General features: G+C 70.2%; 56 protein-coding genes and 3 tRNA genes (2 of these 59 cut by a window edge). 34 read left to right on the top strand and 25 right to left on the bottom strand.

Features of this window, described 5'->3' with window-relative positions:
• A protein-coding gene (locus P3X83_RS18130) for an SPFH domain-containing protein (RefSeq protein WP_277306287.1) crosses the window boundary here: on the top strand, window positions 1-1,570 show its 3' portion. Its footprint begins 218 nt before the window's first position; 1,570 of the gene's 1,788 nt are visible here — the last part of the coding sequence; its start codon lies beyond the left edge, outside the window; the stop codon is at window positions 1,568-1,570.
• A 14-nt stretch (window positions 1,571-1,584) separates the two neighbouring features.
• Here the strand turns inward: P3X83_RS18130 and P3X83_RS18125 are convergent, their stop codons facing one another.
• A complete protein-coding gene (locus P3X83_RS18125) occupies window positions 1,585-2,004 on the bottom strand; it encodes a hypothetical protein (RefSeq protein WP_277306286.1) in 420 nt (139 codons plus the stop codon).
• A 267-nt stretch (window positions 2,005-2,271) separates the two neighbouring features.
• Here P3X83_RS18125 and P3X83_RS18120 point away from each other — a divergent pair, with 267 nt between their 5' ends.
• The 5 genes from P3X83_RS18120 to P3X83_RS18100 all read left to right on the top strand — a co-directional run bounded on the left by P3X83_RS18120 (window position 2,272) and on the right by P3X83_RS18100 (window position 5,566).
• On the top strand, window positions 2,272-3,183 hold the full coding sequence (locus tag P3X83_RS18120) for a DUF4231 domain-containing protein (RefSeq protein ID WP_277306285.1): 912 nt from the start codon (window positions 2,272-2,274) through the stop codon (window positions 3,181-3,183).
• A 177-nt stretch (window positions 3,184-3,360) separates the two neighbouring features.
• Window positions 3,361-4,332 (top strand): glycosyl hydrolase, encoded by a 972-nt coding sequence (locus P3X83_RS18115; RefSeq protein ID WP_277306284.1) that lies wholly within the window; start codon window positions 3,361-3,363, stop codon window positions 4,330-4,332.
• 56 nt (window positions 4,333-4,388) lie between these two features.
• Window positions 4,389-4,766, top strand: a complete 378-nt coding sequence (locus P3X83_RS18110) for a VOC family protein (RefSeq protein WP_277306283.1) — start codon at window positions 4,389-4,391, stop codon at window positions 4,764-4,766.
• Between the two features lie 15 nt (window positions 4,767-4,781).
• Complete coding sequence (locus P3X83_RS18105; protein WP_277306282.1) at window positions 4,782-5,102, top strand: metalloregulator ArsR/SmtB family transcription factor; 321 nt, start codon at window positions 4,782-4,784, stop codon at window positions 5,100-5,102.
• On the top strand, window positions 5,099-5,566 hold the full coding sequence (locus P3X83_RS18100) for an SRPBCC domain-containing protein (RefSeq protein WP_277306281.1): 468 nt from the start codon (window positions 5,099-5,101) through the stop codon (window positions 5,564-5,566). Before P3X83_RS18105 ends, P3X83_RS18100 begins: the two co-directional genes overlap by 4 nt.
• Before the next feature lie 5 nt (window positions 5,567-5,571).
• Here the strand turns inward: P3X83_RS18100 and P3X83_RS18095 are convergent, their stop codons facing one another.
• The 3 genes from P3X83_RS18095 to thrS form a co-directional block, all read right to left on the bottom strand.
• Window positions 5,572-6,342 (bottom strand): fumarylacetoacetate hydrolase family protein, encoded by a 771-nt coding sequence (locus tag P3X83_RS18095; protein ID WP_277306280.1) that lies wholly within the window; start codon window positions 6,340-6,342, stop codon window positions 5,572-5,574.
• Between the two features lie 57 nt (window positions 6,343-6,399).
• Window positions 6,400-7,632, bottom strand: coding sequence for a hypothetical protein (locus P3X83_RS18090; protein ID WP_277306279.1), 1,233 nt, complete (start codon window positions 7,630-7,632; stop codon window positions 6,400-6,402).
• Between the two features lie 150 nt (window positions 7,633-7,782).
• A complete protein-coding gene (thrS, locus tag P3X83_RS18085) occupies window positions 7,783-9,027 on the bottom strand; it encodes a threonine--tRNA ligase (RefSeq protein ID WP_277306405.1) in 1,245 nt (414 codons plus the stop codon).
• A 401-nt stretch (window positions 9,028-9,428) separates the two neighbouring features.
• On the opposite strand from thrS, the gene P3X83_RS18080 reads away from it, so the two are divergent.
• The 6 genes from P3X83_RS18080 to P3X83_RS18055 all read left to right on the top strand — a co-directional run bounded on the left by P3X83_RS18080 (window position 9,429) and on the right by P3X83_RS18055 (window position 14,167).
• Window positions 9,429-9,827, top strand: a complete 399-nt coding sequence (locus tag P3X83_RS18080; RefSeq protein ID WP_277306278.1) for a hypothetical protein — start codon at window positions 9,429-9,431, stop codon at window positions 9,825-9,827.
• On the top strand, window positions 9,812-10,687 hold the full coding sequence (locus P3X83_RS18075; RefSeq protein WP_277306277.1) for a hypothetical protein: 876 nt from the start codon (window positions 9,812-9,814) through the stop codon (window positions 10,685-10,687). Before P3X83_RS18080 ends, P3X83_RS18075 begins: the two co-directional genes overlap by 16 nt.
• Before the next feature lie 140 nt (window positions 10,688-10,827).
• Window positions 10,828-11,607: a fasciclin domain-containing protein gene (locus tag P3X83_RS18070; RefSeq protein WP_277306276.1), complete on the top strand. Its 780-nt coding sequence runs from the start codon at window positions 10,828-10,830 to the stop codon at window positions 11,605-11,607.
• A 72-nt stretch (window positions 11,608-11,679) separates the two neighbouring features.
• Window positions 11,680-12,687 (top strand): sigma-70 family RNA polymerase sigma factor, encoded by a 1,008-nt coding sequence (locus P3X83_RS18065; RefSeq protein WP_277306275.1) that lies wholly within the window; start codon window positions 11,680-11,682, stop codon window positions 12,685-12,687.
• A 25-nt stretch (window positions 12,688-12,712) separates the two neighbouring features.
• Window positions 12,713-13,489 carry an alpha/beta hydrolase gene (locus tag P3X83_RS18060; protein WP_277306274.1) on the top strand — a complete coding sequence of 259 codons (777 nt, stop codon included), beginning with the start codon at window positions 12,713-12,715 and terminating at the stop codon, window positions 13,487-13,489.
• 78 nt (window positions 13,490-13,567) lie between these two features.
• The gene (locus P3X83_RS18055; RefSeq protein WP_277306273.1) at window positions 13,568-14,167 is read left to right on the top strand and encodes a PspC domain-containing protein; all 600 of its coding nucleotides are present in this window, start codon (window positions 13,568-13,570) and stop codon (window positions 14,165-14,167) included.
• A gap of 11 nt (window positions 14,168-14,178) precedes the next feature.
• Here the strand turns inward: P3X83_RS18055 and P3X83_RS18050 are convergent, their stop codons facing one another.
• Both P3X83_RS18050 and P3X83_RS18045 read right to left on the bottom strand, forming a co-directional pair.
• Window positions 14,179-15,492, bottom strand: coding sequence for an MFS transporter (locus P3X83_RS18050; protein ID WP_277306272.1), 1,314 nt, complete (start codon window positions 15,490-15,492; stop codon window positions 14,179-14,181).
• Between the two features lie 161 nt (window positions 15,493-15,653).
• Window positions 15,654-15,995 (bottom strand): metallopeptidase family protein, encoded by a 342-nt coding sequence (locus P3X83_RS18045; RefSeq protein WP_277306271.1) that lies wholly within the window; start codon window positions 15,993-15,995, stop codon window positions 15,654-15,656.
• Window positions 15,996-16,088: 93 nt separating this feature from the next.
• Between P3X83_RS18045 and P3X83_RS18040 the strand changes: the two genes are divergently transcribed.
• The 4 genes from P3X83_RS18040 (at window position 16,089) to P3X83_RS18025 (ending at window position 18,061) form a co-directional block, all read left to right on the top strand.
• On the top strand, window positions 16,089-17,672 hold the full coding sequence (locus P3X83_RS18040) for a metallophosphoesterase (protein WP_277306270.1): 1,584 nt from the start codon (window positions 16,089-16,091) through the stop codon (window positions 17,670-17,672).
• An 83-nt stretch (window positions 17,673-17,755) separates the two neighbouring features.
• Window positions 17,756-17,828 (top strand) — tRNA-Glu (locus P3X83_RS18035).
• Window positions 17,829-17,907: 79 nt separating this feature from the next.
• Window positions 17,908-17,982 (top strand) — tRNA-Asp (locus tag P3X83_RS18030).
• A 5-nt stretch (window positions 17,983-17,987) separates the two neighbouring features.
• Window positions 17,988-18,061 (top strand) — tRNA-Phe (locus P3X83_RS18025).
• A 588-nt stretch (window positions 18,062-18,649) separates the two neighbouring features.
• On the opposite strand, the gene P3X83_RS18020 is transcribed toward P3X83_RS18025, so the two are convergent.
• A complete protein-coding gene (locus P3X83_RS18020) occupies window positions 18,650-18,769 on the bottom strand; it encodes a tyrosine-type recombinase/integrase (protein ID WP_277306269.1) in 120 nt (39 codons plus the stop codon).
• Between the two features lie 1,263 nt (window positions 18,770-20,032).
• Between P3X83_RS18020 and P3X83_RS18015 the strand changes: the two genes are divergently transcribed.
• Window positions 20,033-21,616, top strand: coding sequence for an alpha/beta hydrolase (locus P3X83_RS18015; RefSeq protein ID WP_277306268.1), 1,584 nt, complete (start codon window positions 20,033-20,035; stop codon window positions 21,614-21,616).
• A gap of 130 nt (window positions 21,617-21,746) precedes the next feature.
• On the opposite strand, the gene P3X83_RS18010 is transcribed toward P3X83_RS18015, so the two are convergent.
• A complete protein-coding gene (locus P3X83_RS18010; RefSeq protein WP_277306267.1) occupies window positions 21,747-22,673 on the bottom strand; it encodes a PaaX family transcriptional regulator C-terminal domain-containing protein in 927 nt (308 codons plus the stop codon).
• Between the two features lie 79 nt (window positions 22,674-22,752).
• Between P3X83_RS18010 and P3X83_RS18005 the strand changes: the two genes are divergently transcribed.
• A complete protein-coding gene (locus P3X83_RS18005; RefSeq protein ID WP_277306266.1) occupies window positions 22,753-23,781 on the top strand; it encodes an alpha/beta hydrolase in 1,029 nt (342 codons plus the stop codon).
• A gap of 57 nt (window positions 23,782-23,838) precedes the next feature.
• On the opposite strand, the gene P3X83_RS18000 is transcribed toward P3X83_RS18005, so the two are convergent.
• Window positions 23,839-24,534, bottom strand: coding sequence for a DUF4386 domain-containing protein (locus P3X83_RS18000; RefSeq protein ID WP_277306265.1), 696 nt, complete (start codon window positions 24,532-24,534; stop codon window positions 23,839-23,841).
• A gap of 655 nt (window positions 24,535-25,189) precedes the next feature.
• Between P3X83_RS18000 and P3X83_RS17995 the strand changes: the two genes are divergently transcribed.
• The 3 genes from P3X83_RS17995 to P3X83_RS17985 are packed head-to-tail and all read left to right on the top strand — an operon-like array spanning window position 25,190 to window position 28,030.
• Window positions 25,190-25,333 (top strand): hypothetical protein, encoded by a 144-nt coding sequence (locus P3X83_RS17995; protein ID WP_277306264.1) that lies wholly within the window; start codon window positions 25,190-25,192, stop codon window positions 25,331-25,333.
• A gap of 31 nt (window positions 25,334-25,364) precedes the next feature.
• Window positions 25,365-26,336, top strand: coding sequence for a TIGR03885 family FMN-dependent LLM class oxidoreductase (locus tag P3X83_RS17990; protein WP_277306263.1), 972 nt, complete (start codon window positions 25,365-25,367; stop codon window positions 26,334-26,336).
• On the top strand, window positions 26,333-28,030 hold the full coding sequence (locus P3X83_RS17985) for an alpha-amylase family protein (RefSeq protein ID WP_277306262.1): 1,698 nt from the start codon (window positions 26,333-26,335) through the stop codon (window positions 28,028-28,030). Before P3X83_RS17990 ends, P3X83_RS17985 begins: the two co-directional genes overlap by 4 nt.
• 76 nt (window positions 28,031-28,106) lie before the next feature.
• Here P3X83_RS17985 and P3X83_RS17980 read toward each other — a convergent pair whose 3' ends face one another.
• The gene (locus P3X83_RS17980; RefSeq protein WP_277306261.1) at window positions 28,107-28,751 is read right to left on the bottom strand and encodes a TetR/AcrR family transcriptional regulator; all 645 of its coding nucleotides are present in this window, start codon (window positions 28,749-28,751) and stop codon (window positions 28,107-28,109) included.
• A 95-nt stretch (window positions 28,752-28,846) separates the two neighbouring features.
• Here P3X83_RS17980 and P3X83_RS17975 point away from each other — a divergent pair, with 95 nt between their 5' ends.
• Genes P3X83_RS17975 through P3X83_RS17965 form a run of 3 tightly spaced genes read left to right on the top strand, consistent with a single transcriptional unit; the run spans window position 28,847 to window position 30,698 of the window.
• Window positions 28,847-29,626: an alpha/beta hydrolase gene (locus P3X83_RS17975; RefSeq protein ID WP_277306260.1), complete on the top strand. Its 780-nt coding sequence runs from the start codon at window positions 28,847-28,849 to the stop codon at window positions 29,624-29,626.
• A gap of 58 nt (window positions 29,627-29,684) precedes the next feature.
• Entirely contained in the window at window positions 29,685-30,236 is a 552-nt protein-coding gene (locus P3X83_RS17970; RefSeq protein WP_277306259.1) for a dihydrofolate reductase family protein, read from the top strand.
• 12 nt (window positions 30,237-30,248) lie between these two features.
• Window positions 30,249-30,698, top strand: a complete 450-nt coding sequence (locus P3X83_RS17965; protein WP_277306258.1) for a YdeI/OmpD-associated family protein — start codon at window positions 30,249-30,251, stop codon at window positions 30,696-30,698.
• Between the two features lie 17 nt (window positions 30,699-30,715).
• On the opposite strand, the gene P3X83_RS17960 is transcribed toward P3X83_RS17965, so the two are convergent.
• Both P3X83_RS17960 and P3X83_RS17955 read right to left on the bottom strand, forming a co-directional pair.
• Window positions 30,716-31,144 carry a nuclear transport factor 2 family protein gene (locus P3X83_RS17960; protein ID WP_277306257.1) on the bottom strand — a complete coding sequence of 143 codons (429 nt, stop codon included), beginning with the start codon at window positions 31,142-31,144 and terminating at the stop codon, window positions 30,716-30,718.
• A 52-nt stretch (window positions 31,145-31,196) separates the two neighbouring features.
• Window positions 31,197-31,661 carry a GNAT family N-acetyltransferase gene (locus P3X83_RS17955; RefSeq protein ID WP_277306256.1) on the bottom strand — a complete coding sequence of 155 codons (465 nt, stop codon included), beginning with the start codon at window positions 31,659-31,661 and terminating at the stop codon, window positions 31,197-31,199.
• A 21-nt stretch (window positions 31,662-31,682) separates the two neighbouring features.
• Here P3X83_RS17955 and P3X83_RS17950 point away from each other — a divergent pair, with 21 nt between their 5' ends.
• A complete protein-coding gene (locus P3X83_RS17950) occupies window positions 31,683-32,141 on the top strand; it encodes a hypothetical protein (RefSeq protein WP_277306255.1) in 459 nt (152 codons plus the stop codon).
• Here the strand turns inward: P3X83_RS17950 and P3X83_RS17945 are convergent.
• Window positions 32,071-34,176 carry an MMPL family transporter gene (locus tag P3X83_RS17945; RefSeq protein ID WP_277306253.1) on the bottom strand — a complete coding sequence of 702 codons (2,106 nt, stop codon included), beginning with the start codon at window positions 34,174-34,176 and terminating at the stop codon, window positions 32,071-32,073. The genes P3X83_RS17950 and P3X83_RS17945 overlap by 71 nt on opposite strands.
• 70 nt (window positions 34,177-34,246) lie before the next feature.
• Here P3X83_RS17945 and P3X83_RS17940 point away from each other — a divergent pair, with 70 nt between their 5' ends.
• From P3X83_RS17940 to P3X83_RS17925, 4 genes are all read left to right on the top strand, one after another.
• Window positions 34,247-34,717, top strand: a complete 471-nt coding sequence (locus P3X83_RS17940; protein ID WP_277306252.1) for a MarR family transcriptional regulator — start codon at window positions 34,247-34,249, stop codon at window positions 34,715-34,717.
• Between the two features lie 58 nt (window positions 34,718-34,775).
• Complete coding sequence (locus tag P3X83_RS17935) at window positions 34,776-35,531, top strand: peptidylprolyl isomerase (RefSeq protein ID WP_277306251.1); 756 nt, start codon at window positions 34,776-34,778, stop codon at window positions 35,529-35,531.
• Window positions 35,532-35,773: 242 nt separating this feature from the next.
• Window positions 35,774-36,919, top strand: a complete 1,146-nt coding sequence (locus P3X83_RS17930; RefSeq protein ID WP_277306250.1) for an MFS transporter — start codon at window positions 35,774-35,776, stop codon at window positions 36,917-36,919.
• Between the two features lie 121 nt (window positions 36,920-37,040).
• On the top strand, window positions 37,041-38,180 hold the full coding sequence (locus tag P3X83_RS17925; protein WP_277306249.1) for a carbohydrate-binding protein: 1,140 nt from the start codon (window positions 37,041-37,043) through the stop codon (window positions 38,178-38,180).
• Window positions 38,181-38,198: 18 nt separating this feature from the next.
• On the opposite strand, the gene P3X83_RS17920 is transcribed toward P3X83_RS17925, so the two are convergent.
• The gene (locus P3X83_RS17920) at window positions 38,199-39,644 is read right to left on the bottom strand and encodes an MFS transporter (RefSeq protein ID WP_277306248.1); all 1,446 of its coding nucleotides are present in this window, start codon (window positions 39,642-39,644) and stop codon (window positions 38,199-38,201) included.
• 254 nt (window positions 39,645-39,898) lie between these two features.
• Between P3X83_RS17920 and P3X83_RS17915 the strand changes: the two genes are divergently transcribed.
• Entirely contained in the window at window positions 39,899-40,486 is a 588-nt protein-coding gene (locus P3X83_RS17915) for a helix-turn-helix domain-containing protein (protein WP_277306247.1), read from the top strand.
• Here the strand turns inward: P3X83_RS17915 and P3X83_RS17910 are convergent.
• Together P3X83_RS17910 and P3X83_RS17905 are read right to left on the bottom strand one after the other, a co-directional pair.
• A complete protein-coding gene (locus P3X83_RS17910; RefSeq protein ID WP_277306246.1) occupies window positions 40,460-41,101 on the bottom strand; it encodes a DUF998 domain-containing protein in 642 nt (213 codons plus the stop codon). The two genes, P3X83_RS17915 and P3X83_RS17910, sit on opposite strands and share 27 nt — an antisense overlap.
• The gene (locus P3X83_RS17905) at window positions 41,098-41,469 is read right to left on the bottom strand and encodes a hypothetical protein (protein WP_277306245.1); all 372 of its coding nucleotides are present in this window, start codon (window positions 41,467-41,469) and stop codon (window positions 41,098-41,100) included. The genes P3X83_RS17910 and P3X83_RS17905 overlap by 4 nt, the downstream gene beginning before the upstream one ends.
• A gap of 650 nt (window positions 41,470-42,119) precedes the next feature.
• On the opposite strand from P3X83_RS17905, the gene P3X83_RS17900 reads away from it, so the two are divergent.
• Complete coding sequence (locus P3X83_RS17900; protein ID WP_277306244.1) at window positions 42,120-43,772, top strand: DUF4082 domain-containing protein; 1,653 nt, start codon at window positions 42,120-42,122, stop codon at window positions 43,770-43,772.
• A gap of 70 nt (window positions 43,773-43,842) precedes the next feature.
• On the opposite strand, the gene P3X83_RS17895 is transcribed toward P3X83_RS17900, so the two are convergent.
• The 3 genes from P3X83_RS17895 to P3X83_RS17885 all read right to left on the bottom strand — a co-directional run bounded on the left by P3X83_RS17895 (window position 43,843) and on the right by P3X83_RS17885 (window position 46,396).
• Window positions 43,843-44,730, bottom strand: coding sequence for a DUF2268 domain-containing putative Zn-dependent protease (locus tag P3X83_RS17895; RefSeq protein WP_277306243.1), 888 nt, complete (start codon window positions 44,728-44,730; stop codon window positions 43,843-43,845).
• 286 nt (window positions 44,731-45,016) lie between these two features.
• Complete coding sequence (locus P3X83_RS17890; RefSeq protein ID WP_277306242.1) at window positions 45,017-45,250, bottom strand: DUF397 domain-containing protein; 234 nt, start codon at window positions 45,248-45,250, stop codon at window positions 45,017-45,019.
• 306 nt (window positions 45,251-45,556) lie between these two features.
• Window positions 45,557-46,396, bottom strand: coding sequence for a helix-turn-helix transcriptional regulator (locus P3X83_RS17885; protein ID WP_277306404.1), 840 nt, complete (start codon window positions 46,394-46,396; stop codon window positions 45,557-45,559).
• Window positions 46,397-46,682: 286 nt separating this feature from the next.
• On the opposite strand from P3X83_RS17885, the gene P3X83_RS17880 reads away from it, so the two are divergent.
• Both P3X83_RS17880 and P3X83_RS17875 read left to right on the top strand, forming a co-directional pair.
• Window positions 46,683-47,147 (top strand): ATP-binding protein, encoded by a 465-nt coding sequence (locus tag P3X83_RS17880; RefSeq protein WP_277306241.1) that lies wholly within the window; start codon window positions 46,683-46,685, stop codon window positions 47,145-47,147.
• Between the two features lie 113 nt (window positions 47,148-47,260).
• A complete protein-coding gene (locus P3X83_RS17875; protein ID WP_277306240.1) occupies window positions 47,261-48,340 on the top strand; it encodes a quinone-dependent dihydroorotate dehydrogenase in 1,080 nt (359 codons plus the stop codon).
• A 29-nt stretch (window positions 48,341-48,369) separates the two neighbouring features.
• Here P3X83_RS17875 and P3X83_RS17870 read toward each other — a convergent pair whose 3' ends face one another.
• From P3X83_RS17870 to P3X83_RS17855, 4 genes are all read right to left on the bottom strand, one after another.
• On the bottom strand, window positions 48,370-49,995 hold the full coding sequence (locus P3X83_RS17870; protein ID WP_277306239.1) for a beta-N-acetylhexosaminidase: 1,626 nt from the start codon (window positions 49,993-49,995) through the stop codon (window positions 48,370-48,372).
• Between the two features lie 76 nt (window positions 49,996-50,071).
• Window positions 50,072-50,938, bottom strand: coding sequence for an N-acetylmuramoyl-L-alanine amidase (locus tag P3X83_RS17865; protein WP_277306238.1), 867 nt, complete (start codon window positions 50,936-50,938; stop codon window positions 50,072-50,074).
• Window positions 50,939-51,341: 403 nt separating this feature from the next.
• Entirely contained in the window at window positions 51,342-51,596 is a 255-nt protein-coding gene (locus tag P3X83_RS17860) for a hypothetical protein (RefSeq protein ID WP_277306237.1), read from the bottom strand.
• Window positions 51,597-51,873: 277 nt separating this feature from the next.
• Entirely contained in the window at window positions 51,874-52,965 is a 1,092-nt protein-coding gene (locus tag P3X83_RS17855; RefSeq protein ID WP_277306236.1) for a LacI family DNA-binding transcriptional regulator, read from the bottom strand.
• Window positions 52,966-53,197: 232 nt separating this feature from the next.
• On the opposite strand from P3X83_RS17855, the gene P3X83_RS17850 reads away from it, so the two are divergent.
• Window positions 53,198-53,878: a TetR/AcrR family transcriptional regulator gene (locus P3X83_RS17850; RefSeq protein ID WP_277306235.1), complete on the top strand. Its 681-nt coding sequence runs from the start codon at window positions 53,198-53,200 to the stop codon at window positions 53,876-53,878.
• Window positions 53,879-54,483: 605 nt separating this feature from the next.
• On the opposite strand, the gene bldC is transcribed toward P3X83_RS17850, so the two are convergent.
• Both bldC and P3X83_RS17840 read right to left on the bottom strand, forming a co-directional pair.
• The gene (bldC, locus tag P3X83_RS17845; protein WP_013133571.1) at window positions 54,484-54,687 is read right to left on the bottom strand and encodes a developmental transcriptional regulator BldC; all 204 of its coding nucleotides are present in this window, start codon (window positions 54,685-54,687) and stop codon (window positions 54,484-54,486) included.
• Between the two features lie 322 nt (window positions 54,688-55,009).
• A protein-coding gene (locus P3X83_RS17840; RefSeq protein ID WP_277306234.1) for a hypothetical protein crosses the window boundary here: on the bottom strand, window positions 55,010-55,150 show its 3' end. 771 nt of this gene lie beyond the right edge of the window; 141 of the gene's 912 nt are visible here — the last part of the coding sequence; its start codon lies beyond the right edge, outside the window; its stop codon occupies window positions 55,010-55,012.

Below are 55,150 nucleotides of genomic sequence, written 5' to 3'. Positions count from 1 at the left end.
GTTCCCCGGCCTCTACACGGTCGAGTACGTGCCCAGGGTGGACATCCCGGAGGGCAGCCTCGGGCTCGTCACCGCCCTGGAGGGCAAGCGGCGGCCCGCCGGGCAGCGGCTCGGCATGCCGGTGCCGTGCGACGACTTCCAGGACGGCCGGACCTTCCTGCTGAACGGAGGCGAGCAGGGCAGACAGGCGGCGACGCTGCCGGGAGACGCCTCCTACTACATCAACACCATGCTGTTCGAGGTCGAGGTGGTGCCCAGGACCTACGTGCCGTCCGGCACGGTCGGCCTGGTGCTGGCCGCGGCAGGGAAGGTCCGCGCGCCCGGCCGGCCGTTCGGCAGGCATGTGGAGTGCGACGACTTCCAGGACGGCGCGGCGTTCCTGCGCGCGGGCGGTGAGCAGGGCAGGCAGCTCGCCGTCCTGGCCGGTGGCACCTACTACGACATCAACCCGTCGCTGTTCGAGGTGATCACCACCGACGACCCCGGCGTGCGGGCCGACGAGGCCACCGCCAGGCAGTTGCGGGAGATCGACGTGCCGGTGGGCTACACCGGCGTCGTGATCACCCTGGACGGCGAGGAGCCCGCCGAGGAGGAGAAGGTCGGCCCGAGGATCGCGGGTCACCGCAACTATCGGCTGCCGTGGGTCTTCCTGGAGCACGGCGGGCGGCGCGGGGTGCAGGGCGAGACCCTCAAGGAGGGCACCGTCTACGCGCTGAACCCGTGGTTCGTCCGGGTGATGCTGGTCCCGACCTACGTGCTCAACATGGAGTGGAGCAAGAAGGACTCCGCCATGAAGGGCAACTACGACGCCAAGCTGGAGCAGATCGACGTCACCATCCAGGGCATCAGGCTCCAGGTGGACCTCTCCCAGACGCTGCGCATCCCGCCCGCCGTCGCGCCCACGCTGGTCAGCGAGTTCGGCAGCACCCTCAGCGCCGACGCCGGGGGCGGGCTCGTGGACGACCCGCTGCCGGTGCAGCGCTTCGTGGACCGGGTGCTCGGGGCCACGGTGGCGACCTACTTCAGCGAGATCGCCGCCGGGGCCACGGTCAAGGAGTTCCTGTCGGGCTACCTGGAGATCCGGACCGACCTGGCCGCCCAGGTCCGCAACGCGCTCAAGGGGTGGGGCGTGGAGGCGGTCCGCACCAACCTGGGGGAGTTCGAGTCACAGGACTCCGACTTCTACACCCATCGCAAGGAGGCGTTCGCGATGGAGGCCAGGGGCGACGTGCTGGCCATCGAGGAGCGCAACGTCGATCGGGAGGTGGCGATCGACAAGAAGCGGATGGAGGGCGAGCGGCTGCGGCTGATCATGGCGTTGCAGGCCGAGATCGACGTGTTCGGCCAGGAGAACGCCGTGGTGATGCGGATGATCCGGGAGATGTCCAACCTCCCGGTGCCGGAGGTCATCAGCGGCGACGTCTCGCAGTACCTGCAGTCCATGCCCCTGCAGATGGTCCGCGACCTGCTGCTGCGGGTACGCCGTGCGCGGGCCGACGACCCCCTCACCGAGGGCGGAGCGGCGGCCCGCGAGGTCGTCGAGTCGGTCACCCAGGAGTTGCCCGAGTGACCCTGGCGGGCTCGTCAGCTCGCGAGCGTCTTCGCCTCCCGGCCGTGCACGATGATCGCGTAGAGCGCCAGCACGTCGATCGCGATGATCACCAGCGACCACCAGGGGTTCAGCGCGATCCAGATGAGCTGGGTGATGGCGTTGATCACCAGCAGCACCACCGCGACGGCGCGCGCCCAGGTCTGGCCCACGCACAGGGCGAGGCCCGTGGCGAAGAGCAGGACGCCGAAGATCAGGTGAACCCATCCCCACCCGGCGAGGTTGAAGAGCAGCAGCCGGTTCGGCGTCTGGACGTAGAGGCTCTGGTTCACGATGGCGTACAGGCCGGTGATGATGTTGAATATGCCGACCATGAGCATGATGATTCCGGCGAACCATACCCAGCCCACCCAGCCGGTGACGGTCTGCTGCGGATGCCCTGCCTGATAAGTCATGGCTTGTCTCCTCGACGCGAGATCTGCCCCCTATGTTGGACTTTAGCCATGGCTGATAAATGTCCACGAAGCCGGGCGCTAAAGGAACCGCCAATGATTCTTTGAACTCGGGCGACGAGACGTGACGCCTGCGGAATCAACCCCTTTATGTGTGAGTTGGCACGCTTTTGTCGACGGGACTTCTGATCTCCCTCGTGAAGCACTTCTGAAGAACCTTTCCTGGCGGTAATCTGCCCTTTGGTGATGCTTCGGTGGGAGGGACGGAACATGGCCAGCGCCGATCCACTGCCCGACGACGCGCTGCCCGGCCTGTTCCAGGCCGCCGACCACGCGGCCGTGACCGGCCGGTCGAAATACCTCACCTCGACCGCGCTCCGGCTGGCGCTGATCGTCCTGGCCGCCGTCACCGCCGCCGCCTCGCTGCGGCTGGGCGGCTCGGGCGTCGACGTGCTGGCGCTGGTCACCGGCGTGGCGTTCGTCGCGGCCGTGCTGGTCGAGCTGTACCTGCTGGCCGAGCGGCCCGAGCGCACCTGGTACGACGGGCGCGCGCTCGCCGAGTCGGCCAAGACCCTCGCCTGGCGGTTCGCGGTGGGCGGCGTGCCGTACGTTAGGGACGCCGGCGAGCCCGAGGACGAGGTCGCCCTGCGGTTCCACAGGGAGATCGAGACCCTGCTGCTCGACGCCCCGGAGACCGGCATCGAGGCCACCACCGCGCCGGTCATCAGCGACCGCCTGCGCGGGCTGCGCGCCGGCGACTTCGCCGACCGCAGGACCGCCTACCTGGACGGGCGGATCGGCGACCAGCAGCGCTGGTACGCCGCGCGGGCCGCGCTCAACCGCTCCCGCGCCCACCTGTGGCGCGTCCTGCTGCTGGCCGTCGAGCTGTTCGGGGTGATCGCCGCTCTGCTGCGCGCCTTCGGCGTGGTGGGGATCGACCTGCCGGGCATCGCCGCCGCGATCGCGGGCGCGGGCGCGGCCTGGCTCGCGGTGAAGCAGCACGAGTCGCTGAGCCGGGCCTACGCGTTCGCCGCCAACGAACTGGCCATCGCCCGCTCCCGCCTGGAGAGCGCCGCGGACGAGACCCGCTGGGCCGCCGAGGTGGCCGACGCCGAGGAGGCGATCAGCCGTGAGCACACCATGTGGCGAGCCTCACGAACTGCCTTCCGGCGCCGCCACTGACCCGCCGTACCCAGCGTTCTGGAACGAAACACCCAGCAAATCCCCAGGTGCGACGCGTGGCAGGGGCGTCGGGGAGCGCATAGCGTGGCAGCGGGCCGTGGAACCGGGGCGGCCCCGTGCCACGCATGCGAAAGGTGCAGAATGACCTCCCAGCTCCAACCAACGGGAGGTCGGGCCGTGCTCCGCCGCCTGGGCGCGGTCACCGCCGCGCTCGCCGTCCTCGGCACCGCCGTCGCGTGCTCCCAGCCGTCCGAGGCCCGCCTGGTGCCTGCCGGCGGGGCCTACTGGGGCATGTACGTCCCGCCGCCCGAGCAGGGCACCCTGCTCTCGGCCATCACCGGCATGGAGAGCTCGATCGGCCGCAAGCTCGACATCGTCTTCACGTACCACGACATGTCGACCACCGACAACGGCGCGCTGCTAAAGGCCGACGAGCCGCAGATCGGCCGTGACCGGATCCTCCTGCTGAGCTGGGAGGCCAAGCTCTGGCACGAGAACCGCGAGATCCGCTGGCGCGACATCGCCGACGGCAAGCTCGACGCCACGGTCATCGACCCGCAGGCCGCACGGATCAAGGCGTACGGCAAGCAGGTCATGCTCGGCTTCGACGGCGAGATGGAGCGCAAGACCGCCAGCGGCACGCCCGCCGACTACGTCGCCGCCTACCAGCACATCTACGACCGGTTCAAGGAACTCGGCGTGACCAACGTGGACTGGGTCTGGGCCGTCACCGGCTACAGCGAGTACCGCCCGCGCTGGAAGTCCTACTACCCGGGCCACGACTACGTCGACTGGATCAGCTACGACCCCTACAACTTCGGCCCCTGCCGCGACGCCCCCTGGCAGAGCTTCGAGCAGACCCTGAAGCCCACCTACGACTGGTTCCAGGAGAACGGGTTCGAGGACAAGCCGATCGTCATCGGCGAGTACGGCACCGAGGCCGACCCGGACCGCCCCGAGGCCAAGGCCGAGTGGTACCGGGGCATCCCCGCCGCGCTGGCCAAGATGCCCAACATCAAGGCCCTGCTGCAGTGGAACGCGGTGCTCGAAGACCAGCGCGGCTGCGACTTCCGCCTGGAGGGCACCGGGGTTCTTGAGGCGTTCGCCGAGGCGGGGAAGGCGCCGCACGTGAACCAGCCGCTGCCCTGAACACATTTTCGAGGTTCGAGTGACAGGTAGGAATTTCCCTACCTATAGTGGTGTCCATGACGACCACTCAGATCACTCACGCCAGATTCGTCTCCGTGCCCGTCGCCGACCAGGACCGGGCACTCGACTTCTACACCGGTGCGCTCGGCTTCGAAGTGCTCATCGACCAGCGGATGGGGCCGAAGCGCTGGATCCAGGTCGCCCCCAAGGGCGCACAGACCGGCTTCACCCTGATCGCGGACGATCCCTCCTACGCGCCGGGCTCGGCGCGTGGCATCCTGCTGGAGACCTCCGACCTCGACGGCGACTGCGCCCGCCTCACCGAGGCCGGGATCCCGGTCGAGGGCCCGGCCGACCTGCCCTGGGGACGCCAGGCCACCCTGACCGACCCGGACGGCAACGCCTTCGTGCTCGCCGCCCCCGCCGCCTTCTGAGTCCCCGTGCCCTCCGTGGAGACGGCCGGGGACCGGGTGTTCGCGGCGCTGGCCAGCCCGATCCGCCGCCGGGTGCTGTGGATGCTGCGCGAACAGGGGCCACAGCCGGTGGCCCACCTGGCCGGGCACTTCGACATGGCCCGCCCCAGTTTCTCCGAGCACCTGCGGGTGCTGCGGGACGCCGGGCTGGTCAGCGAGCGCAAGGTCGGCCGCAACCGGCTCTACCGGCTGGAGGCGGTTCCATTGCACGACGTGCAGGAATGGCTCACGCCGTTCGAGCGGTACTGGCGCGAGCGCCTCACCGGCCTGCGTGACGTACTGGACACGATGGATTGAACGCCGACCCAGAAGACACCGACGACACCGGCACCGTGCGGGTCGACCAGTTCCTCTCGCACCCGCCCGCCAAGGTGTGGCGGGCGCTGACCGAACCCGACCTGATCGCCAGGTGGCTGATGCCGGGTGACTTCCGGCTGGAGGTCGGTCACCGCTACACCATGCGCGCCACCGCCATCCCGGTGACCGGGTTCTCCGGCACCGTGCTGGCGGAGGTGCTGGCCTTCGAGCCGGAGCGGATGCTCCGGGTCGGCTGGCAGGACGCCGACCCGGGGTCGGCCGCGAACGCGGACTGGACGATCACCTGGACGCTCTTCCCGGAGGGCACGGGCACCCGGCTGTTCCTGGAGCACGCGGGTTTCGATCCGGACAACCCGTTGCAGCAGCGGGCCCGCTCCATCATGGGGTCGGGCTGGCGCGGCGCCGTCATGCGCGGCCTGATCGCGGCACTCGACGCCATGTGAGCGGGCTAGCCGGTGGTGACCTTCAGGTGCGCCAGGCCGTCCAGGGTGGCGGTGACCGTGCCGCCCGGTGGCGCGGGAAGGGGCGGGCAGAGCGTGCCGGTCATGATCAGGTCGCCCCGGCGTAGCGGGTGACCGAGGGCGGCCAGGTGGGCGGCGGCCCAGGCGACGGCGGCGGCCGGGTCGCCGAGCACCTGGTCGCTGCCTCCGGCCGACGTGCGGTCCGCGCAGCTCAGCGTCGCCCGCAGCCCGGTCAGGTCGGTGGCGCGGACGACCGGGCCGAGGACGACCGCCACGTGGCTGACGTTGTCGGCCACCAGCGGCGTCGCGGTCCCCGCCCCGCCCTCCCACCGGCTCGCCACGAACTCGACCGCCAGGCGGGGCCGGGCCGACGCCCGGACCAGGTCGGGCGTGGTGCCCGGCGGCAGGTCGGCGCCGAGTTCGTAGGCGACCTCCGCCTCCGCCAGCAGGCCGGAGGCGAAGACCGGGACGGCGTCGCCCTCAGCGGTCGGTTCGCTGATCAGGTCGGCGGTGAGGAATCCGGTGACCGGATGCGCCACGCCCATGGCCCGCCGCGCGGCGGCCGAGGTGACGCCGATCTTCCAGCCCGCGTGCCGGGCCCCGGCCGCCAGCGCGATCTCGCGCATGGCCCGCTGGCAGCGGTAGGCCCCCGCCAGGTCGAGGCCGGGCGGAAGACCCTCCCGGGGGATCGTCGTACCGGCCCGTCGCGCGCCGAGCAGCCGTTCCGCCAGGTCCCGGCAGGGATCTCCGTTCTTCATCCGCCAGAGCCTATGGTCCTGGTTCGTGAGGATTACGACCGACCCCATGGAGGGCCGCTATCGTTCGCCGTTCAGCGCGGTCAGTACCGCCACGATCTCCGTCGTGGCCGCCGCCAGCTCGGTGGCGGCCGAGCGCAGCAGCGCGTGGACCTGGCTCGCGTGCTCCTCCAGCCCCGGCAGCGTCAAACCGGTCGCTCCCGCCGGGCCGGTGAAGAACGCCAGCCGGTCCAGCGGCACGGCCAGCGAGTCCGTGAGGTGGCCCGCGCCGGTCAGCGCGCCGACCAGCCGCGTGGACTCCGCCTCGCCGAGCCCCAGCGCGGCGAGCGCGCCCAGGTCGAAGCGGTAGGGGTCCTCCTCGGCCAGGATAGAGGCCACCCGGGCCGCGACCGCGGACCGGTCGGCCTCGGTGAACCCCTCGTCCAGTCCGAGCGAGGTCTCGGCCCGCGCGAACGCCGCCCGCAGCTCCTCGCGGACGCGCCCGCCGACGGTGCAGGGGCCCTCCAGCAGGCCCGCCACCCGCCGGGCCACCGCCCGGTCCGCGATCACCTCGAAGTCCGCAGTGGTGAACGCGCACTGGGAGTCCCGCAGCCCGGCGCGCAGCAAGGACAGGACCTCGGGGAGGACATCGTCGATACCGGCGTTGACGGCGAACCGGGCGGCGTTGGCCGGGTCGGCGAAGAACTCCGGCCGCAGCACCTCGCCGGAGGCGTCGATGTATCCCCGGAAGACCAGGTTCTCGTACAGCTCGGCCCGCTCGGCGGCGTTCAGCCCGGCCAGCCGCGCCAGGTCGGAGGGGTAGAACCAGGCGGGCTCCGCCGCCTCCCCCGGGTCCGGTTCGCGGCCGGCATTGAGGTCGCGGACGAGCGTGAACAGCGCGTCCCGGTACGCGCCGAAGTCACGCGACAGCCGCAGCCCCGCGGGGACGGCGGGCAGCCGGTCCGCCACCAGCGCGCCGTCCGGGCGCAGGTGCCCCGCCGCGACCAGGCTGTTATAGATCTTGCAGGTCAGCCGGTCGCCCAGGTCGAGCCGGAGCCCCAGGAAGTCCTCCCTGGTGATCACACCCAGCCCGGTGACCGCGTCGTAGGCCGCCGCCCGCGCCTTGGCCACGTCCAGGTTCGGCGGCCGCCCGTCGCGCGGCGAGAGCCCGCCGCCGTCATGGGCGGTCAGCACGTCGTGCACGACCTGGGCGGCGCGCTCGCCGAACCGTTCCGACACGAACAGGCCAGGCGACAGCCGCACCGGCGCGGCGGGGGAGTGGACTGCCCGCGCCTCGTCTTCGTCCACGCGCAAGAAACCCTCCAGAGTGGAAGCACCCCCCGATACCGCCGATTCATGGTGACTCGGAGGTGACTGGACGGATACTCACCGGATGGGTGACACAATGCTGATCGACTCGCACGAGAATCAGGCGTAACGGAAACCCCCGCCGAACCGAACGGATCAGGCCGCGGCGTCCCACAGCTCGGCCGAGCGCCGCGCGGTCAGCGCGCCGATCCGGTCCACCGCCTCGGCCACCGGCAGCGGATCCAGCCGCCGGCCGTCCCGCAGCCGCAGCGCCACCGCGCCGTCCGCGACCTCCCTGGGCCCGATCACCGCCTGGTACGGCACCAGCCGCGCCTGCCGGATCCGCGCCCCGAGCCCGCCCTCCACCGGCCCGGCCAGCTCGGCCCGCAACCCGGCGTCCACGCAGCGCTCGACCAGGGCGGCGGCGTCCGGCACCTCGGCGTCCGAGAGCGGCAGCGCCACCACCTGCACCGGGGCCAGCCAGCCGGGGAACGCCCCGGCGTAGTGCTCGATGAGGTGCGCGACCAGCCGTTCGACGCTGCCGATCACACTGCGGTGGACCATGACCGGCCGGTGCGAGCCGCCGTCGGCCCCGGTGTAGGACAGGCCGAACACCTCCGGCTGGTGGAAGTCGATCTGCACGGTGGACAGGGTGGTCTCCCGCCCGGCCGGGTCGGCGATCTGCACGTCGATCTTGGGCCCGTAGAACGCCGCCTCGCCCTCGGCGGCCTCGTACTCGATGCCGGCCTTGTCCAGGACGTCGGCCAGCATCGCCCCGGCGCGCTCCCACATCTCCGGGTTCGCCACGTACTTGCCGCCAGGACCCGGCAGCGAGAGCCGGTGGCGCACCGGCCGGACGCCCAGGTCGCGGTGGGCGGCCCCGATCATCTCCAGCGCCGCCCGCGCCTCGTCCACCGCCTGGTCCAAGGTGCAGAACACGTGGGCGTCGTTGAGCTGGATCGAGCGCACGCGGGTCAGCCCGCCCAGCACCCCGGACGGCTCGGAGCGGTACATCGCGCCCAGCTCGGCCATGCGCAGCGGCAGCTCCCGGTAGCTGCGCCCGCGCGAGCGGAAGATCAGCGCGTGGTGCGGGCACAGGCTCGGCCGCAGCACCATCTCCTCGGCGCCCAGGCTCATCGGCGGGAACATGTCCTCGCTGTAGTGCGCCCAGTGGCCGGATATCCGGTACAGCTCCTTCTTGCCGAGCACCGGCGAGTAGACGTGCCGGTAACCGGCCCGGCGCTCGGCCTCGCGCACGTAGTCTTCGAGCGCCTGCCGTACGGCGGCGCCCGCGGGCAGCCAGTACGGCAGGCCGGCGCCGATCAGCGGATCGGTGCCGAACAGCTCCAGCTCACGCCCGAGTCTGCGGTGGTCGTGCATCGCGGTCTCCTCACGATCGATCGGGTGAGGCGAGCGACCGCAAGGCGAAACCCCGGGGCACTCGCCCCGGGGCCTGGTGTAACGCAGTGGTCAGCGCGCCGGGACGGTCTCCGGCGTCGTCGTCATGGCGGCACGCTGCATGCGTGCAACGGTAGCAGCGGCAGGGCCGTCGCGGGGGCTCAGCGCCCGGTGTCGCCGGCGACCCTTCCGGATACTCCCGGTGGCCCGCGTCCCCACCCCGTGAGGTTACGGGGGGGACGTGACCCGTCGCGCGGAGTATGAGAAATCCTAAATTGGGACCGATTTCGACGAATTATGCGATAAACAATGGCATGAGGACCCTTCGGCTGAGACCGAAAACACGGGCCGGGGACTGTGACGCGAATTCCTTATCACGTTCCGCGATAGCGTGGCGGCTTTCCGTGACGTTCGTCGTCGTGGCCGGTCTGTTCTACGGCACCATCGCCGGCGACGATGATCTGTTCCCTTTGGGCCCCATGGTCCAGTTCGCGTTCAGCGTGCCCCCGGACGGCGAGATCCGTTCCCTCCACCTCGAAGCGGAGATCGCCGGAGGGCGGCGGGTGGAGATCCCGATCGAGCCGTGGAGCGTCGGCACGCGGCGGGCGGAGATCGAGGGACAGGTCCGCAGATACCGGCGTGACCCGTCGCTGCTGAGGCCGATGGCGGTGGCGCACGCCCGGCTGCGGCCCGCCGATCCACGGCCCACCGTGCTGCATCTGGTGACCAGGGTGATCAAGCTGAAGGACCGCCGGCCGTCCGGTGAGTCCGTGATCGAGGAGGCGGTATGGGCGGTGCGCTGATCCGCTGGATGTTCCCGGACGTCGCCCCCCGCCGGGTCGCGGTGCTGCGGGTGCTGGTCTATCTGTTCGTCCCGCTGGACATGCTGCTGTTCACGGCGGGAGTGTTCCAGCACCCGCACAATCCGGGCGGATACCGCCCCGTCCTGATCGCCCGGCTGCTCGGCCTGCCCGCCCCCGTCGAGGGTGTCGTGATCGGGGTCTTCGTGCTGGTCGTGGCCGCCTGCCTGGTCGCGGCCACCGGACGGCTCCCGCGCGCCGCCGGATACGCCGCCGCGCTCGGCTTCGGGTACTGGGCGCTGATGGCGATGTCGTTCGGCAAGGTGGATCACGACCACCTCGCCCTGCTTGTCGCGCTGTTCGCGCTGCCGAGCGTGGGCCGGCTCGGCGACGGCCGGGCCTCGCCGCAGGCGGCGGGCTGGACGGTGCGGGTGGTGCAGATCGCGGTGGTCGCCACCTATTTCCTGTCGGCTTGGGCGAAGATCCGGTGGGGCGGCTGGGAGTGGCCGAACGGCGCGACCTTCCAGTGGGCGATCAGCCGCCGGGGAACCTTCATCGGCCATCTGGTGGAGGGCCTGCCCTGGCTGATTCACATGGGTCAGTGGGTGCTGCTCATCGCCGAGGCGCTGACCCCGCTGCTGCTGTTCGCGTCCGGGCGGGCGCTGTACGCGGGGGTGGCGTTCTTCGCGGCGTTCCACCTGGTCACGTGGCTGGCCATCGCGATCCACTTCCTGCCGCTGGTGGTGTGCCTGACGGCGTTCCTGCCGCTGGAGCGGCTGCCCCGCAGGGGGCGGGGATTTGGGGAGAGCATTCGAGAACTTGCCCTCCGGCGTACGAAATCGGGGGACCCTATTGCATCTTAGTGGTATATAGGGGATATGTGCTTATAAGTGCGTATCTAGAGGGAGATGCGTATTTTTCGGGGGCATGCCGTAAACGGATGGATCCCACACGAATCCGCTGGGACGAGGATCCGGCGTTTATCGGTCGAAGGAGAACCACCGTGAAGAGCAGGACCGTACGTCTCGCGTCGGGCCTGGCCGTACTGGCCCTGGCCCCGCTCGCCCCCTTCGCCCAATCGCCCGCGTTCGCCGTGAGCACGCCGTACGCGGTGACCCCGGAGCCGCCACCGGCACCGGACGAAACCGACGGCGGCGAGACCAGCCCGTACCCGGAAGACACCGAGACGCCCGAAACGACGGAAACCCCCGGGACCGAGAGCCCGGAGACCACCGCCACTCCGGGCGCGACCGCTACTCCCGGGATGACGGCCACGCCCGGGGCCACGCCCGGTGCGCCCGGCGCGCCGGTCGGCCCCGCGTGCGCGGAGCTCCCGCAGTCGGGCAAGGGCAGCCTCGCCGAGTTGGCCAAGCAGCCCGCGGCGACGGCCATCGCCGACATCCCGCAACTGGCCACGCTGTCCAAGGCCATCGACGCGGCCGAGCTGAAGGACAAGCTGGACCAGGCGGAGAACGTCACCATCTTCGCGCCCACGGACCAGGCGTTCCAGCAGATCCCGCGCGACGAGCTGGACACGCTGCTCGGCAACAAGGAAGAGCTCACCAAGGTCCTGAACGCGCACGTCGTCGACGAGCGGGTGTCCAAGGAAGACCTGGCCAACGCCAAGCTCACCAACGCCGACGGCGGCGAGCTGACCGTCACGGGCTCCGGCGACCAGTTCACCATCAGCGGTGAGGGCATCGAGGCGAAGATCGTCTGCGGTGCCATCCCGGTGAAGAACGGCACGCTCTACCTGATCGACAAGGTCCTGATGAGCGAGTGACCGATGGCTTCCGGACCGCCGTCCCCCTTCGAAGGGGCGGCGGTCCGGTCATGCCGGACCGATGATGGACCTATGAACGTTCGCATCGGAGGCGACGACCAGACCACGCGGGAGGTCGGCGAGACCGCCCTGGAGGAGTGCCGGATCGAGCTGACCGGCTACTGCTACCGGATGCTCGGCTCGGCCTTCGAGGCGGAGGACGCCGTCCAGGAGACGTTCGCCCGCGCGTGGCGCAACCGCGACCGGTACGACCCGGCGCGCGGGCCGCTGCGGCCTTGGCTGTTCCGGATCGCCACCAACATCTGCCTGGACCTGCTGCGCGGCGCCGGCCGCAGGGCCCGCCCCGTCGATCTTGGACCCGCCGCCCGGCCCGGCCCCGAACTCGGCGCGCCGCTGCCGGAGTCCGCCTGGGTCCAGCCGATGCCCGACCACCGGGTGCTGCCGCCCGCCGCCGACCCCGCCGAGGTGGCGGTGGCGCGGGAGACCGTACGGCTGGCCTTCGTGGCCGCCCTGCAGGCGCTGCCGCCACGGCAGCGCGCCGTGCTCATCCTGCGCGACGTGCTGTGCTGGCGCGCGGCCGAGGTCGCCGGGCTGCTGGGCGGCACCGTGGCGTCGGTGAACAGCGCGCTGCAGCGCGCCCGGGCCACGCTGGCCGAGCGCGGGCCGTCCGGGACGGCTCCCGCCGCGACCTCCGAGGCCGTGGAGCGCGACCTGGTCGACCGATACGTGGACGCCTTCCAGCGGTACGACGTCCAGGCGCTGGTGGCGCTGCTGCACGAGGACGTCACGATGTCGATGCCGCCGTTCGACTGGTGGCTGCGCGGTCTGGCCCACGTCCGCACCGCCCTGCTGAACTCGGACGGCACCTGCCTGAACTCCCGGCTGGTCCCGATGCGGATGAACGGCGCCGCCGGGTTCGGCCACTACCTGCCGGACCGCGAGACCGGCCGGCCGACCCCCTTCGCGATCGTGGTCATCGAGGTCGCCGGCGACCGGATCGTGTCGACCACCTCGTTCATCGACGGCGCGCCCCTGTTCCCGCTGTTCGGGCTGCCCCCGGAGCTCGAACCGATGAGTTAGCGAGGGCGGATTCGTAGACATGGGCATGGAACACAACACATCCATCGTCGAGGTCAACGGCGTGCCCACGTGGTACGCCTCCTGGGGCACCGGAGAGCCGGTCGTCCTGATGCACGGCGGGTTCAGCGACTCCCGTGACTTCACCGGCGGCCCGGAGGTGCTCGCCGGGCGGCACGGCTTCCGCGTCCTCACTCCCGACCGGCGCGGGCACGGACGCACGGCCGACGTCGAGGGGCCGATCACGCACGAGCTGATGGCCCAGGACATGATCGCGTTCATCGAGCGGGTGGCGGGTGGTCCCGTCCACCTGGTCGGTTACAGCGACGGCGGCACGGTCGCGCTGCTGGTGGCGCTGCGGCGTCCCGACCTGGTCCGGCGGCTGGTGCTGATCAGCGCGTCCTACTCGCTGGACGGGCTGATCATCAAGCCGGAGCCGGGCGGCGAGATGCCGCCGCCGGTGGCCGCGGCCTACGGGGAGGTGTCGCCGGACGGCATCGAGCACTTCCCCGTGGTGGTGGCCAAGCGGATGGCCGAGGTCGAGGCGGGGGAGGACCCGATCGGCCCCGCCGAGCTGGGCACGATCCCGTGCCGGACGCTGGTGCTGTCGGGCGACGACGACCTCGTACGACTGGAGCACACGATCGACATCTACCGGCGGATCCCCGACAGCGAACTGGGGGTCGTGCCGGGGACGTCGCACGTGCTGCTGGCCGAGAAACCCGAGCTGTGCACGCATCTCATCGTCGAGTTCCTGAGGTACGATCCGGTGCCCACCTACATCCCCATCCGCCGGGCGACCTGAGGCCCAGGGTCGGGCCGGGGGTAAGGCCAGGGGGAATCCCGATGTGGAACAAACCCCCACAAGGGCAGTCTTAATGCCATGAACGACTACATGGGCACCAAGAGATTGCACCGCACGCGTAGGGGACGGATCGTCGGCGGGGTGTGCTCCGGAATCGGAGAGTACACCGGCATCGACGCCAACATCATCCGGATCGGGCTCGGAGTCGCCACCTTCTTCGGCGGGCTGGGCGTCGCGATCTACGCGGCGGGCTGGCTGCTGCTGCCCGAGGAGGGCAAGGAGAACTCGATCGTCCAGGATCTGGTGGAGAAGCAGAAGGCGGGCACCGCGCCCTGGCAGCAGCAGCAGGGCACGTGGCACCAGGCGGACGGGCAGGCCTCGCCGTACCAGTACACGCCTCCGGCGGGCGGCCCGCGGCCCGGCGCCGGCTTCGGCGCCCCTGGGACGCCCGGGACCGGCTACGGCGCTCCGGGTGCTCCCGGAACCCCCGGCGGCACCGGCGAGCCCTCTGACGCCCCCTACAGCCCGCCCTCGGCCCCTTCGGCTCCCTCGGCTCCGTCCGCACCGGCGGCCCCCTCGGCTCCGGTGGCTCCCTCGGCTCCGCGCCAGGACACGCCGGTGGACGCGCCGGTGGACGAGCCGGCCGCGCCCCCGCAGACCGGTGACCAGCGCGGGTGACCCCCGGGTGATCACGTGGTCGAGCCGGAACGCACCTCGCTGACAGGATTCGCACGGGACTCGGTCCAGAGCAGGGCCAGCACCGCGGCCGACACCAGCCCGGCCGCACCGGCCAGGGCGACGACAGGCTCCGGACCGAGTTCCTGGGCGGCGACGCCGCCCACCAGGATGCCCAGCCCCTGCGCGGCGAGCAGCCCCGACTGGACCAGCCCGAACGCCTGGCCGCGCCGTTCGGCCGGGACGGACTGCACGAAGGCGGCGTTCGCGGCGAGCTGGTAGGCACCGCCGATGCCGGACAACACCCACAGCCCGAGGACCACCCATAACGGCGGGCGCAGCGCGCACGCGATGAGCGGAGCGCAGCTCAGCATGGCCAGCCAGCCCATCACCCGGAGACGGGTGTCCGGCTCGACGAACCGGCTGAAGGCGAACGCGCCGATCACCGTGCCCGCGGGCATGGCGGCCATGAGTAACCCGGTCACCACCGGCAGCGCCGCGGGATCGGTCGCAAGCGTCGCCGCGTAGGGCGCCGAGATCCCCTCCGGCAGGACGTAGAACCCGCACAGCCAGGCGAACAGCACCAGGGTGCGCAGCCGCCGGTCGCCGAAGACCAGGACGGCCCCCGCCCTGGCCATCGACCACATCGAGGGCCGCCCGGCCTCGCCGCCGGAAGGCGCGCCGGGACGCCGCCGTACCCCGGAGACCAGGATCAGGGCCGAGGCCAGGAAGGTCGCCGCGTCCAGCGCCAGCGCCCGGTACGGCCCCATCGCCGCGATCACCGCGCCGCCCACCGCGAACCCGAGCATCTGCACCGCCTGGTTCGTCATGTTCTGCAGCGCCGACCCCGCCACGTAGCGGTCGTCCTCAAGGATCTCCGGCAGCAGCGCCGCCCGCGCCGCCGAGAACGGCGCGCTGAGCAGGACCACGCAGAAGACCAGCACGCAGAGCACCGCGAACGGCATGCCCGGCACGGCCATCAGGGCGACCAGGACCGCCCGCACCACGTCGCACCAGATCATCACCCCGCGCCGCGCGTAGCGGTCGGCGAGGCCCGCCAGGAACGGCCCGCCCAGGATCGGCGGCAGGTAGGTCAGCGCGTAGACGGCGGCCGTGGCCAGCGCGGACTGCGTGCGGTTGTAGACCAGCACGGCGAGCGCGACCTGGGCGAACTGGTCACCGAGGAGGGAGAGGCCCTGCGCGTACCACAACGCGCGGAACTCACCGATGGCGATGACCTCGCCGTAGGTGGCTCGGCGATCGGACGCGCGGCCGTCGGACGCACGGCGATGCCTCCCCGACAGCCGCTCGGGCTTGGTTGCCGCCATAGGACTCCGCTAACTCGCAGGAGGACCTGACAGAGGGTGTTCGCTACGTAACCTACGGTGCCTGGTGCCGGCTCGGTGCGCAAGTCGATATTCAACGAGCTCGCACACCGGGTGTTCTTGTATGACCGGAAATATAAGGGGATCGACGAGTGTTGCGCCGGTCACCAGCCGAGTTCGTGCAGCCGATGGTCGTCGATGCCGAAGTGGTGGGCGATCTCGTGCACGACGGTGATCTGGACCTCCTCCACGACATCATCCTCTGTTTCGCAAATCTGACAGATGGGATTGCGGTAGATCTCAATCCGGTCGGGCAAAACTCCCGCGTACCAGTCGCCGCGCTCGGTGAGGGGGATGCCGGTGTACAGCCCCAGCAGATCCGGCTCCGGAGGGTCGTCCACGACGACCACGACGACGTTGTCCATCAGTCGCGTCAGCTCGGCGGGGATCGTGTCCAACGCCTCGGACACGAGCTCCTCGAACTTCTCCCGCGACACCTCGATCACACTGCCATTCTGCCCGCCGTTCGCCGGAATCGTTCATCTCGCCCCCGACCTGGGTACCCCTGCTAGTTCAATGCCGTCGATCGAAAGGAAGGCATGCCCCGCGAAGACCTTGTGACCCCACTTGGCAGGCTCCGGCTCCTCCTGAAGGGCGCGGCTCGCCGTACGGCCGAGGCCGCACGCCGTACCGCGCGGGCCGGCCGTCGCGTCGGCGAGCGCCCCCTCGTACGCCGCGCCTCCCGCTGGACGGCGATCGTGCTGGTGGCCGGCTTCGGCGCCTGGCTGGGCATCGCGGTCAGCGGCGGCGTGCACTCCTCCCTGGGGCCCGTCGAGGTCGGCATGTCCCTGCGGCCCGCCTGGGACGGCCAGACGGTCGTCGACGTCAATCCCCTCGGCACCCTGCTCTTCGACAGCCACGACGCGCCGCTGCGGCTCAGGGTCACCCTGGAGAACATCGACCAGGAGCAGGCCCGCGCGATGATCGAGGACCCGCGGCTCGCCGACCGGCTGCCCGAGCTGATCGAACAGGACCTCCGCGCGGGCGTCACCGAACTGGTCATCCGCTCCGCGCTGTTCTCCCTCGCCGGGGCGCTGCTGGCCGGCCTGATCGTCTTCCGCCGGGTGCGCGTCGCCATGGCCACGCTGATGGTCGCCACCGTCTGCGTCGTCGGCACCGGCACGCTCGCCGCCGCCACCTTCCGCCCGCAGTCGCTGATCGAGCCCCGCTACACGGGCTTGCTCACCGGCGCGCCGTCCCTGGTCGGCAGCGCCGAGTCGATCGTCACCCGCTTCGAGTCGTACCGGGCCCAGCTCACCAAGCTGGTCAGCAACGTCTCCCAGCTCTACGACACGGTCTCCGCGCTGCCCGTCTACGACGGCGACCCCAACTCGATCAGGGTCCTGCACGTCTCCGACATCCACATCAACCCGATCGCCTGGAACCTGATCAAGACCGTCACGTCCCAGTTCAAGATCGACATGATCGTGGACACCGGCGACCTCACCGACCACGGCAGCAAGCCCGAGGACAACTTCGTCAAGGAGATCGGGAAGCTGGACGTGCCGTACGTCTGGGTGCGCGGCAACCACGACTCCAAGGGCACCCAGCGCGCCGTCGCCAAGCAGCGCAACGCCGTCGTCCTCGACGGCCGCACCGCCGAGGTCGGAGGCCTGACCATCTACGGCATCGGCGATCCCCGCTTCACCCCCGACCTCTCCGCCAAGTCCAACTCCGACCCCACCTTCCTGCGCGGCTTCGGCCAGACCCGCGACGTCGGCAAGAAGCCGGTGGACTTCATCGCCGTGCACGACCCGATCATCGCCGAGGGCTTCTCGGGCCGCGCGCCCGCCGTCCTCGCCGGCCACGCCCACGCCCGCTCCAGCAAGCTCCTCCCCAGCGGCACCCGCGTCCTCATCCAGGGCTCCACCGGCGGCGCCGGCCTGCGCGCCCTCGAACACGAGGAACCCACCCCCGTGATGGCCTCCGTCCTCTACTTCGACAAGGAGACCCGCCGCCTTGAGGCCTGGGACGACATCACCATGGGCGGCCTCGGCCAGCAGTCGGTTCAGATCCAGCGTCACGTGGAGGAGCGACCGCAACGTACAATTCATCCGGAGCCATCAAGCGCCCCGTCGCCAACGGGATCGCTCAACGGCTCCGCGACACCGAGCCGGGGTTAACCGCTTTGGCATCGGGGGCAATCGTCCCCTATGCTTCTACAGGTCCCCGACGGAAGGCGTCACGGATCAGGATCACCTCCTGAGCCCCCATCGTCTAGCGGCCTAGGACACCGCCCTTTCAAGGCGGCGGCACGGGTTCGAATCCCGTTGGGGGCACGGCGAGCGAACGCTCACCATGGTCTTCGATCACCGAAGAGCTGGTAAGCTAAGCAAGCCAAAGCAAGCGGCAAGACAAGGTCCTGTAGAGCAGCTAGGAGTGCTCGCCACCCTGTCAAGGTGGAGGTCGCGGGTTCAAATCCCGTCAGGACCGCTCAAGGTCAGGTAGCTCAGTTGGTACGAGCGTCCGCCTGAAAAGCGGAAGGTCGGCGGTTCGACCCCGCCCCTGACCACCCTAGAAGACCAGCCCAAACGCCCCGAGCCGAACATGGCCGGGGCATTCTTGTTTTCCAGTGACAGCAACGGCCAATGTCGTCGTGCGCGTGGCCCGTGTCCCGATCAAGAGGTCGGTCTCGCCGATGGGTGATGTTCGCGTGTCACGAGCCCTGGTGTCGGCCATAATGGATCTATGGGAGGTCGTGCACGTCGCCGAAGTCGGCGGCCCAAGCGTGTGCGGCACATCGACGTCCTCATGGCGAGCGGCGTCAGCGCGAGCGCCGCTGCGGCTGGCTTTGCTGACGTGCCTACCCCGTCGCAGGCGTTCTTCCTCGCCATCTCGGCGGTTCTGACGGGCTGGATGGTGTGGCGTGCTGGGCGCGACCAAGTAGGCGATAAATCGCCGCCGAAGCGTGGTGTTGCCCTAAAAAGAATCACCCTCAACTCCTGGCGCGCGCCCACAATCAATGGGTTGGCAGTTTCTCTTGCGGCATAGTCGCAGGTCACGGGCACGCCTGTCTTGAAAAGGTGAATTTCGGCTAATATGAAAGCGGCTTTCCCGGTTTAGCGAGTGCGCTCCTTTTATCCTCTAGCGATACGTGAGCTTAGCTGGTCATGGTGACTTCGATGTCGCTGTGGCCGACGATGTCGCGGACGACCTGGGGCGGGACGCCAAGGTTGAGCAGGAGCGTCACGCAGGTGTGGCGGAGATCATGGAGACGCATGTCTCCGAGGTCGGCAGCCTGCCGTGTGGCTGCCAGCTCCGCCGGAGGTTGTCCGGCTCCATAGGTGTACCCCGCTGGGAAGGGAAGACAAGGCCGTGTTCTTCCCAGTCCGCCCAGCGGTCGGAGCGTTCAGCGAACTGCCGCTTGCGGTGCTATCCGTGCCTCTCCCTGGGGGCGCGCAGAGCCTTGGACACGCTTCACCGCTCCGCCGGTGGTCGGTACGAACGCGGCGTAACCGTATCAGCCGTCTTTCCGGGGCCAGATGCTTCCTTCGCCGTTTGAACGCTTGCGCCCACGACGCGTGCTCGGGCGACGGGGCTCCTCAGGAGTGCCGGTCATAGGCTGCGCCATCACGCCACTCCTTTGAGGTTGTTACGCATTCGGCCGGCGAGTCGACGGGAACGAGGCGGCGACGGCCGATCTTGATGGTCGTGAGCGGGTTGGAGTGGATCGGGTGTAGAGGGTCCAGCGGCTGATACGGAGCCGGGCAGCGGCCTCATCCACGGCGGACCTCCAGCTCGGGGCGGGGATCTGGTGAACCTGGCCCATGAGGTGTCGCCGTATTCGGAGTCACCGCCACCGAGGAGGAGATACCCGAGGCGGTGACGGCTCCGGCCGCCGTCCAGGTCCACTGCGACGGCCGCCGCTGAGCTGGGGCTCGCGCCACCGGGGCGAAGAGAGCCCACGGGGCGTTGACTTTGTCGCAAGGTATGTCGCACCATGTTGCTACAAAGCTTGCGACAAAGGAGTCGTCATGACCCGCGAACCGCTACCGGACACCGACCCGCCGACGCGCACGACCGATCTACGGAGCGCGCCCGCCGGGCCACCGCCGACTACGCGGCCGTGATCGCCAGCGTCGGCATCGACGCGGGTGAGGCGACCCGCATCGTGTAGGCGGCTCTGACGTCCGGCGCGGCGGCACCGGCCTCGTCATGACCGCGACCCGGCCGCAGAGGTCACGTCGCCGGGCACATGACGTCGGCCTGGCGGCCGATCAGGTGGCGTCCGAGCCGCTGCATCGGCTGCTCCAACAGTCCCGCACCGACTCCGCGGTGATCTCGACCTCGGTGTTGGTCATGCGGAGCGTCAGTAGCCGGATGGCGGCCGCTCATTCCGGTTGCCAGAGAGGGCTCGCGTACCCGGCAGTGCCGGTTTCATCGGCATCGAGAAAGCATCTGTTCCTGTTGAGAAGGGGTATCAGTGCGATTAAGACTGCGATCACGTCTGACATTGTTCATCGCCGCGGCGACAGTGGCCGCCGTGGCGGCAGGCGCGCCCACGCCGGCCGAGGCCCGGATCGGCACACCGGAGTCGGCGGTGGCCGAGGCCGGGGGAGCGGCTCCGATCTGGGGCGAGTGCCCGCCGGCGGAACCCGGTACCCTGCGCGACCCACGCCAGCGGTGCGCGACGTTGCGGGTGCCGCTGGACTACCGCGCCCCGCGCGGGCGGAGCATCGAGATCGCGATCTCCCGGATCGTCACGACGCGACCCGAGTCGCGTCGCGGGATCCTGCTGTCCAACCCGGGCGGCCCGGGCGGTAGCGGCCTGGAGCTGCCCAGCCGGCTGGCGGACGTCCTGCCGCGCGAGGTCCTGGATCGGTACGACCTGATCGGCTTCGATCCGCGAGGGGTCGGCCACAGTACCCCGGTCACCTGTGGCCTCGATCTCATGAGGCAGTTCACGCTGCTGGTGCCCTACCCGGCGCCGGATGGCGGCATCGAGCGCAACCTCGCCTTCGCACGGGACACCGCAGCCGCCTGCGCCGAGCATTCCGGCGATCTGCTTCCGTTCATCACCACGGCCAACACGGCCCGGGACATGGACCGCATCCGAGCCGCACTCGGTGAGCCGAAACTGTCCTACTTCGGCGTCTCCTACGGCACCTATCTGGGAGCCGTCTACATTTCGTTGTTCCCGGGACGCGCCGATCGGATCGTGCTGGACAGCGCGGTCGATCCGGGTCTGGTGTGGCGGGACATGTGGCGGACCTGGAGCCAGGCGGTCGCGGTGCGCCTGCCCGATCTCCTCGCCTTCGCAGCCGAGCGGGATGCCGTCTACCATCTCGGCGCGACGCCGGACGAGGTCAGGCGCACATATGACCAACTGACCGCGGCCCTCGACCGGCAGCCCCGGCCGAACCCGGGCGGCCCCGTGCTCGACGGCAACGCACTGCGCGAGATCACCCGGGTGGGGCTTTACTTCGACGGCTTCTTCCCGCTCATGGCCGAGCTCTGGCAGGAACTGGCGGCCGCCATCCCAGGATCCACCGTGGACACCACCATCCTGACGCGACTGGACCGGCTGCTCTCCGTCGGCGGTGTCATCGGTGGCAGTGGCACCGGGACGGCGGAGACACCGGCGGACAACCGCGTCGCCGCGCTCTACGCGGTGATCTGCGATGACGTCGCCTGGCCGCGCGGCGTGGCGCTGCACGCCCGGCAGGTCGCGGCCGATCGGCGGGCGTGGCCGGTGACGGCGGGCATGCCGTCGAACCTCTGGCCGTGCGCGGCGTGGCCGACCCGGCCGGTGGAGCCGCCGGTGACCGTTACCGGTCACGGGCCGCGCAACGTGCTGATCCTGCAGAACACCCGCGACTCGGTCACGCCCCTGGCGAGCGCGCGAGGCCTGCGCGCCGCGCTCGGACGACGGGCCGCCATGATCACGGTCGACCAGGGCGGCCACGGCGTCGTCGGCCTCGGCAGCTGCGCCGACGAGGCGATGAACTCCTTCCTCGCCACCGGGGCACTGCCCGGGCGGGACCGCTTCTGCCCGGCTCCGTCACCGGCCGACGCCGTCGCCCGCTCCACGCCCTTGCCGTACATACCTTCTGCGGGGCCGCTGTAGGGCCGTTGCCTGTGCGGCCGGGGCGTTCTTCGTTAGGGCTGACGACAACCTTCCCTCTAACAATCGGGGATGTCCGGCTCGGTGAATCCAGGGCGCGGAGGGCATGGCGATCGACCGAGCGTCGCGAAAGTCACCTGGTTTGACCCTGGACCTGGCGCCGGCCATGGGCGGCTGTCTGGGCTGGAGCCGTTATTTCACGGACGACGTCTGCGTAAAGCCGGAACAGGCGTGGTGCGGAGGTGGAGGCGGCATGTTGGAGAAGGTGTTGCCAGCATCGCGCGACCAGTTCCCGAGCCTGGGCGCCCGGCCAGGGGTGGGGGAGCAGTTCGGGAGGCAGGAGTGGGTCGGGTTCCAGGGCGCGGGTGAACTCGGAGGCCAGCTCGACGGCGATGGTCAGTAGCTGCGGTTGGTCGAGCGAGGTCGAGTGGCTCAGGCGGTCCAAGCGGCTGCGGGCGACGCGGGCGAGCCGTCGATGGGCGTGGGCGAGGTCGTCCAGCGGCCACAGCCGGTCGGCCAGCTTTCGAGGGTCGTGGACGCCGCCTACACGCAGGTCGGTGCTGGTGAGGTAGGTGATGTAGTCGTCGGCGCCGAGCCGGGAGACCTCGGCGCCGACAAGGTCTTCCCAGGGATTGGCTGATACGTACAGGCCGCCCTGGAGGGGCGCTCCGCCCATGCGGACGATGTGCTCGCGCAACGCGTCGCGGGCCGCCCGTGCCGACTCGGGTACGGCGAAGGCCACCAAGTGCCAGGTGCCGTCCCAGGGCGCCTCGCCTTGATCCTGGGCGTACATGAAGCGGACGAACTCCACGTCGGGGTAGAGGGTGCGGCGGGCGTCGGCCGAGGCGTGCAGCACCGCGCGCTGTCCTCGGCCGGACTGAACGAACTGGCCCTCGGCGACCAGTCGCTTGACGCACAGCCGCACCTGCAGGTCCGTCATGCCCAGGGCTCGGGCGACCGCGTACAGCTCGCGGGCGTCCACGGTCATGTCCTCACGGACCAGGCTCTCCACCAGCACCCGGGTGGAGATCTCCACGTGATCGTCCTGCGTGGACGGCATGCCCTCACCTCCGTTGGCGCAACTATAGTACGGTCGAACTCGGTACGATCGTTCTGAAGATGAACGAAATGGAGGGTCGATGGGTGCGATCAAACGGCGCTGGGTGCGCTGGATTCTGCGGTCGCTGCTGGCCGTGGCCGTGCTGGTCGCCGCCTGTGGCGGCTGGGTGATCTATCAGCACGGCTACGAGTTACGCCAGGAGCAGGTGACGATCACCGGCGGCGAGCAGCCGCTGAAGGGGGTGCTGGCCTGGCCCACGACGGGCATGGGCCCGTACGGGCTGGTGGTGTTCGTGCACGGGGACGACCCGATCGACGCCACCCACGATGAGTTCTACCTACCGCTATGGGAAGCATTCGCCCAGGCCGGTTATGCCTCTTTGTCGTGGAACAAGCCCGGGGTGGGCGGCGCGGCCGGCAACTGGCTGGATCAGAGCATGGCCGACCGGGCCGCGGAGGCCGTCGCGGCGATCACCTGGGCGAAGGGCAGGCCGGGGCTCGATCCGACCCGGATCGGACTGTGGGGAGCCAGCCAGGCGGGCTGGGTCATGCCCAAGGTGGCCGCCCGCCTGCCCGAGCTGCGCTTCGTCATCGCACTCTCACCCGCCATCAACTGGCAACAGCAGGGCCGTTACTACCTGATGGCCAAACTCCGCGACGAGCACGCCTCGCCGGACCGGGTGCGGGCCGAGCTGGCCCGGCAGGAGAGGATGCTGGCGCTGCTGCGCGCAAGAGTTTCCTACGAGCAGTACAAGGCCGCCGTCGGGGACACCGAGATGACCGCGGAGCGCTGGACCTTCATCTCCAAGAACTACACCAGCGACGCCGCGCAGGATCTGGCGGCCATGCGGGTGCCGGTGCTGCTGCTCCTGGCCGGGCATGACCGCAACGTGGACGTCGCCGACACCGAGGCGGGCTACCGCGGCCACTTGCGTGCGCCCGGCCTGCTGCAGGTCCGGCACTATCCCGGCGCCTCCCACGCCATGATCCGAAAGGAGATTCACGACTCGGAGTCGAAGATGTTCCTTCTCGCCGTCGCGGCGCCACGCTCGCTGTTCCCCGACGGCTTCCTGGACGATCAGCGCCGATATCTGGAGCAGGTCTCCTGAGGGTGGGCGTGCGCACGCGTCGGGCCGGCGGGGTTCCGTTGGCTGTGGATGGGACCCTCATGCGCTGGCGGGTGCGGTTTTGGGGGTGCGGACGCCGATGGAGAGGAGGTAGGCGAGGAGCCATACCTCGGCCACGGTTGCGGTCGTCAGGACGAAGGGGGCCAGGGTTCCGGCCGTCTCAGGGATGGTGAACTGGGCGAACAGGTCGATCAGGTAACCGGCGCTGCCCGCGATGAGGAGGATGCCCAGCGGTTTGGGGAAGAGGCCGGAGCGGCGGGCCAGCAGGCCGGCGGGGAGCATCCACAGGCCGAAGAACATCTGCGCCAGTAGGTAGCCGTAGCGGTGTAGTTCGAGGAGGAGGAGCACCATGGCCTGCGAGCCTTCGGGGCCGCCGAAGGCGGTGGCGTAGGACGGGGAGGTGGCGACCAGGAGGGCGGCGAAATGGTTGAGCAGGTTGAGGCAGATCATCGAGACCGCTACGGACATGAGGACCAGCATCGCGCGGGCCAGTCCTTCTGAGGTGCGCCTGAAGAGCTGGTGCAGGAGAAGGGCCACCCCCAGAAAGCAGGTGACCTGTACGAGGTCGGCGAGGAAGCCGAGGCGGAACAGGGTGGCGTTGGCGACCACGTTCTCGGTGGTCTTGGCGGCGTCGCCGGGGACGTAGACGCTCGCCCGGACGTACAGCTGGGCGAAGCCGCCGAGGATCGCGACGATGAGGTATAAGACGCCGGTCAGGCGGGCGACGGGTTTCATGATTCCTCCGCGTATTGGAGATGTCGTTGAGGGGGCGCGGAAGACTGCCGCGCTTTGGAGGGCCGCTTCGGGGGACGCCGATGCGTTCGGCCGGTTCGGCCTGAGTCGTCTCGCTGTGGGTGAAGCGCGGTGCTTACACGTGTGGCGGTAGGCGGCGGGGAACCAGCCGCTGGGGGATCCACCGGAGCGGGCGGTGTCCCTGGCGATTTCCGCCAGGAGGGCGGCGGCGATCGTCCGCTGCTGGGTGGGTGCGTGGGGTGCCGGGATCAGCTCGCCGTCACTGGCGCTGACAAGCCCAGGCGGCCTCTTCTTCGTTCGACATGCCGGTAATGTATGACTTCTTTAACGCGATGTCAAAGATGTTTAACCCATCGGTGCCCGCACCAGATGGCCAGGGGCTCGGGGAGGCCCGCTGTTCAACCACCGACCCACTGCGCGCCGGCCGCGCCCGCCGTCCGGGCGGCAGCCTCATGGTGTACGCCGGAGGCGACGGAGCACGCAGGATGCTGGACCTGGAGGACGGCGCCGTGGAGTCGCGCTACGCCGACGACATCGTGGCGCCGTTCCCCGGTCGCGCGGCCACCTCGGCGAGATCAGGATCCGGCGCTGGGAAGACGGCATCCCCTACCGCCGCCCCGGCTTCTCCTTCGAGCCGATGCTCCGCCACAGCCGCCGCACCGACGTCGGCGTCCACTTCTGCGGCGACTACTTCGGCGACCTCGGCAACATGGAACTCGCCGCCGCCTCCGGCTTCCAGGCCGCCCTCCGCGCCACCACCGCGCTCAACGCCGCGATGTGAGCCGGGCGTCCTCCCGGGTAACCGGTCGGGCATGGCTGTGTATGGATTTCATGCCTCGCATGAGCAGGTGCCGCCGGGGGACCTGCTGGAAGCGGTGGTGCGGGCCGAGCGGGCGGGGTTCGCGGCGGCGATGTGTTCCGACCACTTCGCTCCGTGGAGCGAGCGGCAGGGGGAGTCGGGGTTCGCCTGGGCCTGGCTGGGGGCGGCGTTGCAGGCCACGCGGCTGCCGTTCGGGGTGGTGAACGCGCCGGGCCAGCGGTATCACCCGGCGATCGTGGCGCAGGCGATCGGGACGTTGGGGGCGATGTTCCCGGGGCGGTTCTGGGCGGCGCTGGGGAGCGGGGAGGCGGCCAACGAGCATGTGACGGGGGAGCCGTGGCCACGGAAGGACGTGCGCAACGCGCGCCTGGGGGAGTGCGTGGAGGTGATGCGGCGGCTGCTGGACGGGCAGGAGGTCAGCCACGAAGGGCTGGTCACGGTGGATCGGGCCCGGTTGTGGACGTTGCCCGAGCCGGTGCCGCCGTTGCTGGGGGCGGCCGTCAGCGAGGAGACGGCGCGGTGGTGCGCGTCGTGGGCGGACGGCCTGATCACCGTGAACGCCGCGCCGGAGGTGCTGCGCGGGATGGTGGCGGCCTATCGGGACGCCGGGGGGCGCGGACCGGTGTGCCTGCAGGTGCATCTGAGCTGGGCCCCCGAAGAGGCCGAGGCCGTGCGGATCGCCCATGAGCAGTGGCGGACGAACGTGTTCGCGCCGCCGGTGTGCTGGGACCTCGCGATGGTCGAGCAATTCGACGCCGCCGCCGAGCACGTGCCGCCCGAGCGGGTCGCCGAGGTCGTCAACGTCAGTTCGGACCTCACGCGGCACGCCGAGTGGCTGCACGAGTACGCCGGGCTGGGGTTCGACCAGATCTATCTGCATCACGTGGGACGGGATCAACGGGATTTCCTGGAGGCGTTCGGGGCCGAGGTCCTGCCTCGGCTGGCGGAGGGGACTGCCCGGTGAAGCTGACCCGGACGGCCGACCTGTGGTGGAAGAACGCGATCATCTACTGCCTGGACGTGGAGACGTTCCGGGACGCGAACGGGGACGGCGTCGGTGACTTCCGCGGCCTGGCCCAGCAGGTGGACTACCTGGATCGCCTGGGCGTCACATGCGTCTGGCTGATGCCGTTCTTTCCCACCCCGGACCGCGACGACGGCTACGACATCATCGACTTCTACAACGTCGATCCCCGGCTGGGCACGCTGGGCGACTTCGTGGAGTTCACCCGCACCGCGCGCGACCGTGGCATCCGGGTCATCGCCGACCTGGTCGTCAACCACACCTCGGACCGGCACCCGTGGTTCCAGGAGTCGCGCGCGAGCCTCGACTCCCCGTACCGGGACTGGTATGTGTGGCAGGACGAGCCGCCCGCCGACGGTCCCCATGGGGTGGTGTTCCCCGACAAGGAGCACAGCCTGTGGACCCGCGACGACGAGACCGGGCAGTACTACCTGCACCGCTTCTACAAGCATCAGCCCGACCTGAACGTGGCGAATCCGGCGGTCCGCGAGGAGATCGCCAGGATCATGGGCTTCTGGATGACGCTGGGCCTGTCGGGCTTCCGGGTGGACGCGGTGCCGTTCCTGCTGGAGACCTCGGGCCAGGACGACGCAGGCGCGCTGCCCGATCCGCACGAGTACCTGGCCGACCTGCGGCAGTTCATGACCCGGCGCGACGGCGAGGCGGTGCTGCTTGGCGAGGTGAACCTGCCGTACCCGGACGCCATGCCGTTCTTCGGCGACGCCGACGGCACCGGCGACGAGCTGACCATGTGCTTCGACTTCATCGGCATGCAGAGCATGTACCTGTCACTGGCCCGGCGCGACGCGGGGCCGCTGGCCAGGGCGCTGCGCGAGCGTCCGCCGCCGCCGCGTGACGGCCATTGGGCGACGTTCGTCCGCAACCATGACGAACTCACCCTGGACCGCCTCACCGAGGAGGAGCGCCAGGAGGTCTTCGCCGCGTTCGGCCCCGAGAAGGAGATGCGGTTGTACGGCCGGGGCCTGCGCCGTCGCCTGCCGCCGATGCTGGACGGCGACGCGCGCCGGATCAAGATGGTCTACAGCCTGCTCTTCTCCCTGCCCGGCACCCCCGTGCTGTTCTACGGCGAGGAGATCGGCATGGGCGAGGACCTGGGCAACGAGGGCCGCCTGGCGGTGCGCACCCCCATGCAGTGGACGGCCGGCCCCGGCGGCGGCTTCTCCCAGGCGGATCCCGAACGCTTCCCCGCCCGCCCGGTGCCGGGCGCGTACGGCCCCGAGCACGTCAACGTGGCCGCCCAGGCGCGCGACCGCGACTCCCTGCTGTCGTGGGTGCGGATGCTGGCCGAGCGGTACCGGGAGTGCCCGGAGTTCGCCTGGGGCCGGTACGAGGTTCTGGACGTGGGCGAGCCCGGGGTGCTGGCCCACCGCTGCGACACCGGCGACGGGCTGGGCGACGGGATGTCCGACGGCGTCAAGGTCGTCCTGCACAACCTGACCGACCGGGAGGTGCGGGTGGAACTGCCGCTGGCGGACATGGACGAGGGCTGCGAGCTGGCCGACCTGCTGGTGGACGGGACCACCCGGGTGTCCGCGGACGGCACCGCGTCGCTCTCCCTGGACGCCTACGCGTGCCGGTGGCTGCGGGCACGCCGGGCGGACCCGTCACGATAGACCGGCCACGATGGACAGGTGCCGGAAGCGCCGCCGCCCCTTCCGGCCGCCGGTCTCATCGACAGGACGCCTTCGGTCAGATCCGGTAGGCGGCCAGGAACACGCGGACTCCTTCGTCTGCGAAGCGCCGCAGCTCCGCCGGGGTGTACTGCTGCTCGTCCCCGAAGAACATGGCCTTTTCCATCGGCTGGGACAGGATCAGCCAGGCGAAGTGGCTGGCGGCCTGGGACGGGTCGTCGATCCGTAGCAGGCCGCGGCCGTCGAGCTTGCGGAACGTGTCGGCGAACGTGTCGATCGTGAGTCCCGGTGCCCGCTGGTAGTACTCACGCGCGACCTCGGGGAAGCGGCCGGCCTCGGCGATGAGAAGTCTGCGCAGCCGCAGCGTTCGCGGCTGGATGACCACGGTGATGTAGTGGCGCGCGAGCTCGCCCAGGTCCTTCTCCAGGTTCTCGGTGGCCGCGAACTCGGTGACGATGGCGGTGAAGTCGCCGACCCGGGCGGTCGCGCCGATGATGATCGCGCTGAACAGTTGTTCCTTGTCGGTGAAGTGCTTGTAGACGGTCTGCTTGGACACCGCGGCCAGTGCGGCGACCTCGTCCATGCTGGTGCCCTGATAGCCGTTGCGCAGGAACAGCTCGGTGGCCGCTTCCATGATCGCTCTGTGCTTGCGGGCCGAACGGCCCTCATCTTGGGACGGGCTCGTCTGTTGCAGCTCTGTCATGTGGGTTCCTCTCCTCCTCCTCAGCTTAGAACTAGACGGGCCAGTACTCATACGGTACTGTACGGTCTAGTTCTGAACGAACCGAAAGGAAACCCATGAACAAGGTCATCTCCGCGGACGGCACTCCCATCGCCTACGACCGGACGGGTGAGGGGCCGGCGGTCATCCTGATCGGCGGCGGGCCGACCAACCGGTCGATGGAAGCGCCGGTGGCCGAGCTCGTGGCCGGCGCCGGTTTCACCGTCTACAACTACGACCGGCGTGGCCGGGGCGACAGCGGTGACACCGAGCCGTACGCGGTGGAGCGCGAGCTGGAGGACCTGGAGGCGCTGATCGCCGAGGCCGGTGGCTCGGCGATGGTGTACGGCACCTCCGGCGGCGGGATCCTCGCCATCCGCGCCGCGGCCCACGGCCTGGCCATCACCAAGGTGGCACTGTGGGAGGTTCCCTACATCCTCCCGGGCGCCCGTCCGGCCGTTCCCGCCGACTACCGCGACCAGCAGTTCGCGCTGCGCGGGCAGGGCCGTTACGGCGACATGCTGGAGCTGTTCTTCCTCAAGGCGGTGCTCATGCCGGAGGAGTTCGTCACCGGGATGAAGGCCGGCCCGTTCTGGGAGGGCATGGGAGCCACCGCGCCCGCCCTGGCCTACGACGCCGAGCTCGCCGGCGACTTCGCCCTGCCCACCGAACAGCTGGCCGCCCTCGCCGTCCCCGCCCTCGTGATCGACGGTGCGACCATTCCGTGGATCACCGCCGCCGCCGAGGCGATCGCCGGCGCGCTGCCCGACCCGCGGCGCCACACCCTGACCGGTCAGCCCCACAACGTCGACCCGGCGGCCATCGCCCCCGTCCTGGCCGAGTTCTTCGCCGCGTAGAGCCGCTCCGTCCCGGTCGCCCGGTGTGAAGAGGCGCGTCCCCCCCACAGGAGAGGTCATGAGGAAGATCATCGCGCAGTTGTTCGTGTCCGTGGACGGGGTCATGGAAGCCCCCGAGGACTGGCACTTCCCCTACTACGACGACCAGATGGGCGAGGTGGTCGCCGAGCAGTTCCACCAGGCCGACACCTTGCTGCTCGGCCGGGCCACCTACGAGGTGTTCGCCGCCTCCTGGCCACAGCGCGGCGACGAGGTGCCGCTGGCGAAGCGGATCAACGCGATGCCCAAACTGGTCGCCTCCACGACCCTGGACACGGTGCACTGGCACAACTCCACGTTGATCGTCGGTGACGTCGCCACCGAGCTCACCAAGCTCAAGGAGGGACCCGGCGACAACATCACCATCAGCGGCAGCCCCACCCTGGTCCGGTCACTGCTGCGGGAGAACGTCCTGGACGAACTCCAACTGCTCGTCCACCCCATCGTCCTGGGCCACGGCGGGCGTCTGTTCGCCGACGACGGCCGGCGGACGCCGTTGCGGCTGGTCGACTCCGTGACGTTCGGTACCGGAGTCCTTCATCTGACCTATCGTCCCGCGGACGATTCGTAGCGGGCGGTGGCGATGAGATTCCGAACCGTGCTCCAACCGGCCGGCAAGACCGCCACCGGGTTTGAGGTCCCCGACGAGGTCGTCGCCGGCCTCAAAGCGGGACGGCGGCCACCGGTCCGCGTCACGATCAACGGCCACACCTACCGCTCGACCGTGGCGTCCATGGGCGGCCGGTACATGCTGGGGGTCAACGCGGGGAACCGGACGAGCGCGGGGGTGGCCGCGGGCGACGACATCGTGGTGGACCTCGAACTCGACACCGAACCCCGTGAGGTGACCGTGCCGGCCGATCTCGCCGAGGCCCTCGGTCGTGACACGGACGCCAAGAGGTTCTTCGACGGGCTCTCCTACACCAAGAAGCAGGGGTTCGTCATGGCGATCGAGGGAGCCAAGCGGCCCGAGACCAGGCAGCGACGTCTCACCGAGACGATCGCCCTGCTCCGGGACGGGCGCACACGCTGACGGAGCAGGGCCTCAGGTCAGCTCGTGGCCGTGAAATCCGGCTCATCGATGATCATCCGCCAGGTGCCGTCGGCCTGGCGGCGCGCGACCTCGGCCGTCTTCCCGGACGCGTGGATGGGGCGGCCGTCCGGTCCGGGAATCTCCATGGTCCACAACCCGGAGGTCAGCGCCAGGTCGCCGGTCAGGACCGCGCTGACCGGGGCGGCGGTCATGCGGGGGGCGGCGGCCAGGAATTCCCGCAGCACCAGCCGGATCTCCTCCAGCCCTCGCGCGATGTGCCCGGCCGGATAGTGCAGCACCGCGCCGGTCTCGTAGAGCTCCACGAGACCTTCCAGATCTCGGTCGTTGACCCGTTCGACGAAAAGCGGCTGAAGGTCCTGCGGCTGCCGGGCCTGTCGTCGCGCCGGCGTGGCGACCGGGGACGAGGATTGAGCGTTTTCCATCATCAGGACACGCTAGTCCCCCCACTCCGGAGTCGGCGACGGGCCACGTGATCATTCATGCGAGGTCCAGGACGCCGACCGTCTCGCCTTCGCACTCCTCGCCCGTCAGCCGGAATCCGAGCTTGCGGTAGAAGCCCTCCGGGCCGTCGTCGCCGGGGTGCCACGTGACGTACATCCGCGCCTCGCCGCGCCGGCGTACCTCGGCCGCGACCGAGGTGACGGCGAAGCGCCCGACGCCGCGCCCCTGGGCGTCCGCGGCCACGTTGAGGCGCCACAGGCCGGAGCGGAAGTCGAGGCCCTTGCCGTTCCAGTCGATGCCGAGAAAGGCCATCAGGAATCCGACGGGACGGTCACCGTCCAGGATCAGGCGCGGCCACGCCACCTGCGGGTGCACGTACGCCTCGGCCAGCGACTTCATCACGGGCGACACGAACCGCCCCTGGTCGGGCCGCACCTCGACGGCGAGCGCGGTATCGATGTTGGCGGGCGTGATCGGTGCTAACCGGAGGTTCATCGTCATGATCCGAATTATCATCCGATGATGAAGCAGTCGGTGACCACGTTGGTGGCTCTGATCGGTTGCGTGGCCTTTGCGGCGATCGTGATCCTTCCTCTTGTCTCCCTGCCGACGATCCTGTACTTCGTGATCGGATACGGATGTGGGCCCTCAGACGATCGGATGGCGGAGCGCCTGGCCACGCTCGGCATTCTGGACGCCCGCCCCGCCGGCGCCCGGCAGGGGGAACGCGAGAGTCATTGCGAGGACGACGCCCGCGCCACGACCGTCTCCCAGACCTACTGGCTGTCGGGTTCCGAGACGGCCGCGGACGCCTACTACCGGAAGGCCGCTCGCAGGGACGGCTGGACGGCGTCCAAGAACGAGGGCTGCTTCGTCAAGGCGATCGACGAGAAGCTGGTCACGCTCGTGGTCACCGGCCTTTCGGGGAACGAGTACGAGGTTCGGCTGATGTCGACCCCGGGGTCCAGCCTCTGGTGCTGATCCCGGGGGAACCGGGCCACCAGGCGCGGGGGCCGAGGTCGCGGACCAGGGCGGGCACCAGCAGGGAGCGTACGACCAGGGTGTCGAGCAGCACGCCGAAGGCCACGATGAACGCGATCTGGGCGAGGAACGCCAGCGGGATCACCACCAGGGCCGCGAAGGTCGCGGCCAGCACCACGCCCGCCGAGGTGATCACCCCGCCGGTGGTGACCAGCCCGCGCAGCATCCCTTCCCGCGCGCCGAGTGTCATGGTCTCCTCGCGCACCCTGGACATCAGGAAGATGTTGTAGTCGACGCCCAGGGCGACCAGGAAGACGAAGCCGTACAGCGGCACGGACGCGTCGATGCCGGTGAACCCGAACAGGTGCGTGAAGACCAGCGTGGAGACGCCGAGCGTGGCCAGGAAGTTCAGCGCCACGGTGACCACCAGGAGCAGCGGCGTCACGAGCGAGCGCAGCAGCGCGATCAGGATGAGCAGGATGACGGCCAGTACCACCGGCGCGATGAGCAGCGTGTCGTTCCTGGCGGTCTGGGTGGTGTCGTACCGCTGGGCGCTGTATCCGCCGACCAGCACGTCGCGGTCGAGCGCGTCGCGCAGCCGCCGCACGGTGTCCTGGGCCGCGTCGCCGTCCGGCGCGTCGCGCAGCGTGGCCTCCACGAGCGCGACGCCGTCCACGACCTTGGCGGTGTCGCCGGGCCGTCCGCTGACGGTCACCGGCGCGGCGTCGGAGACGCCTTCGACGCCCGCGGCGGTCCGCGCGACGGCCTCGGCCCGCGCGGCGGGCACGACGATGACGGCGGGCTGCCCGGAGCCGCCGGGGAAGTGGGCGCTCAGCGTGGCCTGCGCCGCGACCGAGGGCGCGTCGTTCACGAACGTCTCGTCCAGCGGCACGCCTCTGGCGTTGAGCTGGGGCACGAACAGGGCGAGACCGACCAGCGGCAGGGCGGTGGCGATCCACATCCGCCTGGGGTGGCGGTCCACCAGCGTGGCCACGCGCTCCCAGATCCCGTTCGACCCGGCCTGCCGGGGCTTGGCGGGCCACAGCGCGGTACGGCCAAGCAGCACCAGGACGGCGGGCAGGAAGGTGAGCGCGCTGACGGCGGCGCACACGATGCCGATGGCCCCCACCGGCCCGAGCGCGCGGTTGTTGGTCAGGTTGCTGAGCAGCAGCGCGAGCAGCCCCAGCGCCACGGTGGCGGCGCTGGCCACGATCGGCTCGACCGAGCGCCGCAGCGCGACGCGGACCGCCGCGAACCGGTCGCCGGTGGCGGCCAGTTCCTCGCGGAAGCGGGCGGTCAGCAGCAGCGCGTAGTCCGTGGCCGCGCCGATGACGAGGATGAACAGGATGCCCTGCACCTGGCCGTCCACGCGGACGATGTCGCGGTCGGCCAGGAAGTAGACCACCGCGCAGGCCAGGGCCAGGGCGAAGACCGCGCCGATGATGATGACCAGGGGGAGCAGCACGCTGCGGTACACGGCGAGCAGGATGATCAGTACGGCCAGCAGCGCCACCCCGAGCAGCAGGCCGTCGATCCCGGCGAAGGCGTGTTGCAGGTCGGCCCGGGTGGCGACCGGCCCGGCGAGCTGGGCGCGCAGGCCGTCCACGGTCACCGCCGTGGCGATGCGGTCCAGCGTGTCGCCGATGGAGCCCTCGATCTCGGGGCCGAGCTGGACGACGCCGCGCAGCGCGAGGCCGTCGTCGGAGCCGAAGGCGGGGGTGGGCGTTCCGGTGACGCCCTGGGTGCCGCGCAGCGCGGCCAGCACGCGGGTCGCGTCAGCGGTCTGGGCGGGGGTGATCCGTTCGCCGCCGGCCGTCCAGACCACGATCACCGGTTGCGTCTCGCCCTCGCGGAACCGGTCCTGCATGTGCAGCACGCGTGTGGACTCGGCGCTCTGGGGCAGGAACGCGGCCTGGTCGTTGGTGGAGACCTCGGTCAGCCGCCCGGCGAACGGCCCCAGCCCGCCGCCGACGGCGAGCCAGACCAGCACCAGCAGCAGCGCCGGGACGAGCCTGCGGATCGTATGGCGTGCCATGGGCGCGGCCTCCCGATAGATAGCTTAATCATTGAGATACTCAACAATTGAGTTAATGTAGCATGGCCGCATGAACGGCAAGGACGGCGAGGCCATCGACCTGCGGTCCTTCGGAGCCCGGCTGCGGCGGATAACCGCCGAGTTCAACCGCATCGCCCACGCCTTCGCCCACGAGAACGGCCTGCACCCCACCGACGTCCAGGCCCTCATCAAGATCTTCGACGCGCCGTCGCCGATCACCCCGACCCGCCTGCGCGAGGAGTTGAACCTCACCTCGGGCGCCGTCACCGCCTGCCTCGACCGGCTGGAGCGCGCCGGTCACATCCGCCGCGTCCGCGACGCGCACGACCGCCGCGTGGTCCACCTGCACTACCTCGACGCGGCCAAGGACGTCGCCGCCGCCTTCTTCCGCCCCCTCGGCCGCGCCACCGACAACGCCCTGCACCGCTTCACTCCGGACGAACGGCGCATCGCCGCCGCGTTCCTCGACACCCTCAGCGACGAACTCGACCTTCTCCGCGCCGAGCCGCCGTCCTCTTGACGGGGTCTGTTAGATCGACTAGACCACAGAGAGTCAGTTGATCACCCGGGAGGACATCATGTCTGGCAGGTCGTGGTTACGTTTCGCGGGACGCACGGCGGTGACCGCCGTGGCGGCGGGGACACTGGTCGCGGTGGCGGGGATGCCCGCGTCGGCGGCGGGCGGCGACAAGCCGAAGCCGCCGAAGACCACCAAGGGGCCGTGCGCGTACACCCAGACTCCGGACGACCCGGCCGTGCGCAAGGTGCCGCTGCCGCCGGACCCCAAGCGCACTCCCACCCGGCCGGTCTCGGCGGTCCTCAAGACGAACCACGGCGTCATCGGGCTGACGCTCGACCCGGTCAAGGCGCCGTGCACGGTGCAGAGCTTCGTGCACCTGATCAAGCGCGGGTTCTACGACCGCACCTCCTGCCACCGGCTCACCGCCTACGACCGGCTCAAGGTGCTGCAGTGCGGCGACCCGAGCTTCACCGGGGAGGGCGGGCCTGGCTACAAGTACAAGGACGAGTTGCCCACCGACCTGCCGCCGTGGCCGGGCGACACCACCGGGCAGCGTAAGACGTACGCGCGGGGCGTGCTGGCGATGGCCAATGCCGGTCCCGCCACCAACGGCAGCCAGTTCTTCCTGGTGTACGGCGATTCGGGGCTCGCGCCCAACTACACGGTCTTCGGCACGGTGGACGCGGCCGGGCTCGCCGCGCTCGACCGGATCGCCGCCGGGGGCATCCAGCCCACCCCGGACGGCCCGACGCCGCCGGTGGACGGCAAGCCGGTGCTCCCGGCCGACATCCGCGACGCCAAGGTGCGCCATTAGCCGCTAACCGCTCATATCGGACTCCGGCGCACCGGGTATACGCGGCGCGCCGGAGAAACCGACTGACAAATCATGGTTTGCAGGAAATCGCCGATCCGGCCATGATTCCCGAGTGCCATTCCCCGACGCCCTTCGATCCCGGCGTTTCCTGTTCTTCTGCCTCGCGGCCGCCGCGATATACGGCGGTTTCCAGCTCGCCGACAAGGAGCTGATGGAGCAGGCGTTCGTCCTGGACATCGCGGGTGAATCAGCGGGAACCCGGCTCGACGGCCTGGCCGAGTCGCTGGCCCCCCGTCCTGCTCGGCCTGCCGTTCGGCGTGCTGGTGGACCGGGTACGACACCGCCGTTCGATCGTCGTGGTGCTGGTCCTCGCCACCGCGGCCGGGATCGCCTCCGTGGCGCTGGCCAACGCGCTCGACTCCGCCGGGTGGTCGCACATCGTCGCGGTGATGATGATGACGACCGTCCTGATGGCGATGGTGCCGATCGGGCAGGACGCCTGGCTGCCCTCCGTCGTCTCGCATGACCTGCTGGTCCCGGCCAACGCCGCGCTGACGGTGCTGCCCGCCGCCTTCCTGGTCACCGTGGTGCCCGCGCTGACCCCGGTGGGCGCGATCGAGGGCGCGTTCCTGCTGGCCCCGTGCGTGCTGCTGGTGATCGCCACGGTGGCGTTCGGCAGGGTGGACGCCGAGGAGACGCCGCCGCCCCGGGGCGACCTGTGGCGGGAGGTCACCGAGGGCGTCCGATTCACCCTTGGCGACCCGGTGCTCCGGGCGATCGCCCTGTATCTCGTGCTCTCCGAGCTGTTCCTGACGTTCGGTGACGAGATCACCGGCGCCATGATGAGTGGGGCGCGCCGGGACATGTCGACGGGCGACGTCTACACGCTGATGGTGGTGCTCCCGGCCGTCGTCGCGCCGCTGGTGGGGGCGGCACTGGCCGTCCTGCTGTACCGCAGGCTGGGCACCTTCCGGCTGGCCTGGACGGCGGTGCTGGTGACGCAGCCGTGCACGCTGCTGCTCGCGCTGCCCGACCTGCCGGGCGGCTCGCTGTGGTACCTGCTGGGCACCGGCGTCCCCTGGACGGGGACGATCATCGCCACGATCACCCTGCTCAGCCACCGGCAGACGATCACCCCGGACCGGCTGCTCGGCCGGGTGGGCGGGGTGCTGCTCACACTCGTCGGGCTGGCCGCGCTCACCGGGCGGATGCTGGAGGCCCCCGCGGGGTGGTTCGCCGAGACCATCGGCCCGGCGGACGCGCAGCCGTACCTGCTGCCCGGCCTGGTCCTGGCCACGCTGGCGGGGCTCGCCCCGGCCGTCCCGCTGCTGCGCGTACGGCACGCCGTCGCCGCGCCCCAGCGCGAGCCGGTGACGCCGGGCCCATAGCGCGGTGCTATGGAAAGACGTTGCTGTTCGCACGCTTGCCTCGCTGTCAAGGTGAGGGTCAGGCTCAGGCCGCGTTGTGGACGTCTCATAAGGAGGCTGCGACGTGAAACGCTCAATGAGCATGGCCGCACTGTTGGTCGCGATCGCCGTCCTCGGCACGACGGGCGCCGCCCCGTCGCACGCGCTGATGTTGCCGCCGCCACCCGAATACTCACTGGCACTGACGGAGGATTCCGGCACCACGGACCAGGGCGGGGTGGCGAGCACCCGCCTGAACAGCACTGTCATCAACGGCGGGCAGACGCTCGTGCTGTCGGCCACCGGCGTGCCCGACGGCGTGTCCGTGGCGTTCGCCCCCGAACTCACCTACACGGGCGGCGGCTCGGACATCGCGGTCATCGCCTCGCCGTCCGCACGGCCCGGCACGTATCCGATCACGATTGTCAGCACCGCCACACCCATCCATACCGTGACGTACACGCTCACCGTGACGCCCGCCGATCCGGCGAACGACTTCTCCTTCTCGCTCGGCGCCCCGCCCCTCACGGTGGACCGGGGTTCGTCGGGCACGCTCAACGTGGACACCGCGACCATCGGGGGTGATCCGCAGGAGGTGGCGCTCAGCGCCGTGGGCGTGCCGTCGGGGATGTCGGTGGGCTTCGAGCCCGCGACCGTCACCACCGGAGGGCGTGGCGTGATCAGGGTCTCGCCGTCCGACCAGATGGCGTTCGGGACCTATCCGATCCTGGTCTACGCGAAGGGAACGCTGAACCGGGCGGTCCCGCTCCGGGTCGTCGTGCGCGACGGCCGTCCCGACGACTTCTCGGTGCGGCTGCTGATGCCACGGGGCACGGCCGAGGCGGGTTCGTCGGTGGGCACCACGGTGATGATCTCGACCATGGCGGGCCGCAGGCAGAACGTCACGGTGTCGTCGTCCGGCGCTCCGCCGGGCGGGTCGGTGAGCATCTGGCCGACCTCGACCAACAGCGACGCCTACGTCACGGTCAGGATCGGAACCGCCCGGACGACGCCGCTGGGCACCTATCCAGTGACCCTCACGGTCACCGGGTCGGTCGTGCGCAGCCAGACCTTCGAGGTGACCGTGAAACCCCGGACGATTCCCGCCTACCAGTACTACACCTGGTACAACTCGGGTGATGTGATCATGTACGAGGGGGTCGCGTACCGCTGCGTGATCGCCCACACATCGATGCCGGGGTGGGAGCCGCCGAACGTGCCCAGCGTCTGGTCACGGGCGTAAGCCGGGCACGCCCGGGGCCTATCTCCCAGGGACGGCCCCGGGCACGGCTCGCCCGAACTTCGCCCTGGCCAGCAGCGGCAGCAACAGGACGCCCAGCCCGGTCATGACCGCGGCGGCCAGGAAGGCGGAGGCGAATCCGGCCGAGGTCGGCGTGGTCGTGCCGGGCAGGACGGTCCCAGCCAGGATCGCCGCCCCGATCTGGCTGCCCGCGGCCCCTCCGACGGTGCGGGCGACCGTGTTCACGCCGTTGGCGCTGCCGCTGTGCTCGGGCGTGCTGCCCGCGTTGACCAGCGTCGGCAGCGCCGCCATGGCGAAGCCGTACCCGGTGCTGCACACCAGGTAGCAGGCGAGCACCTGCCACAGGCTCCCGTGCAGGACGGCCAGCAGCACGCCCCCGCAGGCCGCGAGCCCCAGCCCGATCCACAGCGGTACGCGGTGCCCGAACCGGCGCTCGATCCGGGGCACGGCCCAGCTCGCCGGAAGGGTGAGGAGCGTTCCAGGCAGCAGCATGAGGGCGGCCCCGGTGACCGTCGCGCCGAAGCCGATCTCCCCGGGGCCGGCGGGAAGCTGGGCGAGCTTGGGGAGCAGCGCGTAGAACACGAACTGGTTGGCGCCGAGCGCGAACGCGCCGAGGTGGGCGATGAGCAGCGGCCGGTGGACCAGTAGGCCGATGTCGATCACCGGGTGCGCGGTCCGGCGCTCGATCACCACGAACGCGGCCAGCACGGCCAGGCCTCCGGCGAACAGTCCCAGTACGGCGGGCGACCCCCAACCCCAGGACGGCCCCTGGGTGATGCCGAGCAGCACCGCGACCAGCCCGGTCGCCAGGGTGAGCGCTCCGGGGACGTCCAGCCGTCCGCCGGGGGTGCCGGGCAGCGGCGGCACGAACGCGATCGCCGCCGCCAGCGCGGCCAGCACGAGCACCGCGCCGACCACGAACAGCCAGCGCCAGGAGAAGTGGTCCACGAGGACGCCGCCGACCAGCAGCCCGGCTCCGGCGGTGGTGCCGACCAGGCCCGCGGTCAGCGCGAGGCCGAACGCCACCCGGTCGGGCGGGAGGGTCCGGCGCACGATCGCGAACGAGAGCGGCAGCAGCGCCAGGCTGATGCCCTGCACCGCGCGGGCGGCGATGAGCGCGCCGATGTCGGGGGCGACGATCGCGCCCAGGGTGCCGGCCAGGTAGAGGGCGAGGGAACCGAGCAGCACGCGGCGGGTGCCGTACCGGTCGGCGAGCCGTCCGGCCAGCGGGGTGCAGACGGCGCTGGCCAGCAGGGTGGAGGAGAGCACGGCCCAGGAGGCACTGGCGGGGTCGGCGCGCAGGTCGTGCTGGATCACCGTCATCGCGGGCACGGTCATGGTCTGCGGCAGGCCGTAGGACAGAACGACGAGGACCAGCGCGGTCAGCACGGCGGGGGGCCGGTGACGGGCGTGCACGGGGGCGGGGACTTGGGCTGTCGTGGTCACGCGTGCCCGCTCGTGGCGCGGCGGGTGGAGGTCCGGGGGGGATGGGCGGTGGAGCTGCGGGAACGCAGCCCCGCGGGGTCACCGGCGCTGGTCATCGCGTACCTCGTGTTTCTGGAGCTCATGGCCGTTCGGGGGGTGCCGGATGCTGGACGCGACGGCGTTGCTGGTGAAAGGCTCGTCCTGTTGCGAACGTCGTTCGCAAAATGTCGGATTTAGGGTAACTTAGTGCGAACGGTGTTCGCAAGGAGGGCTTGGTGGCACAGGACGTTCGGCACCACCACCGTCGCCGGTCGCTGAACCGGCAGGTCATCGTGGCCGCCGCGCGCCGGGTGGCCGACTCCTCCGGGCTCGCCGAGCTGACCCTGCGACGCGTCGCGGGCGAGCTCGGAACCGGGCAGGCGTCCCTCTACCGGCACATCGCCGACCGCGCCGAACTGCTCGGCCTGCTCGCCGAGGACCTCGCCACCGGCTTTCCGCTGGAGGGCGGCCGGTCCGGCGCCGACGGCGTGGTCCGGCAGTGGGAGGCGATGCACGACTACCTCGCCGACCATCCATGGGGCGCCCGCGTCATCGCCGAAGGCTTTCACACCGCGGCGGGCGGCCATGCCGTGGCCGAGCACAACCTCGCCCTGCTGCGCGCGGCCGGCCTCGACGACACCGACGCGGCCCGCGCCTACCGGGCCCTGTGGCACCTGCTGCTCGGCCACCTCCTCAACGAGCACCCCCTCGGCCACGACGGCGAGAAGGACCTGGGCGCCCCCGACTTCTCCTGGGCCCTGCGCCGCCTGGTCACCGGAATGACCGACTGCCCGGACCTACCCTGCGGGAACGCGATCCGATGAGGCCCGCAGGCGCAGTTCGTGGACGGCCAGGAAGACCAGCCAGGCGAAGCCGGTGACGAGTGACAGGCGTTGCATCAGGCCGCCCAGGGCGGTGAAGCCCGGGTCGCCGGAGAAGCCCAGCCCGGCCAGGACGAAAAGGGCGAGCATGGCGACGGCGGTGAGCACGGAGTAGGCGGCGAGACGCAGGCGGTCGGAGGTCGCGAACCGGTAGGCCAGCACGCAGCAGACGCCGGGCAGGGCCACGAAGACCGGCAGCGAGAAGGCGTTGTGCAGGTTTCCGGTCGCGGTGTCGCCGGCGGGGACGCCGGGAGGGTAGTCCCCGACGGGGTCGGTGGGGAAGATCCCGGCGCCGATCAGCCCGAGGCCGACGAGTGCCAGCAGCAGCGGCGGCCACAGGCCGTGGCCGCGCAGCCCGGCGGCGAGGGCGAGCACCAGCAGCCCGGTGACGACGAAGTTCGTGACCTGGGTCCAGCCGAGGTCGCCGAGCGCGAGCGCGCTGACCGGGTGACGCAGCGGGTCGTAGTCCGCGCGGGTCGCGCCCTCGACGAGGAACGCGACCACGAAGAGCACGGGACCGGCCACCCCGCACGCGAGCAGCCATCGCGGGGCGGTCACCGCCGGCCGCGGAGGTTGATCGATCCGTGCACGTCGCCGGCCTGCACCACGGTGCCGGTGATCTCGGCGTTGTCGCCGATGACGTTGGTAACGCCGCCCGGCCGGATCGTCCGCGCGGTGTGCGCCATCCACTCGGCGAGCGCCGTGCCGAACTCGGGGTCCCCCTGGGCCCGCGAGATGAGGATCCCGGCGATCTCCCTCGGGTCGTGGGCGGCCTGGGCCTCCAGTTCGGCGGGCGTGTCATCGCCGAATCGGCGGCGCACCAGCGCCGTCAGCGTGGCCCAGGCGCTCTTGCCCGCCTCACCGGCGGCCCCGCCGACGGCCGCCGAAATGACGGCGGCGAGTGCGGGGATGATGCTCGGGTCCATCCTGCCCCCTTGATATTCACGTTGATATGCACGGAATCGGGCTTCGGCGTAATTGTCCGCTCTCGACACCGCCCCGGAAAGCCCCGTCATTCCGCCCCGTGATCGCCGCCGGGGCCGTCAGGACGTCATTCGGGTGACTTGTACAGGTGGCTCCTGGTGCGCGGCTGGGCCGGTGATGCGACTGGCGTCCTGATTGTGTGGTTTTGGTGGCTTATGGGTGTTCATAAACCTTTTCCAGGCTTGTCGAGTGACGTGTTGACCCGTGTCCGGGTCCGGACAGGCGTTCCGGTCTGCAGATATACGTAAGTTCTACCGGTCTCGCCGTCGGCACGGCGGGAAGATCGGACGTAATGGCGATGACCGGAAATAGGGATTTGGGAAAGATGTTAGCCTCAGTAAATAGGAAAAATCGGTAAAAGGGCTGCACGTTGATGATCGAAGCCGTAAAGATGGCACCCGGCACCGGGCACGGGTGCGCCACCGGCGCGCCCTCGCACCGGTGACCGACGCCAAACGTAAGGTACGCACGAACACATACCGGGTGGTCAATCGTCGCGGAGGTCGCAGACATGACCGGTAGGTACAACCCAGGTCAGAGCCCGGACGGCGAGAGCGTCTTACCCGGCCGCCGGAGGCCGAGGCGCCCCGGCATGATCGCCGCCCTGGTGGCGGTGTTCCTGGTGGCGGCGGCCGTACCGGCCGTATTGATCGCCAACCAGGACAAGGAGCCGGTGGCCGTCACCCCGGCCGCGGCGGCGGCCCCCGTGCGCGAGGCGATGGAGACGAGTCTGTGGAACTCGGACCCGATCAACCCCGCCGTGCACTCCGACCGCACCGGCCTTGAGCTGGGTACTCGCTTCACCGCTTCCCGGGACGGCTGGGCGCTCGGCGTTCGCTTCTGGAAGCCCGCCCGCGCCAAGGGCACGCACACCGGAAGTGTCTGGGACTCCCGCGGGCGCAGGCTGGCCAGAGTGACGTTCACGGCCGAGACCGCGTCCGGCTGGCAGGAGGCGCTCTTCGACGAGCCCGTGGTCATCAAGGCCGGGCGCGTCTACACCGTCTCCTACTACAACAAGAAGGGCCTCTACGCGGGCACGCCGGGCTTCACCTCGGCGAAGTCCGGGCCGCTGCGGACCGCTTCCGGCCGGGCGGGCGTCTACCAGTACGGCAACAGCGCGTATCCGTACCGGTCGAACCCGCGCGGTTACAACTACTGGGTGGACGTGCTGTTCCGCTGGTATCACTGGCGGCGCCTGCCGACGACCCCCACGCCGAAGCCCACTCCGAAGCCGACGCCGTCGGACACCGGGTCGAAGACGCCGGAGCCGAAGCCGACTCCCACGCCGACGTCGACCCGCCCGAAGCCGACGCCCACGGACGAGCCGTCCGAGACGCCGACTCCGAGCCCGAAGCCGACGCCCACCGACGAGCCGTCCGAGACGCCGACGGCGACTCCCACGCCGAAGCCGACGCCCACGGACGAGCCGTCGGAGACGCCCACGCCCACGCCGACCAAGACGGACCCCGGCGGTGGCGCGTGTGAGTACCCGACGCCTTCGTGCACCGGTGTCCCGTCCGGGGCCAAGCTCGACAAACTGTCCCTGAACCTGGACGGCGACGCCTACGCCGTGACCAAGGCCGGCACCGTGCTGGACGGCGTCCACATCCCAGGCCACCTGGTGATCCACGCCGACAACGTGAAGATCACCAACAGCCGGATCGACGGCAGCGTGATCAATGCCAACGGGCCGAAGACGTTCCGCTTCGAGGTCAGCGACTCGACGATCGGCCGGGAGGGCGCGTGTGAGACGCAGCCCGGCATCGGCCAGGACAAGTACACCGCCACCCGCGTCAAGATCATCGGACACAGCGACGGGTTCCGGGCCTCAGGTGACGACATCGCGATCCGCGACTCCTTCGTCAAGCTGTGCTCGAACCCGGGCGACCATTCCGACGGCATCCAGTCGTACAAGACCGGCAAGGGCCTGATCTTCGACCACAACACCGTGGACCAGCGGGCCGCCAGGGACATCACCGCGCCGATCTTCCTGGTGGACGACCAGCAGGAGGACGTCGTCGTCACCGACAACCTGGTGATGGGCGGCACCTACAGCATCCAGGTCCGCAACGTGGCCGGCCAGGCCGTCGTGCGCGGCAACCGGCTGGTCAACAAGTCGTGGGTCTACGGGCCCACGGAGAGCAACTGCGGGAAGGTGCAGTGGTCCGACAACAAGCTCGTGACCATTGACGAGAGCTACCGTGTCACCTCCACGGTGGGCCCGCTCAACTGCGTCAACTACTAGGTCGGCCACTCGGTCGCGGTAGGCACGATCCGGGGCCGGTCCTCTCAGGGGGACCGGCCCCGGCCGTGTGTCAGCCGCCTTGTGGGCGCAGCCCGGCGGAGACGACGATGTCCCGGCCCGGCAGGACGGTGCTCTCGGCCACGGTCAGCCCGCTCGCGGCCAGGTGGGCGTCCACGATGCGCAGCCCGACGGCGTAGCCGGACATGCTGGGCACCCCCGCCGGTTCTCCGCCGAAACGCAGGATGGCCGGATCGCCGAGCACGTACGCCAGGGCGGTGCCCATTCCCTCCCTGTCCAGGTCGGCCACCGTCTTCTCGTAGGCGCGGTCGAACTCCGCGCCGGTCACCATGTCCGACCAGGGCCCCATGGCCTCCGGGCCGGACAGCTCCCGCACGAACGCCTCGGCCAGCCCTTCGGCGACCACGTGCTCCCCGACCGTCACCGTGGCCGGATTCCACTCGACGTTCTGGTAGCGGACGTTGTGGTGGAACTCGTGCACCGCGCAGTGCGCGATCCTGCCGATGACGTCGTCGGACGGCCAGGCCAGCAGGTAGAGCCACCCGGGGACGGAGCCCATGCCGTAGTAGCCGCCCGCCGTCTCCATCAGATGCTCGTTGTCCGGGTTGCCGAGCACGAACATCACCCGCATCCGCTCGGGATGCGCGATCCCGGGCACCTTCGCGCGAAGGTGGTCGAGCGCCCGGCCCAGTTCCTCCTCGATGCGCCCGAGCAGCCCGGCGTCGGACATGCGGGCGAGCGCCTCGATGTACCGGGGATCGGCGTCGCCGGTGTCCAGCCGGAAGCCGCCTCCCTGGCGGTGCATGGCGACCGGGTCGCCGGGCGGCATCGAGCCCTCCATGGGCGCGAGCATGGCCCGCAGCGCGTCGGGCCTGTGCTCGGACGGCAGCGCGAGGATCTCCGACATGGCCGAGAGGGTGTCGTATACGACGATTTCCATGTCGGCGACGGTAGAAGCTCCAGTGACTGGAGACTCAACCTGATTTCGAGACGATGATCTTGTGTCGGCTCGTGTGCCAGATCGTGTGTCGGCCGGTCACGCGCTCGCGCGTGGGACGGCCGGACGTGGCAGCGGCACGTTGCTCCCCGTTGAGACCCCGAAAATCCCCATGTACCCCGGTCTTGTGGTCGTCCCCGTTGAAACGAACCGCCGGGGCAGGCCGGAACGGCGGTGTCGCAGCACGTCCGGCCGTCCCCGGCGGCCGGAGATCCGGCTTGTGAACCGGCTAATTGATCATGTCGTCGAACTCGCCGTCCTTGGCCCCCAGGATGAACGCCCTGATCTCGGCACTCGTGTAGACGAGAGCGGGGCCTTCAGGGTGACGCGAGTTCCGTACGGCGACGCCGCCGTCAGCGAGAGGAGCCACCTCCACGCAATTGCCGTTGGGATTGCTGTGTCGGCTCTTGCGCCAGGCGACGGCCAGGCTGTCGGCAGGTATGCCGTTGTGGATCGGGTTCATGCTTCTCTCCCCGAGATGAGCATGTGCGTACGAATGCACGTGCATCTGCGATTGCATTTCGCAAGATACGCCAAAAATCTGGTGTGCGTGTCCTGGACCGCAACATTTATGGCGCTACCGCCACCTAGTTCCCGCTGCGGAGGCACGTGGTGGGAGATGCCCGGATACGCCGCCATTGTGGCCTGCGGGATCGCGATCAACCAGGTCATCGGCGGGGCGCAGTCGAACGCCCGGCCGGTCGGCGTGCCCGGATTGGCACGTTCCAAATCCTTCCCGTCGACCTGCTCGCCGGACGGGACGGCTCGTTCAGACGGACAGTTCCTTGTGCAGATTCCGCAGGAACTGCCGGGTGGAAGAGGCGGAGTCGGCCTGGACGCACAGGCGGTCCATGACCTCCATGTAGCCCTCGGTCTCCTCAAGTTTGTCCAGGTAGAGGGCGCTGTCGAGCTGTTCCATGTAGACGACGTCGGGCAGCTCGCGCTCGCGGAACCGCATGATCGTGAACGGCCCGCCGGCCGCGGCGTGGCCGCCCCGCGCGAACGGCACGATCTGCAGGGTCACGTTGGGCAGCTCGATGACCTGGAGCAGGTGCTCGATCTGGGCGCGCATGATCTCGCGCCCGCCCAGCGGACGGCGCAGCGCGGCCTCGTCCATCACCGCCCACAGCACCGGGGCGTCGGGACCGGTCAGCCGCTCCTGGCGGCGCATCCGCAGATCGATGCGGCGGTCCAGCTCCTCCATCGGAGCCGTCGAGTTGGCCAGCAGGATGACCGACCGCGCGTAGTCGCGAGTCTGGAGCAGCCCCGGCACGAACTGGATCTCATAGGAACGGATGGTGCATGCGGCCTCTTCGAGACCGACGTACACCTCGAACCAGTGCGGGAGCAGGTCGGTGTACTTGTGCCACCAGCCGGGGGAGTTGGCCTGACGTGCCAGGTTGAGCAGCGGTTCGCGCTCGGCGGGGTCGGTCACGCCGTACAGGGTGAGGAGGTCGGCGACGTCGCGCTCCTTGAAGCTGACGCGCCCCAGCTCAAGCCTGCTGATCTTGGCGTGTGACCCTCTGATGGCGTGCCCGGCCGCCTCGCGGGTGATGTCCTTGGCGGTACGCAGCCGCCGTAGCTGGGTGCCCAGAAGGATCCTCAAGATCGTTGGGCCACCCGAGCCGTGGGAAAGTAACGATCCGCTGTCCGCCGGTTCTGCGATCAACGCCGTGCTCCCTGCTGATCCAGTTGAACTCTCAAGTAGTCTGCCATGTTCCCCATCTAACGTACAGGGCTTTTGCACGTGCATACGCACATGCAAAGGTAACGTTCAGAAGAACTTGCATCAGCACTGTTCCGATGTACTTGCACCAGATTCATGCGCGGGCAAAGATGTCCCTTGAACGACTTGCCCGCTAGCGCGCAATCTCCGATCGCCTGGGGACGCATCCATGACGACACCTGTAGCACGCCGGCAAGCCGCGACGGGGGATCCACCTCCGCCGTGGCTGCTCACCGCTCTGGTGAACGACGGCAATGCCAAGATGCCCGGCTTTGACATGTGCAACCCGGCCTCCCCCGCAATTGCGCGAGAGTTCACCGTCTCAGTGCTGAACGGGTGGGGCACGGAAGACTCGTTCTATGACGCACAGCTCGTCATCTCCGAACTCGTCACCAACGCGATGCGGCACGCCGGCGGCATCGTCGGGCTGCGGCTGATCCGCAGCGGCGGTCAGCTCGGCTGCGCCGTGTCCGACTCCAGCGACGTCGCGCCCACGCTCACCGAGCAGGACTGCTTCGCCGAGACCGGGCGCGGTCTGCACTTAGTGGAGGCGCTCGCCTCCTCCTGGGGCTGGATCCGACTCGACGACCACCACGGCAAGCTGGTCTGGGCGATTCTCACCCCCGAGTGCTGACCCCCCCTCCGCCCCTCTTTTCCGGACCTGAGCCACTTTCCGGATCCTTTTCCGGGCCTGACCTTCGAGCCCCGCCCCCGCCCGCCGTGATCGCGGCGGTACGCTGGCGCGTGATGTACCGACTCGTGTTCACGCAGGTCCTGGCCCGTTTCGATGCCGAGGCCGTGCACCATCTCACCGTCCGGGCGCTCCGGCTGCTGGCGCTGCTGCCGCTGCTCAAGCGCCTGATCCACCGCGCGCTGGCGCCGCGCGACCCCGCGCTGCGCGTCAAGGCGTTCGGCGTGCACTTCCCCGGCCCGCTCGGCCTGGCCGCGGGCTTCGACAAGGACGCGGGCTGCGCCGAAGCGCTGGCCGCCTTCGGCTTCGGGTTCGTCGAGGTCGGTACGATCACCGCGCACGGCCAGCCGGGCAACGCCAGGCCCCGGCTGTTCCGGCTGATCCGCGACCGGGCCATCGTCAACCGGATGGGCTTCAACAACGCAGGGGCGCAGGCGGCGGCGGCCAGGCTGCGCAGGCCGCGCGGCCTGCCCGTGGTGGTCGGCGTCAACATCGGCAAGACCAAGGTGGTGCCCGAGGCCGAGGCGGTCGCCGACTACGCGGCCTGCGCCAAGGAACTGGCCCCGCTCGCCGACTACCTGGTGGTCAACGTCAGCTCGCCCAACACGCCCGGGCTGCGCGACCTGCAGGCCGTGGACATGCTGCGCCCCCTGCTCACCGAGGTCAAGCACGTCGCCGCCGCCACGACGCGCCGCACGCCGCTGCTGGTCAAGATCGCGCCCGACCTCGCCGACGAGGACATCGACGCGATCGCCGACCTGGCGCTGGAACTGGAGCTGGACGGCATCATCGCCACCAACACCACCATCGCCCGCCCCGCCGGGGTGCGGACCACCGCCGCCACGCGCGCGGGAGGGCTGTCCGGCCGTCCCCTCAAGGCCCGCTCGCTGCGGGTGCTGCGCAGGCTGCGGGCCCGCGTCGGCGACCGGATCACGCTGGTGTCGGTGGGCGGCGTCGAGGACGTGGACGACGTGTGGGAGCGGCTGCTGGCCGGCGCGTCCCTGGTGCAGGGCTACACCGGCATGATCTACGGCGGGCCGCTGTGGGCGTCACGGATCCACCGCGCGCTGGCTCGCCGCGTGCGTCGCCACGGCCTGAAGTCCATCGAGGAGATCATCGGCCGCACGGCCACCTGACCTCCCCGGCGTGCCTCACATACCGTGCCTCACATACTGGGACGCGTGGAGTCGGCGGAGTTCGTCATCTCCTCCACGTGGCGCATCATCTCGACCACGTTGACGACGCCCGGCCGGTGCCGCCGCCTGCCGATGCCGCCCCGCTGCCAGGGGCGCGGCCCCTGCGGCGGCCGGTACTCCACGCCCAGGGCGTCCAGGCGGGCCAGGTGGGCGCCGAGCCGTCCCGTCAGGTCGGCCGGCCGGCCGTGCCAGGTGATCTCGGCCAGCGCCGCGCCGCGCGGCCAGGCCCGATAGTCCAGCGTGCGGGCGTCCGGGATGCGCTCGCTCCAGTGCTGGGCCTGCGCGCCGAGCACGCGGGCGCGCTCGGCCGCCGTCCACGACTCCGGGATCACCTCGAAGGCGGCCACGTCCGCCAGGGTAGTGGGCGCGCCGATGGCCAGCGGCTCCTCGGCGCCGTCGGACTCCCCGTAGTCGAAGTAGAGCGGGAAGACGGGAGTTATCACCACGTCGTACCCGGCCGCCGCCACGCGCCTGGCCACGCCCATGCCGCGCCACGGCATCACCACTGTGTCCGCGCGCAGCTCGCCGCTGACGAACGCCTCGTCCCAGACCACCGCCCGCGTGCCGCGCCCCGCCAGCTCGTCGGCCAGCCTGCGCAGGAACCACGCGTGCAGCTCCGCCGGGGTGTCCAGGCCGAGCGAGCGGCGGTAGTCGTCGATCTCCGCCGAGGCGGCCCAGTCGTCGAGCACGCACTCGTCGCCGCCGATGTGGAAGAACGGCGCGCCGCCCAGCGCCCCGGCCACCTCGTCGAGCACGGTCGTGAGGAAGTCGACGGTGGCGGGCAGCGGGGACAGGATCGTGGGGGAGATGCCCCACCGGTCGAGCACCGGGAACGTCTCCTGGGGCCGCGCGCCGTACTGCGGGTAGGCCGCGACCAGGGCGGACGCGTGGCCCGGTACGTCGATCTCCGGGACCACCGTCACCGACCGCGAGCGCGCGTACTCCGCGATCTCGGCGAGGTCGGCGAGCGTGTAGCGGCCGCCGTGCGGGACCTCGTCGTAGGTGACCTCCTCGCCGTAGTAGCTGGAGATCGTGCGCGGTCGGTGCGAGCCGACCTCGTGCAACTTCGGGTACGCTCGGCTCTCCACCCGCCAGCCCTGGTCGTCCACCAGGTGCAGATGCAGGATGTTCAGCTTGTGCGCGGCCATGATGTCGATGTGGCGGAGCACGTCCTGCTTGGGCAGGAAATGGCGGGCCACGTCCAGGTGCATCCCGCGCCAGGAGCACCGGGGCGCGTCCTCGACGCGGACGCCGGGGATGGTCCAGGGGGTGCGGGGCCGTACGGACCGGTAGGCGTCGGGCGGGAGGAGCTGGCGTAGCGTCTGCCCCGCGTAGAAGGCCCCGGCCCGGTCGGCGGCGGTGACCCTGACGCCGCCGGGATCGACGGTGAGCGTGTACGCCTCGGCCCCGAGCCCGGGGTCGCGCCGCACGGTGACCGCGCCGCCGCCGTCCACGATGCGCAGGTCGAGCACGGACAGAGCGGCGCGCAGGCCGTCCACCAGTTCGCCGTCGCCCGAGATCGCGGCGCCGGGCGCCAGCTCGAACGACCCACCCGTGAGATCCACGACCCGGGGCAGCGGCAACAGATCAGTCATATCCCGATCATGCCAAACCAGTGTGGGTTTGTGCCCTACCTGATGGGTCTTTGTGCACCTTCGTGCATGGGTGGCGTTAGTTGAGGTAGTTCTGCACTCCGTCGGCGAGAGCCTGCGCGATCTTCTGCCGGAACGCCGGCGAGTGGAACTTCGCCGCCTCCGTGGGATTGCGCATGTTGCCGGACTCGACGAAGACCTTCGGCACCGTGGACAGGTTGAGCCCGCCCAGGTCGTCGCGGAAGTCGAGGGCCTTGTCGCCGATGTAGTTGCTGTACGGCAGGCCCGTGCCCGCCCGGAAGGCGTCTCTGACCGCGATGCCCAGCTTCCGGGAGTCGGCGACCACCGGATCGACCGGGCCGTTGATCTTCTTCGGCATGATCACGTGGAAGCCGTGATTGGCCGGGGCCGCCCCGTCGGCGTGCACCGAGATCGCGGCGTCGGCCTTGGCCTTGTTGCCGATCGCGGCGCGCTCGGTGATGCACGGCCCGACGCTCGTGTTGTTCTTCCTGGTCAGCTTGACGGTGGCCCCCTTGGCGCGGAGGATCGCGGCCATCCGCTTGGAGACGTCCCAGGTGAAGGCGGCCTCGCTGTAGCCGTTGTTGGTGGACGTGCCGGTGGTGTCGCACGGCTTGCGCTTGGTCAGCACGTCGACCTCACGGTTGATGATCTCCGGGTGTGCGGCGTTTCCGCCGTTGTGCCCGGGATCGATCACCACGACCTTGCCGTGGAGCGGATCGGAGGCGGTGGAGCCGGGCGCGGGGTCCGAAGAGGGCTCGCCCTTCGACCCGTTCGACCTGCTCGCCTCGGACGGCGCGGCCTGCTGCTGTGGAGTGGCGGGAGGAGGGTTGAAGGCGGGGGTGGCGCCCGCGCCGGCCGTACCGCATGCCGCCGCGGTCAGCCCGCACAGCGCCATCGCCACACCGGCGACTGCTCGACTGGTCACTTTCTCCCCCTTCGCGAGGCCGGTGGTCGATCCGACCGGGAACCACGGATTCGCTGCTTCCAGGAAAGCAGGTGCGCCGGCCCGCCCGGCGCGGGCCCGTCCGGCAAACCAACTTACGTGGTCCGTCTCCGTGATCGAGCCGCAATGGCCTGGCCGGTATCCGGCGGCCGGGCCGCCTCGTGGCGGCAAACGCGGAGCGGCGGCCGTCAAGAACGCACAGAAGCGCTGTAAGGAGTTCTTGGGCCGCGCGGCGTCCCGAAGGCCGGACGGGGCCGGAAACGGCGCTGGGGGCGATCTGACGACCGCCCAGGGCGCATCGCGAAGCCGGACGCCGGGTGCGCGCCGTGCCTCGCGCTCAGTGACGGACCCGCTCCCGAACGCGCGTTCCCATGGGGCGCGCGCCTCAGAAGGCGTGCTCGTGGAGTTCGCTGCGCTGGCGCAGCAGCAGCGCGGCCAGCTCGCGGGCGTCCTCCGCGTCCAGGCCCAGCACCACCCGGGGACGCCCCCACGGATGGTCGATCGAATGGGCCACGTAACTGGCCACGGACTCCGCCGACACGTCGCCCTCGTGGCCGTTGTCGGCACGCCAGCCGGTCCAGGCCCGTTCGAGTTCCGCCGCCGCGCGCTGGGCACAGGCCACCAGTTCGGGATCACGCATGTCTACCCCCGCTTCCGACGCCGACCGCCGACCCGGCGTCAGGCGGGAGAGCCCCGCTCGCTGCCCCCGTGACAGGCGAACGATCGGTCCGCCGGCGTGGGCCGGACGGCGACCCGCCGGGGATCGACGTCACAGCCCGAGTCAACACCAGACGCCCGAGGCCACTTCGGGGGAATGACCCGGCCTTGAGCATTCCTTTCCGTGCTCGCGAGGTCCGGTCCGTCCGGTGGTGTCGCCGGCGGGGTTTCGTGGGGGCAGCGTGCGGGGTACGGGCGGATCAGGCGGGGGCGGGGCCTGCGCTCCTCCGTACGACGAGCTTGGGGGTGACCTGGCGCATGCGCGAGACCTTGGCCGGATCGCCGATCCTGTCGCTGAGCAAGGCGGCGGCCGACCGGCCCATGGCGCGGCGCGGCTGGTCCACCGTGGTCAGCGAGATGTGGTGAACGCCCGAGAGGTGGCTGTTGTCATAGCCCACCACCGACAGATCCTCGGGCACCCGCAGGCCAAGCTCGCTCGCCGCGGTGAGCACGCCGAGCGCGGCCATGTCGTTCACCGCGAAGATCGCCGTGGGCCGCGGATCGCGGCTGAGCAGCGCGTGAGCCGCGCTCCTGCCGCTCTCCTCGGTGAAGTCGCCGTGCTCGACCATGATGTACGGCGCGAGCGCGTGCCTTCGCATCGCCACGAGATAGCCCTCGCACCTGAACCTGGCCGCCGAAGACCGCGCGCCCTCGATGTGCGCGATCCTGCGGTGCCCGAGCTGGGCGAGATAGTCCACGGCGAGCCGGGCGCCCAGCTCGTCGTCGTCGACCACTATGTCCACGCCTTCGAGCTCGGTGTGGCGCTCGCCGACCACGACGGTCGGCGTGTAGGACGTGGCCTCGATGAGGGTGGCGCTCATCGGCGCGATGCCGAGCAGCACCAGTCCGTCCACCCGGAGTTCGAGAAACGCCTCGACGGCCTCGTCCTCCAGTGTGGGCTCCCACTGGCTGTTGCCGATCAGTAGCCGTAACCCATCGCCGTGCAGGCTCTCCTGCAGGCCGTCGAGGAACTCGGCGTAGAACGGGTTGTGCAGGTCGGCGACGAGCGCGCCGACCAGATGGGTCCGGCCTTCGACCAGACTGCGGGCCACGGCGTTGGGGCGATAGCCGAGCTCCCGTGCCGCCTGCAGCACAGCCTGACGGCGATGCTCGCTGACGTGAGGGGATCCGCGGAGCACCAGCGACACCAGCGATTTGGAGACGCCTGCGCGCTCGGCGACATTGCGGATCGTGGGCCGGGGACGCGGCTGCCCGTAGCCCTCGGACGCTACGGCCCCGGCCAGATCCCTGGCTCGGGTCGTGGTGGTGATATTGACGGGCGGTCCTGACATGTGTCTCCCCGCGGAGCGTGGATGGGCACCTGCCACACCAAACGATCGAGTTACGCGCAGGGTACGGGCAAGCAACGGGGAAGCGTGATTTCCATTGGACCGATCTGGAATCGTCCCAGGTGCGCTGTGAGCGGGGACCGAACTGTTCGTCAAAACTTCAAGGAAACGCTCTGCCGTTAATGCGGGGATCGGCCGGGAACGGCATGCGTGTTCACTCCGATATCGTCGAGTTGTGGGTGCCACCTCCGAAGCCGCCGAACAGGGCCAGGCCCGGAGGGCGAAACCCGCCTCCGCGCCACGCCCTCCGCGCCGCAGACTCACGGTCGACCGCCGCCGCCAGGAACTGATCGACGCAGCCCTCTGGCTCTTCAGCGAACACGACGCCGAGAACGTCTCCATCGACGACGTCGCCGCCGCGGCGGGCGCTTCCCGCGCACTCGTCTATCACTATTTCGGCGGCAAACATGAGCTATACCTGGCGGCCCTGAAGAACGCCGCTGAGCAGCTGGAAGAACGGCTCCGGATGGTCGAGGGCGGACGCCCGCTCGACGCTCTGGCGAGCGGCCTCGGCCGCTACTTCGACTTCGTGGAAGAACACGCGACGGGTTTCGCCGCCCTCCTGCGCGGCGGCCCTGCCAACCGCAGCGGCGAGGTCGGCGAGATCGCCGAAGGAGTACGGCGGTTCCTGCTCCGGCTCATCATGGAGAAGACCGGCGTTACCGAGCCGGGACCACTGCTGCGGATCACCCTCCGCTCCTGGATCGCCTCCGTCGAGACGGCGGGCCTCGACTGGCTGGAACACCGCGACATCGACCGCCCGTCCCTCGAACGCCTCCTCGTCGACCAGATGCTCGCCCTCCTCACCGCCGCCGCCCACCAGGACCCGGCCATCCAGCGCATCCTCCCCGCCTGACTCCCACGCCCACCCCAAATGCAGGTGCGTTCGCCTCCCCCATCCGCACACGCATTCCCCGGAGGCATCAGATGAGCGTGTGGTCGGCGCTGCTGGAGGGAACCGGCATGTCCTCGGCGGCATGAGTCCGCCTGCGCGATCTCACGCGAGGGCCTTCTGGCGTACGGCGCTCGCGGCGGCGCGAGCGTGAGGTGGGTGCCTCAGGCGCCGTGGGTGGGGCGGGCTCCCCGGCCGTCGGGGGTGACGGCCGGTGGGCGCGGTGGGTGGAGCCGCGTGGTCGGTGCTTGGTGGGACGTGGGACCGGCTGGGGGCTGGTCGATCACTCGGGGTGACGGGGGGCTCGTCGATATGGGTGGAGCGGGGTGGTAAGCCCGGGCCGCGCGCCTGGGCGGGGCGGCGGGGCCGGGCTCGGGTTCAAGCCTTTGGGTGAAGGGAGGTTGGCGGATGTGGCGGTGGCGGTGGGATGGAGGTTCGGTGACCGGGACCGCGGTGGGTCGGTGGCGGGGGCTTCCTCTGTTGGCAGGGGGTGGGCCCCCAGTGGGGCGGCGCCGGGCGGGCGGCGCCGCTGATTCCCCTGGGGCTGACGGTCTCCGTCCTCCTCGCTCCTACTCCGAGCGCTGCTGCGGAATGCCCGCGAGCAGCGCCCGGACCTCGGTCTCCCGGTAGCGCCGGTGACCGCCGAGGGTGCGGATGGACGTCAACTTGCCCGCCTTGGCCCACCGGGTAACGGTCTTGGGGTCGACGCGGAACATGGTGGCGACCTCTGCCGGCGTGAGCAGTGGCTCGGCCTCGGGTGTACGAGCTGACATTAGTGCGGCCTCTCCTCCGTGTGGATCGGCGAGCGATCCCTGCGACTGCGTTTGCGCTTGTCACGGATGTCCCCCTATGGCCCTTCGCGTGCGGCTTTCCCGGACCATATGCGGCATCACCCGATGTGACCATACAGCCACGTAGAGCGATTGGCGAGCCCTTCTGGGGCCCAACTAGGTGTCCACGCGGTGATGTCACGCTCGGTGATTCTAGCGACACGTTTCGTGGTATCGCAGTGAAAACGGCAAACTACTCAGTTCGCAGATGCGTGGCTGGGAGTCACCTGACCAACAGATGCAGGTCAGAGCGACGATTTGGGGCTCAGTTGGCAGATTCCAGGACCTGGATTGACTTCCACCTGAGGATGACCCTCTGATACATGGCGAAAGCAAGTTCTTCTTGACCTGTGTCCAGGCCGGTCAGGGCCGCCGCCAGTTCGGCCACCGACTGGTCGCTGCGCAG

The organism is Spongiactinospora sp. TRM90649 (assembly GCF_029382225.1).
Taxonomy (GTDB): Bacteria; Actinomycetota; Actinomycetes; order Streptosporangiales; family Streptosporangiaceae; genus Spongiactinospora.
This window is presented reverse-complemented; position numbering and strand designations above follow the sequence as displayed.

Excerpts from the sequence above, each read along its gene's own strand:
- P3X83_RS18125 (WP_277306286.1), bottom strand. The coding sequence starts at position 2,004 with ATGACTTATCAGGCAGGGCATCCGCAGCAGACCGTCACCGGCTGGGTG.
- P3X83_RS18120 (WP_277306285.1), top strand. The coding sequence starts at position 2,272 with ATGGCCAGCGCCGATCCACTGCCCGACGACGCGCTGCCCGGCCTGTTC.
- P3X83_RS18110 (WP_277306283.1), top strand. The coding sequence starts at position 4,389 with ATGACGACCACTCAGATCACTCACGCCAGATTCGTCTCCGTGCCCGTC.
- P3X83_RS18095 (WP_277306280.1), bottom strand. The coding sequence starts at position 6,342 with ATGAAGAACGGAGATCCCTGCCGGGACCTGGCGGAACGGCTGCTCGGC.
- P3X83_RS18075 (WP_277306277.1), top strand. The coding sequence starts at position 9,812 with ATGGGCGGTGCGCTGATCCGCTGGATGTTCCCGGACGTCGCCCCCCGC.
- P3X83_RS18065 (WP_277306275.1), top strand. The coding sequence starts at position 11,680 with ATGAACGTTCGCATCGGAGGCGACGACCAGACCACGCGGGAGGTCGGC.
- P3X83_RS18060 (WP_277306274.1), top strand. The coding sequence starts at position 12,713 with ATGGAACACAACACATCCATCGTCGAGGTCAACGGCGTGCCCACGTGG.
- P3X83_RS18055 (WP_277306273.1), top strand. The coding sequence starts at position 13,568 with ATGAACGACTACATGGGCACCAAGAGATTGCACCGCACGCGTAGGGGA.
- P3X83_RS18050 (WP_277306272.1), bottom strand. The coding sequence starts at position 15,492 with ATGGCGGCAACCAAGCCCGAGCGGCTGTCGGGGAGGCATCGCCGTGCG.
- P3X83_RS18040 (WP_277306270.1), top strand. The coding sequence starts at position 16,089 with ATGCCCCGCGAAGACCTTGTGACCCCACTTGGCAGGCTCCGGCTCCTC.
- P3X83_RS18020 (WP_277306269.1), bottom strand. The coding sequence starts at position 18,769 with ATGCGTCTCCATGATCTCCGCCACACCTGCGTGACGCTCCTGCTCAAC.
- P3X83_RS18010 (WP_277306267.1), bottom strand. The coding sequence starts at position 22,673 with ATGCCGTCCACGCAGGACGATCACGTGGAGATCTCCACCCGGGTGCTG.
- P3X83_RS18005 (WP_277306266.1), top strand. The coding sequence starts at position 22,753 with ATGGGTGCGATCAAACGGCGCTGGGTGCGCTGGATTCTGCGGTCGCTG.
- P3X83_RS18000 (WP_277306265.1), bottom strand. The coding sequence starts at position 24,534 with ATGAAACCCGTCGCCCGCCTGACCGGCGTCTTATACCTCATCGTCGCG.
- P3X83_RS17995 (WP_277306264.1), top strand. The coding sequence starts at position 25,190 with ATGCTCCGCCACAGCCGCCGCACCGACGTCGGCGTCCACTTCTGCGGC.
- P3X83_RS17990 (WP_277306263.1), top strand. The coding sequence starts at position 25,365 with ATGGCTGTGTATGGATTTCATGCCTCGCATGAGCAGGTGCCGCCGGGG.
- P3X83_RS17980 (WP_277306261.1), bottom strand. The coding sequence starts at position 28,751 with ATGACAGAGCTGCAACAGACGAGCCCGTCCCAAGATGAGGGCCGTTCG.
- P3X83_RS17975 (WP_277306260.1), top strand. The coding sequence starts at position 28,847 with ATGAACAAGGTCATCTCCGCGGACGGCACTCCCATCGCCTACGACCGG.
- P3X83_RS17970 (WP_277306259.1), top strand. The coding sequence starts at position 29,685 with ATGAGGAAGATCATCGCGCAGTTGTTCGTGTCCGTGGACGGGGTCATG.
- P3X83_RS17965 (WP_277306258.1), top strand. The coding sequence starts at position 30,249 with ATGAGATTCCGAACCGTGCTCCAACCGGCCGGCAAGACCGCCACCGGG.
- P3X83_RS17960 (WP_277306257.1), bottom strand. The coding sequence starts at position 31,144 with ATGATGGAAAACGCTCAATCCTCGTCCCCGGTCGCCACGCCGGCGCGA.
- P3X83_RS17955 (WP_277306256.1), bottom strand. The coding sequence starts at position 31,661 with ATGACGATGAACCTCCGGTTAGCACCGATCACGCCCGCCAACATCGAT.
- P3X83_RS17950 (WP_277306255.1), top strand. The coding sequence starts at position 31,683 with ATGAAGCAGTCGGTGACCACGTTGGTGGCTCTGATCGGTTGCGTGGCC.
- P3X83_RS17945 (WP_277306253.1), bottom strand. The coding sequence starts at position 34,176 with ATGGCACGCCATACGATCCGCAGGCTCGTCCCGGCGCTGCTGCTGGTG.
- P3X83_RS17940 (WP_277306252.1), top strand. The coding sequence starts at position 34,247 with ATGAACGGCAAGGACGGCGAGGCCATCGACCTGCGGTCCTTCGGAGCC.
- P3X83_RS17935 (WP_277306251.1), top strand. The coding sequence starts at position 34,776 with ATGTCTGGCAGGTCGTGGTTACGTTTCGCGGGACGCACGGCGGTGACC.
- P3X83_RS17925 (WP_277306249.1), top strand. The coding sequence starts at position 37,041 with ATGGCCGCACTGTTGGTCGCGATCGCCGTCCTCGGCACGACGGGCGCC.
- P3X83_RS17905 (WP_277306245.1), bottom strand. The coding sequence starts at position 41,469 with ATGGACCCGAGCATCATCCCCGCACTCGCCGCCGTCATTTCGGCGGCC.
- P3X83_RS17900 (WP_277306244.1), top strand. The coding sequence starts at position 42,120 with ATGATCGCCGCCCTGGTGGCGGTGTTCCTGGTGGCGGCGGCCGTACCG.
- P3X83_RS17895 (WP_277306243.1), bottom strand. The coding sequence starts at position 44,730 with ATGGAAATCGTCGTATACGACACCCTCTCGGCCATGTCGGAGATCCTC.
- P3X83_RS17890 (WP_277306242.1), bottom strand. The coding sequence starts at position 45,250 with ATGAACCCGATCCACAACGGCATACCTGCCGACAGCCTGGCCGTCGCC.
- P3X83_RS17880 (WP_277306241.1), top strand. The coding sequence starts at position 46,683 with ATGACGACACCTGTAGCACGCCGGCAAGCCGCGACGGGGGATCCACCT.
- P3X83_RS17875 (WP_277306240.1), top strand. The coding sequence starts at position 47,261 with ATGTACCGACTCGTGTTCACGCAGGTCCTGGCCCGTTTCGATGCCGAG.
- P3X83_RS17870 (WP_277306239.1), bottom strand. The coding sequence starts at position 49,995 with ATGACTGATCTGTTGCCGCTGCCCCGGGTCGTGGATCTCACGGGTGGG.
- P3X83_RS17860 (WP_277306237.1), bottom strand. The coding sequence starts at position 51,596 with ATGCGTGATCCCGAACTGGTGGCCTGTGCCCAGCGCGCGGCGGCGGAA.
- P3X83_RS17855 (WP_277306236.1), bottom strand. The coding sequence starts at position 52,965 with ATGTCAGGACCGCCCGTCAATATCACCACCACGACCCGAGCCAGGGAT.
- bldC (WP_013133571.1), bottom strand. The coding sequence starts at position 54,687 with ATGTCAGCTCGTACACCCGAGGCCGAGCCACTGCTCACGCCGGCAGAG.